Below are 57671 nucleotides of genomic sequence, written 5' to 3'. Positions count from 1 at the left end.
TCACCACGTTCCGCCATAGGCTTTGTTTTCTCTTCATCGAGAAGACGTTTTTCGAGGAATTCCAAATCCTCTTCACAATTTTCTAACACATAAGAAATGATATTTTTAATAAATTCTTCTGCCAGATCCATATTATCCTTAAGATCATAAAATGCCATTTCAGGTTCAATCATCCAAAATTCGGCAAGGTGTCTTGATGTATTTGAATTTTCTGCCCGAAAAGTAGGGCCAAAAGTATATACTTTACCCAATCCCATGGCATAGGCTTCGGCTTCAAGCTGCCCTGAGACCGTTAGATTGGTTTCCTTGCCAAAAAAATCTTCTTTATAATTTACGTCACCATTTTCAGTCAATGGCGGGGTTTTAGGATCTAATGTACTAACTCTGAACATTTCACCTGCCCCTTCTGCATCTGAACCTGTAATTATCGGGGCGTGAAAATAATAAAATCCATTTTTTTGAAAATATGCATGGATTGCAAATGAGAGGGCAGATCTGACACGCATGACGGCTGCAAATGTATTTGTGCGTATCCTTAAATGGGCCTGTTCCCTTAAAAACTCCATTGAATGCCTTTTGGGTTGAATAGGATAGCTATCCGGATCAGCCTCCCCATGAACAAAGATTTCCTGTGCTTGTATCTCAACGTTTTGGCCTTTTCCCAGACTTTCTACTAAGACACCCTTTATTTTTAAAGCAGCACCTGTTGCAATTTTCTTTAGCAGGTTTTCATTGAATTGTTCAAAATCAACAACACATTGGATATTTTTAATAGTGGAGCCATCATTTAAAGCGATAAATCGATTGCTTCTAAATGTTTTGACCCATCCATTTACTTCTACCTCCTGTTTTAAAGGTGGAGACTGAATTAGCTCATTTATACTGTATGATTTCATACGAGATCAATTCTAAATTTGAATGGCAAAGATAACTTTTTGGTAAAAACATTTGGTTCTAAAGCGCTTATAAAATACATGTCGCAAATCAACGACTCAATCTTCCGATCTACTTCCGGGTAACTCCTCTTTAGGAAGAATATCTATTATAGGTTTTTTGAGGACTTCTTTGTTTGCGATACTCCGTTCTAATGAAAGAAGAAGTGAAGGGAGCAAAATTAAATTGGCTAACATAGCAAAGAGCAATGTAGCGGATACTAATGCACCCAGAGCAACAGTTCCCCCAAAACTTGAAATTGTAAATACCGAAAAGCCAAAGAAAAGAACGATAGAAGTATAGAACATACTAACACCTGTCTCACGTAAGGCGGCATAAACAGATTTTTGAATTCGCCAATTGTTAGCAGACAGTTCTTGCCGGTATTTCGCCAGAAAGTGAATGGTGTCATCAACTGAAATCCCGAAGGCAATACTAAAAACTAATATCGTGGAAGGTTTAATAGGAACGCCTACAAAGCCCATAACCCCGGCGGTTATTGCCAAGGGTAAAAGATTTGGGATTAAAGAAATGACAATCATTCTGAATGAACGGAATAAATAGGCCATAAATAGAGCAATTAAAAGAATGGCAAGGGATAAAGAAAGCACTAAATTCTTCACCAGATATTTTGTGCCTTTTAAAAAAAGCAATGCCTTACCGGTCACATATACATTAAAACGATCTTCCGGAAAAATCTTCTTGATTTTATCTAGCATGGATTTTTCAATTTCCTCCATTCTTTCCGTGGGTACGTCTTTAATGAAAGTGGTCATCCTGGCAACCTGTCCAGTACTGTCAACAAAATTCTCAATTAAGCCCTCATTTCCCTGGGATTTTCGGGCCACATCCATAATAAAATTGTATTCCTGCGATGTGGGTAATTGATAATATTTAGGAATTCCGCTATAAAAAGCCTGTTTGGAATACTTTACCAAATTAACCACGGATATGGGTTTCGATAATTCAGGGGTCTCTTCAATCATTTCCCCCAACTCATTCATTTTTTTCAGAGTCACGGGTTTTAGAACTCCTTTTTTCCTTTTGGTATCTATAACAATTTCAATAGGCATGATTCCGTTGAACTCTGCATCAAAAAATTGAATGTCTTTATAAAACCCCATATTTTTAGGCATATCTTCAACAAGATTCCCGGAAATTTTAATTTTATAAATCCCAATAATACTAATTATTAATGCTAGTAAAGAGATTGAATAAATAGTTATCCTTTTTTCCCGAACTATATACACCATCCAGTTTACAAAAGCATCTATCCATTTTTTATTGAGGTGTCTCAGATGTTTTGTTTTTGGAGGGTACATAAAACTATACACGATTGGTATAATAAGTATGGAAAGCATAAAGATGCATAGTATATTTATGGAAGCCACTATACCAAATTCGGTCAAAAGTTTACTGTCTGTTATAATAAAAGTTGCAAAACCGCATGCGGTTGTAACGTTGGTCATGAGTGTTGCATTACCAATTTTTGATATTACCCTTTTTAAGGATAAAGCCTGATTTCCATGTTTTTTTACTTCCTGTTGATATTTATTGATCAGAAAAATACAATTGGGAATCCCAATTACTATTATGAGAGGTGGAATCAATGCTGTTAGAACTGTTATTTCATATTTCAATAATCCCAGGATCCCGAAGGCCCACATTACTCCAATTAGTACTACACACATTGAAATTAACGTTGCACGTATACTGCGGAAAAAGAAAAAGAAAATTAGGGAAGTAACAAGAAGTGCCGCTGCAATGAAAATTCCTATTTCGTCAACGATATGTTGAGTGTTCATTGTTCGTATATAGGGCATTCCGGATACCCTAACATCCATTTTGGTTTCCTTTTCAAAATCGGTAATGAGTGTATGAAGGTCCTTTAGAATAAAATCTTTCCGAACGGAAGTGTTTACAATATCCTTGTCCATATAGACAAGTGTTCTTATCGTTCCCGTTTCTTTATTATATAACAGGTTATCATAAAAAGGTAAATTATTGAACATAAATTGAGTTAGACTGTCCACCTCAATATTATTGCGCGGAGTCTGCTCAATTAACGGGCGTAGAATAAATTGTTGTTCTTCCTTGTCCCTTATAAGTTCCTTAAGATTATCTACAGATACAACATAGTCCACCTCGGGAAAAGCAGCCAATTGTTTACTTAATCTGTTCCATCTGTTAAAATTTTCAACTTCGTAAAGTAAACTGTCTTTAATAGCAAAGGCAATAGTATTTCCCTCTTCACCAAATTTATCAAGAAAATCTTCATAAGCAATATTCAGCGGGTGATCATCAGGGAGTAGATTAGCCTCAGAAGTCGAAAATTTCATATTCTTCCATTGAAGCGCCAAGAGAACAGTAGCTGCAACAATTAGAAAGAGGATAAGAATTCTATTTCTAAGAATAATTCTTCCAACCTTTGACCAAAATCCACTTGTAATCTTACTAACCATACTGTTATTTATGAATCCAGATTTTAAATACAGCTATAAATTAAATTATATGTGCTTCATTTGAAAGCCTGGTACTTATGCCCAATTGAATTATGAATTTGGACAATCTTTATTTACTATTGTATTTTAATCGCGGCAAAGGTAGAAAACAAGGAGGACTGTACCTAGAAACGCTTTATAAAATAGCGATTACAATCATATGTAACTCAAAGTACCATTTGCTTAAGAATTTATGTAAATTAGGGAGAAGTAAAAAAGCCAATAACGAAACTCCAATTAAGTAAAATTGGTTAAAAGGAATGATGTTATGCCGGATGAGAAAAATTATAGTAGAATTGCCATTATACTATACCGGGTATTAATAGTCATTTGTGCAATTATCGTTATTGCAGCAGTTATTGCAATTTATTTTGGAGGATAAATTAAACCTCCTTAAAAGCTTAGGTAATAACGTAAGGTCAATGACCGGTTATGGTGTGATATGCATTTGGTAAAATCAAGAATTAGACTTTCATAATCTCTGCTTCCTTTACATGAAGTATGCTGTCTATTTTTTCTGTGTAAGTGTTGGTCATTTCCTGTATATCAATTTCCGCGTTTTTTTCAAAATCTTCAGATATCCCCAGGTCTTTTATTTCTTTATTAGCCTCTTGTCTTGCGCTACGAACACTTATTTTAGCATCTTCTGCTTCCGATTTCGCCTGTTTTACTAATTGTATTCTCCTTTCCTCGGTTAGGGGAGGAACATTAATAATTACCATCTCACCATTATTCATGGGATTAAAACCCAGGTTGGCATTCGTAATGGCCGTTTCTATTTCGGAAAGCATACTTTTCTCCCACGGTTGAACAGATAGTGTTCGGGCATCAGGGGTATTTACATTTGACACCTGTGACAAGGGAGTCTGTGAGCCATAATACTCCACCATTATCGTCGATAACATCGAGGGGTTAGCTCTCCCTGCTCTAATTTTAACTAATGCCTTTTCCAAATGTAATATGGCTCCGTCCATACTTTCTTTGGTGGCCTCTAAAATAAATTTAACATCTTCGTCCATAATAAATTCTTATAACTTATTTACACAAACTATACCATACTAAAGATCTACTACCGTTCCAATATTTTCACCTGATACTATTTTCATGAGATTCCCTTTTTTATTCATATCAAAAACGACAATTGGAAGATTGTTTTCCTGACTAAGTGTAAAAGCAGTGGTGTCCATTACTTTTAAACCTTTGGTAAGAACATCATTAAAGCTAATAGTATCAAATTTGGTAGCAGTTTTATCTTTTTCAGGATCACTGGTATAAATACCATCAACTCTGGTTCCTTTTAAAATAACGTCGGCTTCAACTTCAATCGCTCTTAAAACTGCAGCAGAATCCGTAGTGAAATATGGGTTTCCGGTGCCACCTCCAAAAATAACTACCCGTCCTTTTTCCAGATGTCGCATTGCCCTTCTTCTGATAAAAGGTTCCGCAACTTCGTTGATTTTTATAGCAGACTGTAATCTTGTTTGTACACCATTGAGTTCTAAAGCACTCTGTAAAGCCAGACCGTTGATGACTGTAGCCAGCATCCCCATATGATCCGCTTGTACCCTGTCCATGCCGTTACTTGCCCCGGCCAGACCTCTAAAGATATTTCCTCCTCCAATAACAATTGCTACTTCAACGCCCAGTTCTACTACTTCCTTAATCTCTTCTGCATAGGCAGCCAGTCTCATCGCATCTATACCGTATTGCTTATTGCCCATTAGTGCTTCACCACTGAGTTTTAGAAGTATTCGTTTGTATAACATATTGTCTTAAGCTGATTTGCAAACAAAAATAGTCAAAAATATTTATGAGAACTCTTCGTTCATAGGTTTAATGTTCATCTTAATTATTTCCTAATAACCATTATAATCTAGATTAATTTTAATATTCTTGTTTTTTAATTTTACTATCTCTGGAACAAATGAAGAAATTTATTATCCTATACGTTTTCCTTGTATTATTATATGGCTGTGGCACTTCAAAATCTGTATTATCAGCAGATAAAGCAGTTATTGAAGCAACAATAGATTTGGTGAACGTTAATAATGACAGAGTAAGTGTAACTATCAACCCAGGATCATTTAGTAATCAAAAAATTTCCTTTTTTATTCCAAAAATGGTTCCTGGGACTTATAGAGAGGATGACTATGGCAAGTATATACAGGACCTTAAGGCTATTGATTATCAAGGCAATGAGCTTTTGGTTACTGCAGTCGGAACCAATGAATGGAATATCTCCGATGCAACAAAATTAGATAAGATCACTTATTATGTAACAGATACTTATGATACTGAAAGCGAAGTAAACGATCAGGTATTTTCTCCTGCTGGAACTAACATATTAGAGGGCAAAAATTTTGTATTGAATCTTCATGGTTTTATAGGTTATTTTGACGGATTAAAAGAAGTGCCCTATGAATTAGTTATTACTTCTCCATCAGACTTAGTACCCACAACATCATTAATGAAAAAGCAGGATGAAATCAATAGTATGACAGATACTTATCTTGCTTCCAGATATTTTGAGGTAGTAGATAACCCTATTCTTTATTCAAAATCAAACACTGCTTCTTTTGTCATTAATGATATTACGGTTAATTTGAGCGTATATTCTCCTAATAGTATATATTCCGGCGCAGACCTGCAAGAGAGCATGGAACGTATGATGAAGGCTCAAAAGGCGTTTCTTGGTGAGATTGACGGGACTAAGGAATATAATATTTTGTTGTATCTGTCTACACTAGATGAAACAGATGCCTCCGGTTTCGGAGCATTGGAACATCATACTTCTACCCTTGTCGTACTTCCTGAGCAAATGCCCATAGAAGCTCTGGAAAAAGCAATGATAGATGTTGTTTCACATGAATTTTTTCATATTGTTACACCCTTGAACGTGCATTCAAAAGAAATACAATACTTTGATTATAACGATCCTAAAATGTCTGAACACCTATGGATGTATGAAGGGACTACCGAATATTTCGCCAACCTTTTTCAGATTCAACAGGGTCTGATAGATGAAGCTGAATTTTACAAACGAATTGTCGATAAAATTAACAACGCAAACTCATATGATGATGAAATGTCCTTTACCACTATGAGCAGAAATATTTTGGAAGACCCTTACAAAGCAAATTACGCCAATGTATACGAAAAAGGGGCCTTAATAAATATGAGCTTGGATATTAGGCTAAGAGACTTGAGTAATGGAGAAAAAGGAGTATTATGGTTAATGAAGGAACTTTCTAAAAAATATGACAATGACACCCCATTTGAAGACGATGAGCTTATCGGAGAAATTGTGGATCTGACATATCCTGAAATAAAATCATTTTTTGATACCTATGTAGCAGGTAATACGCCATTGAATTATGACGAGATTCTAGCATCCGTGGGTCTGAAAACAGCTGAAATTCAAGAGCGGAGCGGTTATTTTTTAAATGGGGAAATACCATTTATAGATATTGATCAAAATAATAATGATGCGATAATCATTAGAAGCGGTATTGAGTTAAATACTTTCTTTACAGGTCTTGGAGCACAGGGAGGTGATACTATAAAGAGTATTGATGGGATGCCTATTTCATTAGAATCCATCAGGCCAATTATTGGACAAAGTTTTGGGTGGACATCCGATAGGGAAATTACTATGGTCGTCCAACGAGGCGAGGAAGAATTAATACTGCAAGGAAAAGTTGGGACACCAATGCTAAAAATAACCACTATTGTACCCATAGATAATTTGGAAAACACTCCTCAATCCAAACTAAGGAGATCCTGGCTCAAAGGCTAGCGATTAAAATAAATAAGCTAATGTTTTTTGCCTGAATAATTGGCTATTCGAATCCTATATGCGCATAAAAAGTAAAAATAATTTGTCTAAAAGTAAAAAATACTTTACATTTGATTTAAAATTTAATCATGGAAACAAATTATTTACTTTCGTCAAAATTTAAGAGGATAGGTTGGATAATTCTTATTCCTTCATTGATTTTAGGGTTATATACACTTTTTACAGATTGGGAGCCTGCATTTTTTGATGCGAATGTATTGGGAATATTTATTGAAGACCTTTCGGGGAACAATAGATTTATTGGCATGGTCGAAAATAATATCTTAAATGAAATACTGGGTATTTTGGTCATCCTAGGAGGCATTATGGTGGCATTTTCCAAGGAAAAGGACGAGGATGAATTAATTGCCAAAATTCGACTGGAATCTTTGGTATGGGCCATGTATTTGAATTATGGGATCTTACTTTTGGCATTCCTCTTACTTTATGATTTCTCTTTTTATTGGGCTATGGTATTCAACATGTATACGATGTTGTTTTTCTTTATTATAAGATTTAATATCAAAATTTGGCGATTAAGAAAATCTGTGAGTTATGAAGAACAGTATTAAAGTTCAAAGGGCAATTCAAAATATGACCCAGGCCCAGCTGGCTGAGAAGGCAAAAGTAAGCAGGCAGACAATCAATGCTATGGAACTTGGTAAATATGTGCCTTCTACTGTTCTTTCTTTAAGGCTCTCTGTGATATTTAAGATCTCGGTAAATGAACTTTTTGAACTGGAAGAACAGGATTGGGTAAAATAGATCAAACAAAAAACCACTTTTCTTTTTGAAAAGTGGTTTTTTTATTAAACATTAAATGGGTGTTTTATCCTAAAGATACCCTTTCAAAACCTGTGATTTCCAAATCAGGATTGACAGATTTGATGTATTGAGAAACACTCTGTTTATTATCCTTAATAAAATCCTGGTTAACCAGAGTATTGTCTTTAAAGAAACGTTTTAATTTTCCCTTTGCGATATTATCCAACATGGCCTCAGGCTTTCCTTCCTGACGTAATTGATCTTTGGCTATTTCTATTTCCTTGTCAATAACGGATTGATCTACTGCAGATTCATCTAGCGCAACAGGATTCATTGCGGCAGCCTGCATGGCTACATCTTTAGCGGCAGCAGCAGCACCTTCAACCGCACCCGAAAGTCCAATCAATGTTGCAATCTTGTTGCCTGCATGAATATATGATCCCACAAAAGGAGCATTTAGTTTTCTAAAGCCACCAATTTCAATTTTTTCACCAATTACACCAGTCTGTTCAGTTAATTTTTCCTGTACTGATATGCCATTGTAATTAGCATTTAGGAATTCATCTTTACTATTAAAATCAAGCGCAAGTTGAGCCAGCTCATTAGCCAGGGCAACAAAACTATCATTCTTTGCAACAAAATCGGTTTCACAATTCAGGGAAATAATAACTCCACTAGTTTTGTCAGAATTAACCTGAGCTATAGCGGCTCCTTCAGAGGAATCTCTGTCTGCTCTCTTAGCAGCCACTTTCTGTCCTTTTTTGCGAAGGATTTCAATAGCTTTCTCAAAATCTCCTTCGGCTTCAACCAATGCATTTTTGCAGTCCATCATTCCTGCACCTGTGGTCTTTCTTAAATCGTTTACTTCTGCAGCGGTAATTTTTACCATTTTATTTTATTTTTGTAGAACACGAGTGTAAGTGTTCTGTTGTCAATTAATTAATCTATAATTTTTCTACTCCACCTTTAGCTTTATCCTGCCAATCTTTCAATTCATCCCAGTTTCCATCAGCAGCCATTTTTGCTTGTTTTGGCCAAGAATCCGGATCTAAATGTGCCATTCTAGAACTCGCTTCAGTCAGGACTTCTTTGATTTTTTCCGCATTTACTTTCGCTAATTTCGCATATGAATCAATACCTGCCTTGGTAAGTGCTTCAGCGGCTTTTGGGCCAATACCTTCAATCTTTGTAAGATTGTCAGAGTCCACTTTCGCTGTTTTTTTAACCGCTGCTTTTTCCTTTTTCTCGGTTACCGGCGCAATATCTTCTTTTGTTTGCTTAGGTGCATCTTTTTCTACAACAGTTTCAGCTTTTTCTTCTTTAGGAGCTTTAACAACTGCCACTTTTTCTTCCTCTGCTTTTTCTATAACTGCTGTTTCGGCTTTTGCAGTAGTTTCTTCAGTACCACCTTCTTTTTCAGACTGTTTTTCGGATTTACGCTCTTCCAGGCCAGCTGCAATTGCATTTGTAACTTCCGTTAATATAACATCGATAGATTTGGACGCATCATCATTAGAAGGAATTACATAATTAATGGGTCTTGGATCTGAGTTGGTATCCACCATGGCAAATATGGGGATATTCAATTTTTGGGCCTCTTTTACGGCAATATGCTCACGCATAGTATCTACAATAAACAAGGCGCCAGGTAAACGTGTCATCTCAGATATAGAGCCAAGATTCTTTTCTAATTTAGCACGAAGACGATCTACCTGCAAACGTTCTTTTTTAGAAAGGGTCATAAATGTTCCGTCTTTCTTCATCCTATCAATGGAAGCCATTTTTTTTACAGCCTTTCTAATAGTCACAAAGTTGGTCAACATACCACCGGGCCATCTTTCCGTGATGTATGGCATGTTTACGTTGGATACTTTCTCAGCAACAATATCTTTTGCCTGCTTCTTAGTGGCGACAAATAAGATCTTCCTGCCAGAGGCCGCAATTTTAGACAAGGCTTCATTAGCCTCTTCCAACTTAGCAACCGTTTTGTATAAATTGATTACGTGAATTCCATTCCGCTCCATGTAGATATAGGGAGCCATATTCGGATTCCATTTTCGTGTAAGGTGTCCAAAGTGCACACCTGCTTCTAATAATTCTTTAACTTCAGCTTTCTTAGCCATTTTTAATACTTAGTTTACGTTCTTATGAATTAGCAATGTTGAAGTGGTATTCCTTATTAACGGAAAGCCTCCAACATTTAGATGCTAAACTAAATTCAACCTTTACCTGTTTTTATAGATACCTATAAAATATAGGTAATTAACAGGTTTAGATTTTTAATTGTCCCTTTAACGAGAGACTTTCAATGAACTTGGGTTAAAAATCCTGAATTCATTCCAGGACTATATATATATTTATCGTTTCGAGAATTGGAATTTCTTTCTTGCTTTTTTCTGACCAAACTTTTTACGTTCAACCATTCTAGGGTCTCTTGTAAGCAATCCTTCTGGTTTTAAAAATACCCTGTTTTCAGCCTCAATCTCACACAGAGCCCTTGACAAAGCTAAGCGTACTGCTTCTGCCTGTCCAGTAATTCCACCTCCGTAAACATTAACTTTCACGTCATAATTGTCCACGGTATTGGTTAAAGCAAAAGGTTGTTTTACTTTATACTGTAAAGTAGCTGTAGAGAAATAATCTTCTAATGTTCTTTTATTAACAGTAATGTTGCCTTTTCCTTCTGACATATAAACGCGTGCAACAGCCGTTTTTCTTCTGCCTATTTTATGAATTATGTCCATTTAATTAAGGTCATTTAAGTTAATTGCCTTTGGTTTTTGTGCTTCCTGATCATGATCGGTTCCAGCATAAACTCTTAAGTTTCTAAACATTTCAGCCCCCAATTTGTTTTTGGGAAGCATACCTTTTACTGCTTTTTCAATGATACTCGCAGGATTTTTCTCTAAGAGTTCCCTGGCAGTGGTTGATCTTTGACCTCCGGGATATCCCGTATACCTAGTGTAGGTCTTGTCTTCCCATTTATTACCGCTAAGTTGAATTTTCTCCGCGTTCACAATAACAACATTGTCCCCGCAATCAACGTGTGGCGTAAAATATGGTTTGTATTTGCCTCTTAAAATTTTCGCCACTTTAGAAGCAAGACGTCCTAATGTTTGGCCCTCAGCATCAACTAATAACCACTGTTTTTCAACAGTATTCTTATTAGCAGATTTGGTCTTGTAGCTCAATGTATCCACTACTTTTTTTTTATTAATTAAACACTTCAATCCCTTTTAACGGGCTGCAAATGTACAACTATAAAGTTTAAATGCAAACCGTTATTTCTCTATTTTTTGAAAATAATTATGTCTGTTTAAATGTGATATTTTATACAATATTGTGAGAATAATGTGCAAAGTATCATATAAAGGCGGTTAAACTAACCTTAAATCGCTCTCTAATCTAACTATCAAAATATACTATAGGACCTTTTTTTACGTTTTTCATCAAATAAAACATTTATAAACCAAAAAAAATGAAACGTAACTTATTAACACTTTTTATAGCAACAACTCTTTTATTTTCCTGCTCATCAGACAAAGATGATTTAAATCAGGAAAATGGTATTATTGGGTCATGGGAACTTACCGCATTGGAAATTGATGACAGTACGGCAAGTGATGATGAAAAATTTGCCCAGGATATTTTAAGCTTTTTATCTGAAATAAATTGTTCTCTTATGACAATTACTTTTAATGCAGACCTAAGCGTAATTACGGAAAATTCAGGAAACTACCTGGACATAAACGTAAATCCTGGAGGGACAGGGCTCGATGTTCCATGTCCAACGGAGAAAGACACTAGTGTAGATAGTTATATGTATGAAGGAGGAGTACTGACCTATATAGATGAGAATCAGGTTGAGACTACTGTGAATGTAGAGATTTCAGGAAATACTATGAGAGTAAATGCCACAGAATTGAATTTTGCTGATTTTAATGATGGTGGTGTTTTGATCTTTACAAAAAGGTAATAAGAAATTCAACTGATACTAAAAACCCTTCGTTTTTTTACGAAGGGTTTTTATTTTTTATAAAACTTGGTTTGTAAACTCTGTTCTTTAGATGAAATAGAAATTATATATATGCCAGGGTTAAGGGTGGCAATCGGAATATTAAGGGCACTGTTGCGAATTTCCCATCTATATTGTTGAATGATGTTACCGGATATATCAGATATAAGGATATCTGCTTTTAAACTATTCTTAAGACCGAGCAGATTAACGACATTGGTTGCCGGGTTGGGAAACACCTTTATCCCGGATTGATAATTTCTATCGACCAAATTAGCATCCTGCTGAGCATTTAAACATAAAGTGCTCAAAACCAAAAAGAAGAGACACGCAGGAACTTTTGTCATGACTTAGTTTTATTTTGAAGTGGTTAATATCCTCTTTTTTCGAGGCAAATAATCATATAATAGAGTAATACTCTTGCCCTAAATATAAAACGGATAATTCCTGTTTTTCGTATTAGTGGGCTTCAAGCCAATTTTCCCCAATACCCACTTCTACATCTAAGGGTACAAGTAGTTCATAAGCGTTTTCCATTTCGGTTCTGATCATAACCTGGACATCTTCCAGTTCCGGTTTAAATACGTCAAATACCAGTTCGTCATGAACCTGGAGAAGCATCTTAGTTTTAAAATTACCTTCCTTAAGCTTTGTATGGATATTGATCATTGCTATTTTTATAATGTCAGCTGCGCTACCCTGTATGGGTGCATTCACGGCGTTCCTTTCAGCAGCACCGCGGACAACAGCATTACTTCCATTAATATCTTTTAAATAGCGTCTCCTGCCCAGCACCGTTTGCACATATCCATGTTCCCTTGCAAAGTCTATTTGATCGCTAATATAATTTCGCAGTTTTGGGTACGTCTTGTAGTAAGTATCAATTAATTCCTTAGCCTCCGTCCGTGATAAATCTGTTTGATTGCTCAATCCAAAGGCCGATACTCCATATATTATACCAAAATTCACAGTTTTGGCATTACTTCTCTGATCTCTGGTAACTTCATCCAGCGGGACGTTGAAAACCTTTGAAGCGGTTGAAGCGTGTATATCTTCCCCATTTTTAAAGGCCTCAATCATTGTTGTTTCTTCACTAAGGGATGCAATTATTCTAAGCTCTATTTGGGAATAATCAGCGGCTAAAAGGATATAATTATCATCTCTTGGAATAAAAGCTTTTCGCACCTGCCTGCCACGTTCTGTGCGTATTGGTATGTTTTGAAGGTTGGGATTATTGCTGCTTAACCTTCCCGTTGCAGCTACAGTTTGCATATAATCTGTGTGTACCCTGCCCGTAATCTCTTCAACCTGTTCCGGTAATGCATCAATATAGGTGCTCTTTAACTTGGCAAGGCCTCTGTAATTCAGAACATCTTTAATTATTTGGTTTTCTTTGGCATGATAAGAAAGCACATCTTCCGCAGTGGAATACTGACCTGTTTTTGTTTTTTTTGGCTTGTCTGCAAGTTTTAGTTTATTAAACAAAATATCACCTAACTGCTTTGGGGATGCAATATTAAATTCTTCACCGGCTTCCTTGTAGATCTTGACTTCCAGATTTTTTATATCATTTTCCAAATCTTTTGATAACGAATGAAGAAATTCCTTATCAAGGTTAATCCCCTCTAATTCCATAGCTGCCAGAACATTCACCAAAGGAATCTCAATATTTCTGAAAAGCTCTTCTGTATTTGCTTCCTTAAGCTCCTTGGCAAACTGTTTTGCCAATTGAAATGTTATATCAGCATCCTCTACAGCGTATTCAGTTTGTCTTTCTAGACTAACCTCGCGCATGCTCAATTGGTTTTTACCTTTTTTCCCTATCAGCTCGGTTATAGATACTGGGGTATAGTTAAGGTAAGTTTCTGACAGCACATCCATATTATGACGCATATCCGGATTTATAAGGTAATGCGCTAACATGGTATCAAATAAACTGCCTTTGACGGAAACATTGTATTTGTGAAGTACCTTTATATCATATTTTAAATTCTGTCCAATTTTCTCTATTTGTTCCGCCTCGAAAAAAGCTCGGAGTTGTTCAATTAATGCCTGGGCATTTTCTCGCTCTTCCGGAAAAGGAACATAAAAACCTTTACCGGCCTCCCAGGAGAAGGCAATTCCAACTAGCTCAGCTACAAGAGGGTTTAAAGAAGTTGTTTCCGTATCAAAACAAACTACAGATTGTTTCATTAAATTTTGAAGGAATAATTTCATACCCATCCCTGGTGAGACACTCTGATAAACATGTGGTACATCCTTAATGGTTTTTCTGCTCGAAAATTCTTTCAAAGTAGCAGCAGGAGAATCCCCATCACTTCCAAATAGCGAAAACTGACCACTTCCAGCAGCCTGGGGCTCTTTTTTTTGTTTTGGTTCTTCATTGTTGATTTTTTCATCTGCAACATCAGCTTCCTCTGAAAAAATCCTTAGGAATTGTTCTTTAAGCCTTCTAAATTCTAATTCCTCAAATATTTTCTGTACTTCTTCACTATTGGGTTCAGAGAGTTCGTAATCCTTGGCGTCAAAAGTAACGTCACAAGTCACGCAAATAGTTGCTAACTTTCTTGAGAGTCGGCCCAACTCGGCATTTTCCTCCACCTTCTCTTTCATTTTCCCCTTCAGTTTATCCGTATTCGCAAGCAGCCCTTCAAGGGTTCCAAATTCGGCAATAAATTTTTTGGCAGTTTTATCGCCAACTCCGGGAAGTCCGGGAATATTATCACTGGCATCCCCCATCATTCCCAAATAATCAATTACCTGTTCAGGACGCTCTACTCCAAATCGATTTTGTATTTCGGGGATTCCCCAAATTTCAATTCCATTGCCCATACGAGAAGGGCGGTACATAAAAATATTTTCTGACACCAATTGCCCGAAATCCTTGTCGGGTGTAACCATATATATTTTGTATCCTTCTTTCTCTGCCTGCTTGGCTAATGTGCCAATAATGTCATCTGCTTCCAAACCAGACACCTCCACGCAGGGAATATGCATGGCTTTCAAAATTTCCTGAATTATGGGCACAGCCACCCTTATGGCGTCGGGAGTTTCATCGCGGTTTGCCTTATAATCTGCAAATAACTCTGTCCGTTCCACACTGCCGTCCTTATCGAAACAGACAGCAAGGTGGTCTGGCTTTTCTCGCTTAATGACATCAAACAAAGAATTTACGAACCCCATAATAGCCGAGGTGTCCATTCCTTTAGAATTTATCCTGGGGTTTTTAATCAGGGCATAATACCCCCTAAATATCAATGCATAAGCATCCAATAAAAAAAGTCGCTTCTGGTCTGCCATTTTTTGTGTTCTTGAAGAATTTCAAAACTACAAAGTTTAAGTGCTTTAGTAAAGTATTTAAGCGTTTATATAGCTACTTGCTTTATTATTAACATGTCCTTTTTCAGAATATACCCTATATGTAAAGCCTGGCTGTATGCAATACCCACCGGTTTCTCCTTTCTTATTGATGGCAATAAAGCCAATTTGGAAATCCAGTTTCTCCTTGTTTTTAGATATGATGCGTTTGACCCCTTCTTCACAGGCCTGCTGAGGTGTTTTACCCTGCCTCATCAATTCAACAATAAGAAAACTCCCTACAGTACGAACAACTTCTTCACCAACCCCTGTTGCAGTTGCTCCACCAACTTCATTATCAATAAACAGACCAGCTCCTATAATTGGAGAATCGCCTACCCGCCCCGCTATTTTATATGCCATTCCGCTTGTGGTACAAGCACCTGCGATATCCCCTTTATTGTCAATTGCGAGCATCCCAATGGTATCGTGATTTTCTATGTTTATAATAGGTTTGTATTTCGAAGTTTTTTTCCATTCTATCCATTCTTCCTTCGATTTCTCAGTAAGTAAGTTTTCTTTTTTAAATCCCTTTTGATAAGCAAACAATTCTGCCCCTTGCCCTGCAAGCATTACATGAGGCGTATCCTCCATTACCTTTCTTGCTACTGAAATGGGATGGACTATATTTTGAAGGTATACAACAGCACCACAATTACTGTCTTTGTCCATTATGCAGGCATCCAGAGTAACATTGCCTTCACGGTCCGGTCTGCCACCCTTACCTACAGATTGATTTTTAATATCTGCTTCTTCAATCATTACACCTTGTTCAACTGCATCTAAAGCTGTGCCGGCATCACTTAGTACCTGCCAGGCTTTATTTGTTGCATTGGGCACATCCCAGGTTGCAATTACAATTGGTTTTAGCATTTCATTAACCGATGGATGCTTCTTATCAGTTTCACAGGCTGATAATATTGAAGCCGAAAAGATACCGGCTGTACTTAAGGAAGAATTTTTTAAAAATTTTCTACGTTTCATCTGGCTGGGTTGCTTATTTTTATATGCCTAAATATATGAAATGATCGTAGAAGTATGCGCTAATTCCTATCAATCTGCTGTCAATGCAGAGGAAGCAGGAGCCGACAGAATTGAGCTCTGCACCGAATTAGCAGTGGGAGGTATAACACCGTCCTTCGGTCTGATAAAGAAGGTGTCAGAAAAACTTTGTATTCCCATTCATGTTTTAATTAGACCACGAAGTGGTGATTTCACTTACTCCAGGGACGAATATCAGATCATGAAAACAAATATTGCACTCTGCGCAGATCTCGGTATTTCTGGAATTGTTTCAGGAATTTTGCATTCCGATGGGACTCTGGACAAAACACGAACCGGGGAATTAATTTCTGCAGCCGGAGATTTACAATTTACTTTTCATCGGGCATTTGACTGGGTAATTGATCCAGTAAAAACACTGCTGGAACTTGAAGATTTAGGGGTTGACTGTATTTTAACATCCGGAGGAGGACAATCAGCTGAAGAGGCCATAAATAAGTTGGTCTTGTGGAAAGAGAAAGCAAAAAAATGTGTTATCATGCCTGGCGGAGGAATACGAGAACACAACGCATTGTTTTTTAAGAATAAAGGATTTGAAGCCATTCATCTTTCGGGATTAAAGTTCAGTAAAACACTTGAAAAAAAGCCTGAACTTTCAATGAATAATGCCTCCTATCTCAGAGATGATGAAATAGCCCTTACGGATCCCGAGATTGTTCGTGCACTAATTCAAAGCGTGAAATAAAGGTAAAGATGTGAAGCGAACCTCTTTTAAAGAAATATATTTGTAAAAAAAGCATATGCTACGCTGGATTGTTTTTGTACTAATTTATTTTATTTTAGGCTTCTACACTTTACAAGCCTTGAAGACCGCAACCAGGTTTCCTTGGGTTTACTTTGTTTTTATTGCCATATCGTTATTAGTACTTGGGAACTTTATTTTTCAATTTACCTGGGGTGAAACAGCTGGCCGGGTTTTAAGCAGGCCTAAAAGTTATGCTTTCGGGTTTTTAGTGGCCATCCTTACTTTCAAAATCATTACAATTATATTTCTTTTTTCTGAAGATATTTTCAGGTTCATTGCGGCGGGGTATCAGAAATTTTTTGGCGCGACCAGGGTGTTCAGCCTGCCGGAGAGAAGGAGGTTTTTAAGCTTAATTGCCATGGGGATCGCAGCAATTCCTTTTGGGGCATTACTATACGGAATGTATAGAGGAAAATACAATTTTAAGGTATTAAAGTACAAAATGGAATATGAAGATCTACCTCCAGCTTTTGATGGATATCAGATTACTCAAATTTCAGATATTCACAGTGGAAGTTTTGACAATAGAGGAAAAATCGAATATGCTGTTGATTTGATTAATAAGCAAAAGAGTGATGTTATATTATTTACCGGAGACATGGTAAATAATAAAGCGGAGGAAATGAAACCATGGGCTGCATTGTTTTCAAGCCTTAGTGCCGCAGATGGGAAATATTCAATCCTGGGAAACCATGATTATGGCGATTACGTAAGTTGGGAAACCGAAGAGGAAAAGCTGAAAAATTTGGATGACCTTAAGCTTTTGCAAAAGGAAATGGGTTTTGATCTTTTGCTGAATGAGAGCAGATATCTGATAAAAGAGGAAGATAAATTGGCTTTAATTGGGGTAGAAAATTGGGGAAGAGGAGGTTTTAGAAAGTCGGGTGACTTAAAAAAGGCAGCCTCTGAAATTGGCGAGGATGATTTTAAAATCCTATTAAGTCATGATCCATCACATTGGGAGGATGTAGTTTTAAAAGATAAGTATCACTATCATCTAACGCTTAGTGGTCATACTCATGGGATGCAGTTCGGGATTGAAATTCCCGGATGGGTTAAATGGAGTCCGGTCAAATGGCGTTATAAATATTGGGCCGGTATTTATGAAGAACTGGGAGAATTTATAAATGTAAACCGTGGATTTGGATTTTTAGGCTATCCGGGAAGGGTAGGTATCTGGCCGGAAATCACTGTTATTACATTAAAAAAGAAAGAATTAACTTGAATTTAACTTTCAAGTAATGGGCAAAATTATCGACATACCGGATTTTTTAACATTTTTTCATACATTTGATCTATAACCCAATGTATTTTATATGTCCAAATTTGGTGAACTTATAGATCTAAATACCCCTGTATTACTTGATTTCTATGCGGAATGGAACGAGCAATCTACTTCCATGCACCCTGTTCTTAGGGATGTTGCAGCTGCATTAGGAGATAAAGGAAAGGTTATAAAAATAGATGTAGATAAGAATAAGGAACTATCACAGGCACTTAGAATTAAAGGTTTGCCAACCCTTATGATCTATAAAAAAGGGGAAATGGTTTGGAGACAAAGTGGAGAGCAAGATGCAAATACTCTTATTGGAATACTTAACGAATACCTCTAAACAGTAACTGTGCATTTATATCAATTTTCTTCTAAGTGAAGAATTAATTGCCCAATGTTAACCCTATCAAGTACTTTCCGGGAACCATGCTCAGTCTTCTGAAAATGAATCTTGTTCAACTTCCAAAGTATCTCTCATATCCGGATTCGATTGCTCCAATAAAGGTGGCTCTTCTAAAACTTCATCTTTATAAAAATGACTGAACCTGTCTATATGTTCATTAAAAATTAAGGTTTCTTTTTCTGCCATCTCCCGGTCATTATTTTCGATAAGAATATCAATGTTTCTTCTGTAAGCTTCCATATCGCCAATAATATCTTCAATATTATCATATTGTTCATCTAAGGGAATGCTTGAATAATAGTCTAATCGATCCTGATAAATATTTCTTAATTTATAGAATAAATCCCGGGCTTTCTGTGTTTCTCCTACTTTATAATATCCGTCCACATAAGGTTCGACAAAAGCGTAAAAACCATAGTATTCCACAGGCATATTTGTCATAGCAATGTTAATGACATCCTTTGCTTTGTCTATTTCGTTTTCATTTATCAGAGCTTCTGTCAATCGTGCAAGATTGCCACGGAAAGATAAACCTTGTGTTCTGGTTTGTGTATCATGATAGATATCTGAACTGCCAGAATTGCCCCAATCCCATCCTTTTACGATATTGTACATCAGTTCTGTATCTATTCGCCCCATCTCATAAGGACTTTGATTTTTCGTTTGGATAGGCACTAATTTATAGGCCAATCCCTCAAGCTGTAAATACTCTTTCATCCAGATGTATTCTGCTTTGTCAAAACTACCACCTGAAAAGTATATTGGACGTTTCCAATCATTATTAGCAATGATGTCCAACATCATAATTCTGTTTTTAGGCAAGGCGCTTTTCGGTAGGTCAATATCAATATAATCAACAATTAATGCCGAATCTTTTTCTTTAACCAGGCCGCTTTCAAGTACATTTTTCTTGTTAACCGGGACTCTGATTTTGTTGGTTGGATAATATACAAGGTCTAATGTGCTCTCAGAATATTCACTTATATCAGCACCCTGTTTTTCAAGTATATACTTGAATTTTGTCTGAGGTTTATTGCTCCCCACCCAATTCATAAAATCTTTGATATTCCATCTTTTTTCATCCAAACCAGGAAGGCCCTGATAATAAATTACATCCCTGTTGCCATATCTATACAGATCATGCGTTAGTTGAGAGGGGATAGGTTCACTTTTATAGGCCTTTCGTTTCATTTGGTCCACATACCAATCAGTTGCAAATAGGCTTGTACAAATTATACGTATATCCGTACGGTACCCCTCAATTTCCTGAGCATACCAAAGTGGAAAAGTATCATTATCTCCAATTGTGAATAACATGGAGCCTGCATCTTCCTGACAGGAATCAAGATATGCCTTTGCGCTGGTTCGCGCCGAAAAGCGGTTAGATCGGTCGTGATCATCCCAATTCTGAAAGGCCATAACCCCCGGAACAGTCAAAAGACATATCACAATAACTAACGGTCCAAGTACCTTTGGGGTTATCAATTTTTTAAATTCTTCGTAAAGGCCATAAACACCTAAACCTATCCACAAAGCGAAAATATAAAAGGAACCTACAAGCGAATAATCCCGTTCGCGTGGCTGAAAAATATAAGGATTTGTGTAGAATTGAATTGCAATTCCCGTAAAAATAAAAAACACAAAAAGAGCCCAGAATTGCTTAGGATTTTTGGTGAGTTGAAAAACCAGACCTATAATCCCCAGGATTAAGGGCAAAAAGAAATACGTATTCCTTCCTTTATTTTCCAGGACATCCTTGGGGAGATTTTCCTGGCTCCCCAAGCGCAGGCTGTCTATAAATCCAATCCCGCTTAGCCATTCACCATTACCATTGTATCGACCCTGTACATCATTCTGCTTTCCAACAAAGTTCCACATAAAATAGCGCCAGTACATATACCCAAATTGGAATTGAAACATATATTTCACATTCTGCCAAACGCTTGGTGGTTCTACTTCCAAATACTCACCAAACTGCCTTAAAAAACCAATGTACTGTTCCTCATCTATTTCGCCATTGGCAAGACCAGATTTAACCTGGACAACTGCTTTGCGTAACTCCTCATTAGAGGTCTTCATCTTAAAATTCAAAGGGCCGAAATATTTCATGTAGTTTTCAGCATTCTGATCGCTCCACATTCGCGGTAATATACCCCTGTGCTTTTCGTTAGGGCCCTGCATGGCATTCTTGTATTTATTTACAATAATATATTTGCCCAGCTCTTTATCTTTTTCATATTTGGGTTTATCATCCTTCTCAGGACCTGCCGCGGCAAATGTATCGGAATAATAAGTGCCATAAATTGGGCTGTCTACCTGAGGATATTGTTCTCTATTGTAATACGCGAGCAATGAGCGGGCATCTGACGGATTATTTTCGTTGACAACCACATTGGCATTCGCCCTGATTGGCAGCATTAGCCAGGAAGAAAAACCAAGGAATAAATACATAGCACAAAGCACAAAGGTATTAGCGATCCTGAAATTATTTTTTCTTGTATATCGCAATCCAAAGTAAAAGGCACCAATAAAAATCAAAAGCATAATCACGGTACCCGAATTAAAGGGCAGACCAATACTATTGATAAAGAAGACTTCACTCCAGCCAAATAATTTTAGTACGTAGGTCAATGAAAATTTATAAACCAATAATAAAATGCCAATAACAATGATATTAGCTAAAAGAAAATTCTTAATGGTAGTGGTCTTATATTTTTTGAAATAATATAACAAACCAATAGTTGGAATTGCCAAAAAGCCCATAAATTGAATTCCGAAGGTAAGTCCTACAATAAAGGAAATGAGTATCAGCCAGCGATTACCTCTGGGGTCCTCGAGGTCATCAGTCCATTTTAACCCCATCCACAACAGCAGCGCCATAATAAAACTAGCCATTGCGTATACTTCAGTTTCTACGGCATTAAACCAAAAGCTATCTGAAAAAGTAAACGCCAAAGCACCAACAAAGCCACTGCCCAAAACCGCTATGGCATTGCTGTTGGTAAACTTTTCTTTTTTGGGTATTAACTTACGTGTAAGATTGGTAATTGTCCAGAACATGAACAAAATGGTAAATGCACTGGAAACCCCGGAGACATAATTTACCATTCGTGCAATCTGGTCTGGTTCCATAGCAAACATGGCAAAAAAGGCTCCAATCATTTGAAGCAATGGTGCTCCTGGTGGGTGAGCCACCTGCAATTTAGCGGAGGTTGTAATGTATTCTCCTGCATCCCAAAAACTGCTCGTAGGCTCAACCGTAATAGTGTAAGTGATAAGGGCTATAAAAAAAACGACCCATCCAAGGATGGTGTCCCATTTCTCGAAGTTCTTTGAAAACATGTATGATGAAGTTTACCAGTCTCGGCGAATTTACTAATTAAAATAGATATCAGCTTATAATTTTGTCAAACCTTTAACAGGAGGCTGCGGTTCTTTTTTTGATCGATTGTATCCAAAATACTTGTGCAAATAAAAGTTTGTCTTAAATTTGCAGGCTCTTATGCGTTAATGGCCTATGGTGTAATTGGCAACACAGCTGGTTTTGGTCCAGTCGTTCTAGGTTCGAGTCCTAGTAGGCCAACAAAAATAAAAAGCAATCCCAGCCCTTAGTCAGAGTTGGGATTTTTATTTTGCCGTCCTATTCTAATTCTTCGGGAAGTGGAGGTTCATTCTGTATTTGAGATTCATTTTCTTTAATACTTTTGTTGACTTCTTGTAATTCATCTATTTCCTTGTCTTCCATATCCAAAAGGGTACTCATTTTTTTCTTATCCTTAATCATGGCCCAGGTCATAATAAGACTTGTGCCTATAATCACAAAAAGTAAAATCCCCGGTTCAAAAGTGGCTACTTGTGCTTCAGCGGGAATTGCATAAAACAGTAGTATTGTAATAAGTCCTCTTGGAGCAATAAATAGTTGTGGAAGAATATCGCTACCGATAAAAGTTCGTAAGATTACAAATCTAATTGCATAAATAGAAAGAATTATAAGCACACTAACCATGGCTACCTGAACGTTAAACAAGGATGCAATAGCGATGGTCAACCCAAAAATTACGAAAAAGAAAGTGCGCACTACAAATGCCGTTTCTAGTGTAACAATATGAAGTTCATGATAAATGCGATGTGCTTTTTCATATTCAAGAAAGTGCGATAGTTTTCCTCCAAAGAACAACTTCATATTGGCAATTACTAAACCGAATATTAAAATGATAAGCAGAGAGGAGAGATGCAGTTGTTTCCCGAGTGCGTATAAAAGAAGTAAGACAGCAATTAGCAGGAATAGTTTGGCCTGACTTTTAATCTGTTGGAAAATAAGAATAATTGCATAACTCGCAATAAGTGAGATAACAATGGTAAGAAGAATATTAAGAGCAAAACCTCCGGCACCTGAATCTTCCGCAGGATTTAACCCGCTGACGAGGAAATAGAACATCATAATTCCCATTATGTCAGAAAACGTACTTTCATATATATGGAATTCCTTTTTCTTTTCGGCAAGAGCACTAACACTTGGAATAATTATAGCGCTGGAAAGAATGGATAAAGGTGTCGCATACAACCATGAAGCCTGCATAGACATATCCGGGATAAATTGATGTAGAATTAGGGCGGCTACCCATGCAGAACCTATTAGCCCTGTCAGGGCTATGGCCATAGATTTTAAAATAGGAACGAGTTTTTCCTTTTTTAATTCAAGTTCAAGTGCAGCTTCAAGGACTATCATTATAAGACCAATTATACCCAGAACTTCTAATGCAGGAAAGAAATCAACTTCTTCAGACGTAAAGGTTTTAAGTACAAACTGCAAAATAAACCCAAGAAGTATAAGCATTAAGACAGACGGAATGTTTGTTCTTTTTGATATACCATTAAATAGAAAAGAAAGAATAAGTATTACTGATGCTTCAATAATAAGGTTGTATGAGTTAAAGATGTCCATTTAAATGTTGATTAATGCGATTAGTTTTATTTCGTGTATAATAAAGTTACTACTATAATTGTAACGTTGGTGGTATTGCTTTAAGTATGTAATATAAATGGAATAAGCTTCTGTTTTAAAATCAAAAAAAATTGTATATTTGCGGCACTGAAAGGATATAATTGTATTCATGAGGGGACAAATTGTCCCCTCTTTTGTTACTTATGGTTATGTTAAAAGCACAAGTAGAAGAGCTTTTGGGAAAAGCACTGAAGGAGAATGAAACCTTGTTTTTAATTGATTTTTCAATTACTCCCGATAATACTATTAAGATAGTTCTTGATGGGGATGATGGCATAAATTTGAAGGATTGTATGGCCGTAAGCAGGGCTATTGAACATAATTTGGATAGGGAAGAGCATGATTTTTCATTAGAAGTTACCTCATCTGGTGCCGCGGAACCCATTGTAATGGCACGTCAGTATCCTAAAAATATTGGCAGAAAGTTAGTTGTAAAAACAGCAGCCGAAAATTTCGAAGGCGACCTTACCGAAGCAACAGAGGACACCATAACCTTGGAGTGGAAGGCTCGAGAACCTAAACCGGTGGGAAAAGGAAAAATAACCGTTCAGAAAAGAAAAAAAATTGCCATTTCTGAAATTGAAGAGGCAAAAGTTAAATTAATATTTTAATTACAGCGCAAAATGGAAAATATTGCATTGATCGAATCTTTCTCGGAATTTAAGGATGATAAGTTTATAGACCGGGTAACCCTAATGGCGATATTGGAAGACGTTTTTAGGAATGCTTTAAAGAAGAAATTTGGCTCCGACGATAATTTTGATATCATTATTAATCCTGATAAAGGAGATTTGGAAATATGGAGGAATAGGATTGTTGTGGTAGATGGAGAAGTAGAAGAACCTAATGAAGAAATATCTCTTTCAGAAGCCCGTAAGATAGAACCCGATTTTGAAGTTGGTGAAGATGTTTCTGAGGAAGTAAAGCTTATAAACCTTGGAAGAAGGGCAATTTTAGCCTTGCGCCAAAACCTGATATCTAAAATTCACGAACACGACAATACTACCATTTATAAACAATTTAAAGACCTTGAGGGTGAGATTTATACAGCTGAAGTTCATCACATAAGACATAAGGCAATTATCTTGTTGGATGATGAAGGAAATGAAATAATTCTTCCTAAGGATAAACAAATACCTTCGGACTTTTTTAGAAAAGGAGATAACGTTCGCGGAATTATAGAAAGCGTAGAACTTAAGGGTAACAAACCAATGATCATAATGTCAAGAACTTCGCCAATCTTCCTTGAGCAATTGTTCTTCCAGGAGATTCCAGAAGTATTTGATGGGCTAATTACCATAAAAAAGGCTGTTAGGATTCCAGGTGAAAAAGCTAAAGTAGCAGTAGATTCATATGATGACAGGATAGATCCCGTAGGAGCATGTGTGGGAATGAAAGGCAGCCGTATTCATGGAATAGTACGCGAACTTGGAAATGAAAATATAGATGTGATTAACTGGACAAATAATCCTCAGTTAATGGTAACCCGCGCACTTAGTCCAGCACGTGTTTCCACCGTCACCTTAAACGATGAAAAAAAGACCGCACAAGTTTATCTAAGGCCTGAGGAAGTTTCAAAGGCCATTGGAAGAGGCGGTCATAATATACGACTGGCTGGTCAACTAACGGGTTATGAGATAGATGTGTTCCGTGAAGGTGTAGAGGAAGATGTGGAACTAACAGAATTCTCTGATGAAATTGAAGGCTGGATAATTGAAGAACTTAAAAAGATAGGTCTAGATACGGCCAGAAGTGTTCTGGAGCAGGATGTAGACGATTTGGTAAAACGTACCGATCTGGAGGAGGAAACTATTTCAGATGTTGTGCGTATCCTTAAAGAAGAATTTGAAGATTAAGCTATATATTAGCAACTTAAAAGTAGAGAGTAAACAGTATTTATGGCAGACAATGCAACAATAAGGCTTAATAAAGTCTTGAGAGAACTTAACATTTCTTTGGATAGAGCGGTTGAATACCTTGCATCTAAAGGACATAAGGTGGACGCAAGACCTACCACAAAGATTTCTGAAGACATACATCAGGTTCTTTTAGACGAATTCCAGACGGATATGAGCAAGAAAGTTGCATCCCAGGAAGTTGGTGAAGAAAAGCGCAAGGAAAAAGAAGCTATAAGACTGCAGTTGGAGCAGGAGCAGGAAGAAAAAAGACTTGAAAGAGAAAAAAGGGCTGCTTCAAGGGAGGTAGTGAAAGCAAGGGTTGAACTTTCCGGACCGAAGCAAGTAGGTAAAATTGATCTTACACCAAAGAAGAAAGTTAAACCCGAGCCTAAAAAGACTGAAGATAAACCGGCTCCAAAGGAAGAGGTAATTGCTGAAGTAAAGGATGAGGTAGTAGCCGAAGAAGTAAAAGAAGAATTAAAACCTGAAACGGTTCCGGAGATAACGCAGGCAGACGAGAAAGCCCCTGAGGAGGAAAAACCAGAGGAACCCAGTTCTATTGCTACAAAGTATAAAAAGCTTTCCGGACCAAAGATTATGGGAGATAAAATTGATCTCTCTAAGTTTAATAAGCCAAAGAAAAAGAAAGAACCCGCAAAGGAACCTTCCAAAGTAGAGAAACCCAAAAGACGGAAGCGGATTGTTAGTAATAAAAGTGCACCAGGTGGTGGTGCCAGAGCGAGAACCACTGCTAAAAAAGGACAACGTTTTACGTCTACTCCAAAGGCTGAGCCGACAGAAGAAGAAGTACAAAAACAGGTACGTGAAACTCTTGAAAAACTTCAGGGTAAATCCAAAAAAGGAAAAGGAGCAAAATATAGAAGGGATAAGAGAGACCAGCACAAACAGCAGACGGAGAAAGATCTGGAACAACAGGAGCTGGAAAGTAAAATACTTAAGGTCACTGAGTTTGTAACCGTTGGAGAAGTTGCTACCATGATGGATGTTGCCTCTACAGAGATAATTTCTGCCTGTATGTCTCTTGGGATTATGGTTACCATGAATCAAAGATTGGATGCTGAAACACTCTCCATTGTTGCCGAAGAATTTGGGTATGAAGTAGAATTTATTACCGCAGATCTGGAAGAAACTATTGAAGAAGAAGTGGATGCGCCGGAAGATTTAAAGCCCAGGGCCCCTATTGTTACTGTAATGGGTCACGTAGATCACGGTAAAACATCATTATTAGATTACATCCGGGAGGAAAATGTAATTGCCGGGGAGAGTGGAGGAATTACACAGCATATTGGTGCCTACAGTGTTGCTTTATCCGGAGGTCAGAGAATTTCCTTTTTAGATACTCCGGGCCACGAAGCATTTACCGCTATGCGTGCCCGTGGAGCCCAGGTAACAGATATTGCCATAATCGTGATTGCTGCGGATGATGACATTATGCCCCAGACCAAGGAAGCAATCAGTCACGCACAGGCCGCAGGTGTTCCTATAGTTTTTGCGATTAACAAAATAGACAGGCCTACTGCGAATCCTGAAAAGATTAAAGAAGGTTTGGCTGCTATGAATTTACTTGTAGAGGATTGGGGCGGAAAAATTCAATCTCATGATATCTCGGCAAAAACTGGCGATGGTGTAAAAGAACTTTTAGAAAAAGTGCTTTTGGAAGCAGAACTTTTGGAATTAAAGGCTAATCCCGACAGATTAGCTACCGGTACTGTTGTAGAAGCATTTCTAGATAAAGGAAGGGGGTATGTCTCTACTATTTTGGTACAAGGAGGTACTTTGGAAATAGGTGATTACGTTTTGGCGGGAACATGTAGCGGCAAGATAAAGGCAATGCAGGACGAACGTGGTAAGATTGTTAAAAAAGCTGGTCCTTCTACACCAATTTCAATTTTGGGATTAGACGGCGCGCCTCAGGCCGGGGATAAATTCAATGTGCTTGAAGATGAAAAAGAAGCTAAGCAAATTGCCTCCAAAAGGAGTCAGTTGCAACGTGAACAATCCGTAAGGACACAGCGGCATATTACGCTCGATGAAATTGGCAGACGAATTGCGTTAGGTGAATTTAAAGAGTTGAATATTATTCTAAAAGGAGATGTTGATGGATCTGTTGAGGCATTGACGGATTCCTTCCAGAAATTGTCAACAGATGAAATACAAGTCAATATTATTCATAAAGGAGTAGGTGCAATTACAGAGTCTGATGTATTATTGGCTTCAGCATCTGATGCAATTGTTATTGGATTTAATGTGAGACCCATGGGTAATGCCAGAGATATTGCAGATAAAGAGGAGATTGATATAAGGATGTATTCTATTATTTATGATGCCATTAATGATCTTAAGGATGCAATGGAAGGCATGCTATCTCCGGTGATGAAGGAAGAGATTACAGGGACCGCTGAAATTAGAGAAACCTTTAAGATATCTAAAGTAGGCACTATAGCCGGTTGTATGGTAACCACTGGCAAAATCTTTAGAAACTCGAGTATTCGTCTTATTAGGGATGGTGTCGTAATATTTACGGGAGAGCTATCATCTTTAAAAAGGTTTAAAGATGATGTTAAAGAAGTGGCCAAGGGTTATGATTGTGGACTTCAGGTAAAGAACTACAATGACATAAAAGAAGGAGATATCGTGGAAGCCTTCCAGGAAGTAGCGGTAAAGAAAAAGCTTTAATCTGAAAATTAGAAAAATTTTAGATGTGAGGCGAAGGCAAATTCTTATTCCTTAGATAGACTTGGATGAATATATTAAAACAAAAAACGACCTATTTGGTCGTTTTTTCTGGTTTTAATAAAAGCGATTCAGGATATTTTATCCGAACCTCTTTAAATTTACGTTCCGCATCCAACTTAGATTTAAACTGACCAATCTGAACTCTGTAAGTAGGAGAATCAAAAATAATTTTCGCTTTTAAGTCAGGAAAATCAATGTCTACCTGCTGTTTAAGTTCTTCTGCTTTGGAATAAGAGCCAAACCCAACCTGAATTGTATAGAAATTAGATTTTGAATTACTAATCTTATATACTTCAAGAAGGCGGGTAATATTGGCGTCTTGTTCAATGCTAATTTTCCCACTTTGAGCCATTCCACAAGTAATGAATCCAAGAAGTACTACTGATAGAATTGCTGTTTTCATGATATAAACTTTATTAAGATCTAAGATAAAAAGCAAAAGTAATTTATTGAAGGTTAAACAAAAGATTTTATGCTTATTTAGAATTAATATAAATTATAAATTATAAAACCCTTAACATTTCTCAAATAAAGTCAAAGTCTTATTTTTGTCGTCAATTTGAGCGGCGATAAATTACCCTTTTGTCTTAAACTTATAGTAATTATCGTGCCAGAATTAAGATAGAAATATTTTAAATATGAAAAAGGTTTTGTACCGCCATCAGATTTCTAAACTTTTCACTTGCACTCTAGTAGTTTATCTACTCCTTTCCTATTCTATTTTTGCCCAGGAAGAAAACCAGGATCAAAACGCTGTGGCTGATACTGAAGTTACCACTGAGCCAAGTGATTCGGGCTCTGGAGATGTAGCAAAAGGGAAACAATTATTTAATCAGAATTGTGCGGCTTGTCATGCATTAAATCGAAAAATGACGGGACCGGCATTAGCCAATGTAGAATCGAGACTTGCAGAAGATGAAGGATTGGATAAGGAATGGTTGTATACATGGATTAAGAACAGCGCCGGGATGATTAGTTCTGGTGATGCCTATGCAAATAAAGTATACGCAGAATACAATCAGGCTGCAATGACAGCTTTTCCAACTTTGTCGAATGCAGATATTGATGATATTTTGGCTTATACGGCTGCGCCACCACCGGCACCGGTTGCAGCTGCTGCCGCAACGGCCACAAGCGAGGGAGGTAGTGATTCTTCCGGAATTACCAATGAAATTATTTTAGGAGCACTTGTACTGGTTTTTGCCTTGCTGGTGATGATGTTGTTCTTAGTCAACAATACTTTACAACGCATAGCCGAGGCTAACGGCGTAGTATTGGAAAAAGATAAAGCTGTTAAACGAATTCCATTATGGAAGGCATTTGCACATAACCAATTCCTGGTACTCGTATCTTCTATTTTCCTGTTATTGGCGAGTGCATACTTTGCTTATGGTTGGGTAATGCAAATTGGGATAGATCAAGGATATGCGCCTATTCAACCTATCCATTATTCACATAAGATTCATGCGGGAGATAACAAAATTGAATGTAAATATTGTCACTCCTCTGCAAGAGTATCAAAACATTCAGGTATTCCTTCCTTAAATGTTTGTATGAATTGTCATAAATCAATTTATGAATATAAAGGAAATCCGGAAGGTCCGAGTGCTGAAGATTTGGCTAATGGGTATACCAACGAATTTTACACCGGAGAGATTAAAAAGTTATATAAGGCAGTAGGTTGGGATGAGGAGAATCAACAATATACAGGGGATAGTCAGCCAGTTGAATGGGTAAGAATTCATAATCTTCCAGATTTGGCTTACTTTAATCACTCTCAACATGTTTCCGTTGCAGGTATTGAATGTCAAACCTGTCATGGTCCTGTTGAGGAAATGGAGATCATGTATCAGTTTTCTACATTGACAATGGGTTGGTGTATTAATTGCCATAGAGAAACAAATGTTAAGGTAGAGGATAACGCTTACTATACTAAAATACATGAAGAGTTATCCAAAAAATATGGCGTTGAAAATCTTACCGCTGCTCAAATGGGCGGTTTGGAATGTGGCAAGTGCCACTATTAGAAATAAATAAGCATCTAATTACAGATATATAGTATGGCATCAAAAAAGTATTGGAAAAGCGAAGCGGAGTTAAATCCCAACGATTCCATCGTGGAGGCGCTTAGACAAAACGAATTTCCGGAAGAAATACCAGTTGATGAATTTTTAGGAGATAAGGAGAATTTGTCTGCCAGTACAACAAATAGAAGAGATTTTCTTAAATATGTTGGGTTTAGTACTGCTGCTGCTTCTTTAGCAGCTTGTGAAGGTCCGGTTAGAAAGTCAATACCTTATGTAATAAAACCTGAGCAAATAATTCCAGGTGTAGCAAACTATTATGCTACTACCATTGCTGATGGCTTCGATTTTGCCAGTATTTTGATAAAAACAAGGGAAGGAAGACCTATAAAGGTTGAGAATAATAAAGATGCTAAAAGCAATGGTAATGCCAATGCAAGAATACAGGCATCTGTTCTTTCGTTATATGATAGCACCAGATTGCAAGGACCCTTATCAAATGGAGAACCGGCAGATTGGAGTGAAATAGATACAGTAGTAAAAAATAAATTAAACGGATTAAAAGATACAGGTAAGCAAGTAGTTTTGCTTACACAGACTTATGCAAGTCCATCTACCACCAAATTAATAAATGACTTTAAAGAAGTTTACGGTAACGTAAAGCATATAGTTTATGATGCAATAAGCGAGGATGCGGCTTTATCTGCTTTTGAAGCTAAATTTGGAGAAAGGGCATTGCCTACGTATGATTTTGAAAAAGCCGAAATCATCGTTTCTTTCGGTGCAGACTTCCTGGCCGATTGGCAAGGAGGGGGTTATGACAGTGGTTATTCCAAAGGGCGTATTCCCAAAAATGGCAAAATGTCCAGGCATATTCAGTTTGAATCCAATATGTCTCTTACCGGGGCAAATGCGGATAAACGAATTGCAATAAAACCATCGGAGCAGAAAAAGGCGCTGGCGAGTTTATTTGGTAAATTAAATAATAGTTCAATTAATGTTGATCTTAGCGATAATGTTAGCAGAGCTGTTGAAGATGTTGCCACCGAAATAAAGAAAGCCGGGAATAAGGCGGTTGTGGTAACAGGGTTGGATGATGTAAATGCCCAGGCGGTTACTTTGTCAATAAATGAGATGCTGGCCAGTAATGCTTTTAACCCAAGTGCAACAAGATATATCAGACAGGGAAATAACCAGGCTGTTAATAGGCTCATTCAGGATATGAATTCCGGAAATATTGGGGCTTTGATTATGGATGGTGTTAATCCTATGTATACATTGCCTAATGCTTCTGATTTTTCTGAAGGTGTTGCAAAAGTAGATTTAACGGTCACTTTCTCTACAAATTGGAATGAAACCACAGAAATTACAGAATTTACCGCAGCTACTAATCACTTTTTAGAATCCTGGGGGGACGCTGAATTGATAAAAGGACACTACAGCCTTATACAACCTACTATAAAACAACTTTTTGACACCAGGCAGTTTCAGCAGTCACTGCTTCAATGGATGGGTAGTGATTTAAATTATTACGACTACATCAAAGAGACATGGAGTTCCGTTATTCTGGGTGATGCTTCCTGGAATAAAGCACTTCATGATGGTGTTTTTGTATTGGAATCAAATACAGAAGGAGAAGATATTATTGCAATTGAAAACGCCACGGATCAGGAAATAGCGGATCAAGCTATGTCTGATAACGCTATGACATCAATTTCTTCTGCAGTAGGAGCATTGGCAAATTCTGTAGGAGAAGGGATGGAATTAATTCTTTATCCAAAAATTGGAATGGGTGACGGTCAGCAAGCTAATAATCCTTGGTTGCAGGAATTTCCAGACCCTATTACCCGGGTTTCCTGGGATAATTATGTTACTGTATCCAAGGCAGACGCTACAAGTTTGGGATTGATAAATGAAAATGTTGCAAATGGCGGACTCAACGGAAGTTATTCAAAACTTACCGTTAATGGTATCTCACTTGAAAATGTTCCTGTAATCATTCAACCAGGTCAGGCCGCAGGTACTGTGGGATTATCATTTGGTTATGGCAGGCAAGTTGGTATGAAAACTGAAATGCAGACTGGTGTTAATGCTTATAAATTGTATCAAGGGTTTAATACGATTCAGAATGTAACTCTGGAAAGGGCATCTGGCATGCATGAATTTGCTTGTATTCAGCTGCATAATACTTTAATGGGCAGAGGCGACATTATAAAGGAGACAACTTTAGAGATATTTAATACCAAAGATCATTCGGAATGGAATCATGTGCCGCATGTGTCATTGAATCATCAGGAAGTTCCTGCAACAACTGTAGATCTTTGGGATAGTTTTGACAGGTCCATAGGGCATCATTTTAATATGTCCATAGATTTAAATGCTTGTACGGGTTGTGGTGCATGTGTAATTGCCTGTCACGCAGAAAATAATGTACCTGTGGTAGGTAAAGAGGAAGTACGCAAGTCCAGGGATATGCATTGGTTGCGAATAGACAGATATTATTCCTCAGAAGACACCTTCGATCAGGACAATACCAAGAAAGATGAATTATCAGGTCCTTCAGGGACAAAGTCGGGCTTTGAAGAAATGGAGATTGCTGCAGTCAATCCACAAGTTGCATTTCAACCTGTAATGTGTCAGCATTGTAACCATGCACCTTGCGAGACCGTTTGTCCGGTAGCTGCAACAACACATAGTCGTCAGGGTCAGAATCATATGGCCTATAACCGATGTGTGGGAACAAGATATTGTGCGAATAACTGCCCGTATAAGGTACGGAGGTTTAACTGGTTTTTGTCGAATAACAATGATGAGTTTGATTATCATTTCAATAATGACCTTGGTAAAATGGTAATTAATCCTGATGTTACCGTTCGTTCAAGAGGGGTTATTGAGAAATGTTCACTTTGTATCCAAATGACACAAAAGACCATTTTAGATGCCAAACGTGAAGGAAGAGAAATAATAGATGGAGAGTTTCAAACAGCTTGCTCAAATGCTTGTAGCAATGGAGCAATAGTGTTTGGAGATTCGAATGACAAGGAAAGTCAGGTCACAGAATTGAAGAAAAATGACAGGATGTACCACTTGTTGGAAAGTGTGGGAACCAAACCAAATGTGTTTTATCATGTTAAAGTGAGAAACACAAATGAAGCATAATCAATAAAGAAAGAATACAACTATAATAAAACTATATGGCGTCGCATTACGAAGCACCAATACGTAAACCCTTAGTTCTTGGAGACAAAGGCTACCATGATGTATCGGTAGATATTGCAGCTCCGATTGAGGGACGGGCTAACAAATTGTGGTGGATTGTTTTTTCCATTGCATTGGCAGCACTCCTTTGGGGAATAGGTGCTATAATTTACACAATATCCACAGGGATAGGTACCTGGGGGCTCAATAAAACGGTAAACTGGGCCTGGGATATTACAAACTTTGTCTGGTGGGTTGGTATTGGACACGCTGGAACGCTTATTTCTGCGGTCCTTTTATTATTCCGTCAAAAATGGAGAATGGCAATCAACCGATCTGCGGAGGCCATGACCATATTTTCTGTAATCCAGGCAGCCCTTTTTCCTGTTATACATATGGGTAGGCCATGGTTGGCATATTGGGTAGTGCCCATTCCCAACCAATTTGGATCCTTATGGGTTAATTTTAATTCTCCCCTGCTATGGGACGTATTTGCCATATCTACTTATTTGTCGGTTTCACTTGTATTTTGGTGGACGGGATTACTTCCTGATTTTGGGATGCTCCGAGACAGGGCCGTAAAACCTTTTCAAAAGAAGATTTATAGCCTGGTAAGTTTTGGCTGGACGGGACGTGCAAAGGATTGGCAACGATTTGAAGAGGTTTCCCTGGTTCTCGCTGGTTTGGCAACCCCACTTGTTCTTTCTGTGCATACTATAGTATCTTTTGATTTTGCCACTTCGGTTATTCCGGGATGGCATACTACCATTTTCCCACCTTACTTTGTTGCCGGTGCTATTTTCTCGGGGTTTGCTATGGTACAGACTTTGCTAATTATAATGAGAAAGGTAAGTCATCTTGAAGATTATATAACAGTACAGCACATTGAATTGATGAACATCGTCATAATGATAACCGGTTCAATAGTGGGTTGTGCCTATATTACCGAACTTTTTATGGCCTGGTACTCTGGAGTGGAGTATGAGCAATATGCCTTTTTAAACCGGGCAACAGGTCCCTATTGGTGGGCTTATCTTTTAATGATGAGCTGTAACGTTGTTTCGCCTCAGATCATGTGGTTTAAGAAAATCAGGACCAGTATTGTCATCTCATTCATTATTTCCATTGTAGTAAATGTAGGTATGTGGTTCGAAAGGTTTGTGATCATTGTTACCTCATTGCATCGCGATTATTTGCCTTCTTCATGGACCATGTTCTCACCAACATTTGTCGATATTGGAATTTTCATTGGTACTATTGGATTCTTCTTTGTACTCTTTTTATTATATTCAAGAACCTTCCCTGTAATTGCACAGGCTGAGGTAAAATCAATATTAAAATCGTCTGGAGCCCGTTATAAGGCGCTGCGAGATGCCGGGAAACCATTATATACAATAAGGAAAAATGGAATCGTAAGAGAAACCATTGTTAACAATAATCAGGAGGCTGCAGTCTCTTCGGAATCAAATCAAGAAGAAAGTTTACTTAGTTCATTAGGTAGTTTTGATTCAGGAACTCAGGATCCCGACGATCTTAAAAAAGTAAAAGGGATAGGTCCTTTAATGGAAAAGACCCTGAATAAATTAGGAATTTTCAGCTTTTTACAAGTGAGTAAAATGGGCCAAAAAGAATACGATTTGCTTGATTCACTCACTGGTTCATTCCCGGGTAGAGCTCAAAGAGAAGACTGGGCGGGACAAGCAAGAATGTTTTTAAACAACGATAAATAATTATGGCAGCTACTGTTATCCACGCATACTATGATGATGATGATGTATTGATGCACGCCGTTAAAAGGGTTAAAGCTGAAAAACATCATATCGAGGAGGTATATTGTCCGTTTCCTGTGCATGGTTTGGACAAAGCAATGGGCTTAGCCCCAACCAGAATAGCAATTACATCCTTTATGTATGGCTGCTTGGGATTAATAGTTTCTGTTGTTATGATGAAATACATAATGATTGACGATTGGCCCATGGATATAGGGGGCAAACCCAGCTTTACCTATATAGAAAATATGCCTGCTTTTGTACCAATTATGTTTGAATTAACGGTCTTTTTTGCCGCACATTTAATGGTGATCACATTTTATTTGCGCAGTAGATTATGGCCATTTAAAAAAGCAGAGAACCCGGATGTGCGAACAACAGACGCCCATTTTATTATGGAAATAGAAGTACATAATAATGAGACCGAATTAAAAGATTTGTTGTTGGATACGGGAGCAGTAGAGTTGAACATTATTAAAAACAATCATTAGATAATGAAGCGTTTAATAAAAATAGTAATGATTCTGGTAGTAATTGGTTTTGTTTCTGCCTGTGCGGATAATAGTCGGCCAAATTATCAATATATGCCAAATATGTATGAACCTGTGGGTTATGAAACCTATCAACCTGTTGATTTTCTCCCTAATGGATCTGAGGCTATGACCCCTCCCGAAAATACTATTCACAGAGGATGGTTGCCTTATGAGTTTGCAAATGATCTGGAGGGCAAGGATATGGCAAGATTGCAAGCAAGTCCGTTGGATTCGTTACAAATGGAAGCTAATCTTGCAAAGGGCAAGGAACTTTATACCATATATTGTGGTATTTGCCATGGCAATCAGGGTAAAGGACAGGGAACTCTTGTAAAAAGAGAAAAAATACTTGGCGTACCCGGCTATGACGATGCCGCGAGGAATATTACTGTTGGAAGCACCTATCATACGATTTATTACGGGTTAAATTCCATGGGATCCTATGCGGGTCAACTAGATTTTGAAGAACGTTGGCAGGTATCGGAGTACGTAATGCAACTGAAACAAGACTTAACAAAATAATACATAGACATTTAATATGTACACGTTTTCAAACAGATTAAAAATAGCTTCTTTTATTCTCATGGCCGTAGGGGTATTGGGAATAGGCATTGGCTTTGTATCCGCACCTGGAACGGTAGAGGAAGCCAAAGCTATGGTAGCCGCACATGATGATGGTCCTGGAGATTCACATGGGGACGAGGCATCCCAAGCAATGACCTCTGATCATGGAGAGGCCGCTGATCACAATGGTGCTCATGATGAACACCTGTTGCATCAACTGCAAAACAGACCTTGGTCTGCCTTATACGTGGCAGCTTTCTTTTTCTTTATGATTGCCTTAGGGGTTCTCGCGTTTTATGGAATTCAAAGGGCATCACAAGCTGGGTGGTCACCTATGTTATTCAGGGTAATGGAGGGAATTACAGCTTACATTGTTCCAGGAGGGATAATAGTTTTTGTTATCCTTGTACTTTCTGTGCTGCATTTTAATCATTTGTTTACATGGATGGACGCTGATGTTGTAGCTCATGATAAATTACTACAAAATAAAGCAGGGTATCTTAACCCTACTTTCTTTCTAATAAGAGCTGCAATTTTCCTTGGAGGATGGATTGGTTATCGTGAAATTTCGCGAAGGCTCTCTATTGCACAGGACAAGGCTGACGATAATTCTAATTTTAAAAAGAATTTCAAATGGTCCGCAGCATTTCTGGTATTCTATTTAATAACAGAATCCATTATGTCGTGGGATTGGATTATGAGTGTTGATCCGCATTGGTTCAGTACCTTATTTGGATGGTATCTTTTTGCCAGTATGATAGTTTCAGGTATTACAGTAATTGCCATGGTAACTATCTATTTAAAATCTAAAGGGCATTTACCTGATGTAAATGACAGTCATATTCATGACCTGGCTAAATTTATGTTTGGCTTTAGCATTTTCTGGACCTACCTTTGGTTTAGTCAGTTTATGTTGATATGGTACGCAAATATTCCTGAAGAAGTCACTTATTTTGTAACGAGGATTGAAGACTATAATCTACCGTTTTTCGGTATGGTTGCTTTGAACTTTATATTTCCCGTGTTACTATTAATGAATAGTGATTATAAAAGAGTGAACTGGTTTGTGATTATGACAGGTATCGTTTTACTTGCAGGGCATTATTTAGATATATATAATACGATAATGCCGGCAACTGTTGGTGACCAGTGGTATATAGGGATACCTGAAATAGGTGCTATCCTCTTTTTCGCAGGAGCTTTTATTTTCTGGGTATTCCGAGCATTAACACATGCTCCCTTGCAACCTAGCCGCAATCCTTTTATAGAGGAAAGCAGGCATTTTCATTATTAGTAATTTTAAAGTATAATTTCAATACATACGATGACTACATTATTGATCTTAATTGTTTTAGTACTAGTGGCAATTGCAATTTGGCAAATGACCAAAATCTTTGAATTGTCCAAACTAAAGACAGTAGATTCACAAGTGGCGACCGATAAGGATAATAAGTATAATGGTTACTTGTTGTTTGCTTTTTTGATATTTATTTATGGGATTACCATATTCAGTTTTTATAAATACACTAAAGTCTTATTGCCTGAAGCAGCTTCAGCCCATGGAGCCGATTATGATTACCTATTGCTTGTTTCATTTATTATTATATTTTTTGTACAAACCCTTACCCAGGCTTTATTGCATTATTTTGGGTATAAATATCGTGGGGAAAAGGGAAAAAAGGCCTTATTCTTTGCAGATAATGACAGGTTGGAATTCATATGGACGATAATACCAGTGATCGTGTTAGCCGGATTAATTTTGTGGGGTTTATATACCTGGACCAACATAATGGATATCAATGACGAGGATGACCCTCTTATTGTAGAACTTTATGCACAACAATTCAATTGGACTGCAAGATATGGTGGGACAGACAATGTATTAGGAAGTGCAAATGTTAGAATGATAGATATTGATAAGGCAAATGTTTTAGGATTGGATGAATCTGACCCTAATGCCTCTGATGATGTTATCGTAAAAGAATTACATCTGCCGGTTGGTAGAAAAGTAAATTTTAAAATGCGTTCACAAGATGTATTACACTCAGCATATATGCCACATTTTAGAGCCCAGATGAATTGCGTACCCGGAATGACCACTGAGTTTTCTTTTACACCAACCATAACTACTACTGAGATGAGGATGAATCCGGATGTAGTAGCCAAGGTAAAAAGAACAAACAAAATTAGAGCAGAACGAGCAGCTAATGGAGAAGATAACTCCGATCCGTGGGAATTTGATTATATCCTGCTGTGTAATAAAATTTGTGGTAAATCGCACTATAATATGCAGATGAAAATTATAGTAGAAAGCGAAGAAGATTATAATACATGGATAGAAAGTCAGCAGACTTTTAGCCAGACTATGGCATCCATGCAATAAATAGAGCTATACAAAAGGAAAATTAATATAAAAAAAAATCGATTATGTCTGTTACTGCACATGCCCATATTGATGATCACGCGGATGATCATGTACATCATCATAAAGAGACATTTGTAACAAAGTATATATTTAGTCAGGATCATAAAATGATTTCAAAACAGTACCTTATTACTGGTTTGATTATGGGTATTATTGGTATTGCCATGTCTCTTTTATTCAGGATGCAATTAGCATGGCCTGGTGAATCATTTCCTATTTTCGAGGCATTATTAGGAGGTTGGGCACCCGGCGGAGTTTTGGATGCAGATATGTACCTTGCATTGGTTACCATTCACGGTACTATAATGGTGTTCTTTGTCCTAACAGCCGGCTTAAGTGGTACTTTTAGTAATCTTCTAATACCGTTGCAGATTGGTGCAAGGGATATGGCCTCCGGTTTCCTGAATATGTTATCGTATTGGATGTTCTTTGTGTCTAGTGTAATTATGCTTATCTCACTTTTTGTGGAAGCAGGACCTGCAGCTGCAGGGTGGACTATCTACCCTCCGCTTAGTGCACTGCCAATGGCGCAACCTGGATCGGGGATGGGAATGACACTATGGTTGGTTTCTATGGCAATCTTTATTGCCTCTTCCTTATTAGGATCATTAAACTACATAGTTACAGTAATCAATCTAAGAACCAAGGGGATGTCTATGACAAGACTTCCTTTAACCATTTGGGCGTTTTTCGTAACCGCAATAATTGGAGTAGTTTCTTTCCCTGTATTATTATCCGCAGCCTTACTTTTGATAATGGACAGAAGTTTTGGAACATCTTTCTTTTTATCTGATATTTTTATTCAGGGTGAAGTCTTGCATTATCAGGGCGGTTCCCCAGTATTGTTTGAGCACTTGTTTTGGTTTTTAGGACATCCTGAAGTGTATATTGTACTACTACCTGCTCTTGGAATTACTTCGGAAGTAATGTCTACTAATGCACGTAAACCAATATTTGGATATAGAGCAATGGTGGCATCAATTTTAGCAATTGCATTTTTATCTACAATTGTATGGGGCCATCATATGTTTGTTTCGGGGATGAACCCATTCCTTGGATCCGTATTTACCTTTACTACACTTTTAATAGCTATCCCATCTGCTGTTAAGGCATTTAATTATATAACCACTTTATGGAAGGGTAATTTACAATTGAATCCCGGTATGCTTTTCTCAATAGGATTGGTGTCAACGTTTATTTCCGGAGGATTGACGGGTATTATTCTTGGGGATAGCACATTGGATATCAATGTTCATGACACGTATTTTGTTGTAGCTCATTTTCACCTGGTAATGGGTATTTCAGCCTTGTATGGATTATTTGCCGGAGTCTATCACTGGTTCCCCAAAATGTTTAAAAGAATGATGAATAAGAATTTGGGATATGTACACTTTTGGATAACAGCGATCTGTGCATATGGGGTATTCTTTCCCATGCATTTTGTTGGAATGGCAGGCGTCCCAAGACGTTATTATGAAAATACAGCCTTTCCTATGTTCGATGAACTCACAGATGTAAATGTTCTTATTACTATTTTTGCACTGATAGCCGGTCTGGCTCAATTAGTCTTCTTATATAATTTCATCAGTAGTATTTTTTATGGGAAACCTACTGAACAGAATCCATGGAAATCTAATACGCTGGAATGGACTGCACCAATTGAGCACTTCCACGGAAACTGGGAAGGTAAGATTCCAGAGGTGCATCGTTGGGCATATGATTACAGCAAAACTCAGGAGAATGGAGAATATGTAATTCCGGGTCAGGATTTTGTCCCTCAAAACATACCTCTCCAACAGGATGAAGAGGAATTGAATCATTAAAAGTAAATTGTTAACTCATATTTATATAGCCCATCTTTTGATGGGCTTTTTTTATGCTGGTAATGGAGGATTATGTATAAGGCTTTTATAAAATAATTAGCTTGACTTATTTTTAGCGGGAATAATTATTAAATTCGTTATCGTGAAGAACATCATTATATTTTTTATAGCATTCTGTACATTAGCGGTAAGTGCCCAGAGAAAGCCTAAAATTAAGGGCAATAAATCCATAGTGGAGGTAAATGAAGATCTGCCCTTCTTTAATGCCATAGAAGTCAGGGATGATCTTGAAATATTCTTAAAAGAGACCACTATTCCGGGATATTCAATTTCAGCGGATGATAATTTGATAGATATTTTGAGGTTTGATGTGGTAGACAGCACACTTGTAATAAGGTCATTTTATAAGATTACGACCAAAAAGCAGCTGGAGATAACGGTAAATTTCAATGAACTTAAGAGCATAATATTACAGCAAGGCAAGATTATAACAAAAGATATGATAGATTCTGATATACTGAATATCAGTACTTATGGATCTTCTAAACTTGAGTTGAATGCCAGGGCATCTATTATGAATATTATTATGGAAGGTAATAGTGCTGGTGATTTTAATGTGCAATCTGATTCTTTAGATCTGATGTTAAGAGATAAAGTAAATCTCAATTTATACGGAATAACAGGTAAAAGTAACATTGAGATGTATAATAATGCCTCAGCAGTGGTCGAGGGAACTGCGGATACTTTGAATATTAAGTTGTTTGGAAGCAGTAACCTCAAGGCCGAAAAAATGGAAGCGGGAGTAATTAGTGCTGGTCTGGAAGAGACTACCAGAGCAAGATTATACGCTAATAAAAGTATAGAGCTTTCGTCAAGCGGGGCTGCAAAGACTTATTTGTGGGGCAACCCCAAGATAATTTTAAATGAATTTCTGAATACTTCAGAGTTATATAAGAGGGAAGAATAATATTTTAGGTAAGCTTTAATATAAAAAAACCCCATCGACATAGACGATGGGGTTTTTTAGTAACCTTAACTTGGTTAGGACTGTAAAGAAAAGTCTGCTTTAGGACCTGCCTCTACAATTTTGGTATTTACGTTAGCTGCAAACTTTTTAAAGTTTTCATTAAAAAGCCCTACAAGCTTTTTCTTAACTTCCTGATATTGCTCCTTATCTTCCCAGGTATTTTTTGGTATGAGAATTTCAGAAGGTACATTTGGGCAGCTAAGTGGAATTTGAAAACCAAACTCCTCATCTGTAGTAAATTCAACATTGTCAAAATCATTATGGTGAATTGCATCAATCATTGCACGGGTATACTTTAGGCTCATTCTTGAACCTACACCATGTGCTCCACCAGTCCATCCGGTATTGACCAACCAGGCAGTTGCTTTATGTTCTTTTATTTTTTCTGCCAGTAATTCTGCGTATTTATTTGGATGCCACATCATAAATGCTGCGCCGAAACAAGCACTGAATGTTGCCTGAGGTTCAGTTACACCCATTTCAGTACCGGCTACCTTAGCTGTATACCCCGAAATAAAGTGGTAACTGGCCTGTTCAGGTGTCAGTTTGCTCACTGGAGGCAATACACCGAAAGCATCACAGGTAAGGAAAATAATATTTTCCGGATGACCTGCAACACAAGGTATTTGTACATTATCTATATAATGAATTGGATAGGAGGCTCTGGTATTTTGTGTTATAGTAGTATCTGTATAATCTACTTCTCTGCTAAACTTATCATATACCACATTTTCCAGAACGGTACCAAATTTAATGGCGTTAAATATATCAGGCTCTTTTTCTGCTGAAAGGTTTATAGCTTTAGCATAACATCCTCCTTCAATATTAAAAGTACCCTGGTCTGTCCAGCAGTGCTCGTCGTCTCCAATTAATTTACGTTTAGGATCAGCACTTAAAGTGGTCTTTCCTGTTCCGGATAAACCAAACAATATAGTAACGTCATCTTTCTCACCAACATTTGCAGAACAGTGCATTGGTAATACATTTTCCAACGGCATTAAATAATTCATAACAGAGAAAATACCTTTCTTCATTTCGCCTGCATATTGTGTTCCAAGAATTACAATCTCTTTGCGTTCCAAATTAAGATCTACACTCGTTTTAGAAGTCATTTCTGAAGTATACCTGTTAGCCGGGAATCCACCTGCATTTAGGACAACATAATCCGGTTCTCCAAAATTTTCCAGTTCTTCAGCTGTTGGCATGATTAACATATTCTGCATAAACAGAGCATGGTAAGCTCTTGTACAGATAATCCTAACTTTAATTCTGTATTTAGGATCCCAACCTGCATATGCATCAACTACAAATAGATGATCGCAAATATTTAAGAAATCTAATGCGCGTTCATGATTTACCATAAAGGTATGTTCATCCAAACCAATATTGATAGGACCCCAGTCAATATTATTTTCGGAATCGGGGTGTCTTACGATTCTTTTATCTTTTGGACTTCGGCCAGTTTTTTCGGCAGAGTAGGTCATTAGTGCTCCTACGTCGGAAATAGCAGTTCCCTTTTCTAATCGCAATCCTAATTCATAGAGGACAGGAACACTACTGTTCCTGTACACCTGCTCCGTTTCTATCCCGTATTTTTGAAGATTAAAAGTTGTTTTCATTGTTTTTTTGTTTTTAAAGATTGTACTTTCCTAACCATTGATAATTTAGTGATAATTCATAAATTCTATGCAAAGAAGCTAATAAATTATTGTAAAAAAGATGATAAATATCATGTGGTTCCGCAGAATTGTCAAATTATAAAGAAGCAGGAACATTTTGTGATATTTATCGCTTTTCTTTTTTACTATCTTTGAAAACATGAACGATAATCTTGATCCTACCGGCTCCACATTTTCACAAGAGGAATTGGATATTGAACGGGCATTAAGGCCCATTACTTTTGATGATTTTACAGGTCAGGAGCAGGTATTAGAGAATCTTAAGGTGTTTGTGCAGGCAGCCAATCAGCGTAATGAAGCCCTGGATCATACTTTATTTCATGGCCCACCGGGATTAGGAAAAACTACATTGGCGCATATCCTGGCCAATGAATTGGGGGTTGGAATTAAAATTACTTCGGGACCAGTTTTGGATAAGCCCGGAGATCTTGCAGGACTTCTGACAAATCTGGATGAACGCGATGTTTTGTTTATTGATGAAATTCATAGACTAAGCCCAATAGTTGAAGAGTATTTGTATTCCGCTATGGAGGATTATAAAATTGATATCATGATTGAAACCGGCCCAAATGCCAGGTCGGTACAAATAAATTTGAACCCTTTTACATTAATAGGTGCTACCACACGCTCTGGTTTGTTAACTGCCCCGATGCGGGCAAGATTTGGAATAACAAGCAGACTTGAATATTACAGAACTGAATTACTATCCACTATTGTATTGAGGAGTGCAGAAATTCTAAAAGTTCCTATTGTGGATGATGCGGCCATTGAAATTGCGGGAAGAAGCAGGGGAACACCAAGAATAAGCAATGCTTTACTAAGAAGAATAAGGGATTTTGCTCAGATAAAAGGTGATGGTAATATCGATATGAATATATCCAGATATGGATTAAAAGCCCTTAATGTAGATACCTACGGATTGGATGAAATGGATAATAAAATATTGACTACGATTATTGATAAATTCAAGGGAGGCCCGGTAGGCATTACAACATTGGCTACAGCGGTATCAGAAAGTGCAGAAACAATTGAAGAGGTCTACGAGCCTTTTTTAATCCAACAGGGATTTATCATGCGTACACCTAGGGGGAGAGAAGTAACAGAACTGGCCTATACCCATTTAGGTCGAATAAAAGGAGGTTCACAACCCGGTTTGTTTTAGTTTATCAATAGTAAGTCAGGCTGAGCGCAGTCGAAGCCTTAAATAATACAAGATTCCAATAAGTCAGGCTGAGCGCAGTCGAAGCCCAACCAAAAAAAATAATGTATAGTTATTACGTTTATATATTAAAATGTTCAGATCAATCCTATTACACAGGAATAACCAATGACCTTGAAAAAAGATTTGAACAACATCAATCGGGATATAAAAAAGATAGCTATACTTAAAATAGAAGACCTCTGAAACTTGAATTTTATCAGGAATTTGTTGATGTATTGCAAGCTATATACATAGAAAAACAAATTAAAGGATGGACAAGAAGAAAAAAAGAAGCTTTGATTCGTGGTGATGACAAAATGCTTCAAATTCTGTCGGAGTGTAGGAATGCAACACATTATAAATACTATGACCGTTACGAATAAGGGCTTCGACTGCGCTCAGCCTGACAGATAGTTTATCAATGAAAGACCTCTCAACGATCTCTCAATTCCAGGTATTTAAAAACAGAAAGGCAATTCTTAAAAACCCTTTGCCTTTCCACAGGGCTAATTTTGAAAAATATGGCGATATCTTTAGGGTCAGAGTTGGCTTTAGGAAGGCCGTAATTTTCACTCGAGATGCTACTATAATTAAACATATACTTCAGAAACAGCACAGGAAGTATCAGAAATCAGAACTCCAAACGGTAGATCTCGCAAAATATATCGGGCATGGAATCCTGACTTCCAATGGAGAGCACTGGCGCGTTCACCGGCGGATGGTACAACCTGCATTTCACAAAAAGAAGCTTCAGGGTTTATTGGGTATCATGAAGCAGGCCATTGATTCTGAAATAAAGAGAATAGAACCCGGCACCACCTTAGATGTATTTCCCTTAATGGGCGATTTGGCATTCCAGGTCGTAGCACAAGCTCTTTTTAGTCGGTCGGACATTCAAAAAGACATGGAGCGCCTACAGGATTTTACGGAGCTCAACCAAAAGATGTTAATCAGAGAAATGAGGCAACCTTACCTAAAATGGTATTTTAATATAAGTGGTGAAATAAAAAAGCATCTGAACTTCGCCGAAGAGGGCAGAAATATTTTAAACAATATTATAGAAGAACGACTGGATTCCGGGGAAGAGAAGGATGATTTGCTGGATATGCTTTTGAATGCTACTTATGAAGACGGTACACATATGCCCAGGCGCCAGTTAATAGATGAAGTCCTTATTCTGTTTACCGCTGGTCATGAGACCACTGCCAATGCGCTAAGTTTTACGCTTTTTTTGTTGGCAAAACACTCAACTATCCAGAATAAAGTTTTGCAAGAGGTTGAAAATTTAGACTTAGAGACTGATGATCTGATGCAGTGCCTGTCTAAATTAACCTACACAAAACAATGTATAGAGGAGGCCTTAAGGCTTTATCCGCCGGCTTATGTCATTGATAGAATGGCTATTTCAGATGATATTGTTAAGGGGCAAAGCTTCCCCAAAGGCTCCCTGGTTTTAATGTCTATATACGAATTACACAGATCATCTGATTTTTGGGAATCCCCTGAAAAATTTAACCCGGGCCGATTTGATAGTGCGTTGAAAAGGGACTATTCCAATTACTACTATCCTTTTGGGGCCGGACCGAGAATGTGCGTTGGGAACAATTTTGCCATGTATGAGATGATCATCGCCATAGCTCAGATAATTAAAAAATTTCGAATAAGCACCAATCTTAAAACAGTTGAGGTTAACCCATTGATCTCATTAAAACCTAAAAATGTTCCTCTCTTATTTGAACAACGATAATTTATCTCATCTTCCTTATTGAACAAATTAGATAAAGAATTGATCATGAGGCATACATAAAAAAGGGGAGGGTCCGGCAAATTCAGTTAGTGAAGTAGCAACAAAGATAAACCCGGATACAGCCAATTAAATTCCAATAGGATAAATCGTGTTTTTGCTTGAGGGTATTAATAAAACCTATTTCCATAAAGTTTAGGAATTCTTGTTCAATACAAAAAATAAGAATTCACATATAATCAAAACCGAAGCCAAACGCCTCGGTTTTTTATCTTGTTGTAAACTTAGAAGGAGTTTTTAGAAGAATGATACTCTTCGACCTAAGGGCAAGATTAAAATTTTAACCTCTTTTTTTGTAATGGGCGATGTTAAAAATTTTGCTAATTATTTGATATTTTGTAAATTAAAGAGCATTTCCCCCTTTTACGTCTTTCTAGACATCATTGCCTCAAGCTCGTATCTGAGCCCTTCACATAGCAATGTATTAGATGTCAATTTCTCGTTTATAGTTAAACAATTATTAAAAAATTATGGAAGTAAATGAAGTTAAATCATCACAAGTGAATGAAGAAAAGTTGAATGAACTTTTGGGAAAAATGGTTACCGAAATGGGTGCGGCCGCAATAGGGCCGCTTATCATATTGGGAGACCGATTAGGGTTGTACAAAGCCCTTGAGGAATATGGACCGGTAGGCTCCAGACAATTGGCCGACGCCACGGGTACCTCTGAAAGATATTTGCGGGAATGGTTGGCCGCACACGCTGCATCAGGTTATATTGAGTATCACCCGGAACAAGATCAATTTTCAATGACCAGGGAACAGGCCATGGTTTTTAGCAATGGGGAGAGTCCGTATCTTATGACCGGGGCGTTCTATGCCATTTCCTCAATGTACCATGATGAGGAGATAATGGAGAAGGCATTTAAATCTGGAGATGGCGTTTCCTGGGGAGATCATCATAGCTGCCTCTTCTGTGGTACTGAGAAGTTCTTCCGACCCTCATACCGCACGAATATAGTTCCAAATTGGCTTCCGCTCTTGGATGGGGTAGTGGATAAATTAAAGAAAGGAGGTAAAGTAGCTGATGTAGGATGTGGTCATGGGGCATCAACTATAATCATGGCCGAAGCTTTCCCCAATTCAGAATTTATAGGCTTCGATTTTCATGAAAACTCGGTGAGACATGCCGCTGAAGGTGCAAAAAAAGCAGGACTTAAAAATGTATCCTTTAAGGTGGCCAATGCCAAAAATTTCCCTGGGGCCGATTATGATCTAATTGCTTTTTTTGATTGCCTGCATGATATGGGTGATCCGGTAGGGGCTTGTCAACATGTGGTTAAAGCCTTAAAAGCAGACGGCACTTGTTTAATAGTTGAGCCCTTTGCTCATGATACTTTGGAGGAAAATTTAAATCCGGTTGGCAGGGCTTTTTATTCATTTTCTACAATGTTATGTACCCCAAGTTCGTTGAGTCAGGAAGTAGGTCTTGCCCTTGGTGCGCAGGCGGGTGAAAAACGATTAAAAGAAGTGGTCATGCGGGGAGGCTTTACTAAATTTAGAAGAGCAACCGAAACTCCATTTAATCTAATTCTTGAGGCGCGGCCTTAGTTAAGGGATTAGACTCTTAACTTATTGGATTAAGTATTTGAATAGGTCCTTTTATAAACCGAAGTATTGCGCTTCGGTTTTTTTAGATATAAGGTCATGAAGGTGAAATTAATGGATTAGGTGTTTCAAAAAAACCCAGAAAATCTTTTCTTAAAGATAATTGTAAATTAGCCCTATTCGATGACACCAATAAATAGGCTTTTAATTTAAGTGAATACTAAAAAAAATCAAACCCAACTCATAAAAGAAGAAGCCAAACGCCTCGGTTTTTTGTCTTGTGGCTTTTCCAAAGCCGGTTTTTTAGAAGAGGAAGCACCAAGGCTGGAAAAATGGCTCAAGAAAAACATGCACGGAGAGATGCAGTACATGGAAAACCATTTCGACAAACGTCTTGATCCGCGTTTATTGGTTGATGGTGCCAAATCGGTCATTTCATTATTACTAAATTATTATCCCAAGGAAACCCAAAGCGACGACACCTATAAAATTTCCAAATACGCATATGGACAGGACTACCACTATGTCATCAAATCCAAATTAAGACAACTTCAAGAGTTTATTTCAACCGAGATAGGTGAGGTGAACGGCCGGGCCTTTGTAGATTCTGCCCCTGTATTGGATAAAGCATGGGCGGCCAAAAGCGGCCTGGGCTGGATGGGGAAACATACTAATCTTCTCACTCAGCAATTAGGTTCTTTTTACTTTATTGCAGAGTTAATTGTGGATCTTGAACTGGAATACGATTCCCCGGTAACAGATCATTGCGGTAGCTGTACTGCCTGTTTAGATGCCTGCCCAACAGAAGCCATTGTTGAGCCTTATGTGGTAGACGGCAGCAAATGTATTTCCTATTTTACCATTGAACTTAAGAATGAGATTCCAATCTCTGTAAAAGATAAGTTTGACGATTGGATCTTTGGTTGTGATGTTTGCCAGGATGTATGTCCCTGGAACAGATTTTCTAAAGCGCACCGGGAACCCCTTTTTAATCCGCACCCGGAACTGTTGTCTATGACCAGAAAAGATTGGGAAGAAATCACTGAAGACGTTTTTAAAAAAGTATTTCAAAAATCAGCGGTTAAGCGTACCAAATTTTCAGGTTTACAGCGAAACATTGAATTTCTAAAATGAAAACACCGAGAACTACATCGTTTTCGAAGGTAATATGATCAGTTTTTTAGTATGATTTTATTGTTAACAAAGATAAAGGGCTATATTGAAGTTCTGTTTACCAAGTATTTACAAAAGGATTAAATTTAATTTCTCTATACAACCTATACCATGAAGACCTGGAAACCCGAGTTAAGTTTTTGGCAAATATTCAATATGAATGTTGGTTTTCTAGGTATTCAATATAGTTTTGGTTTACAGCAAACCGCTATAAATCCTTTGTTTTTATTTTTAGGTGCTTCTGAAGAATTGCTTCCTATTTTAAATATCGCGGGTCCAGTTACGGGTCTGATCGTGCAGCCTATAATCGGAGCAATGTCAGATAAAACCTGGTCTCCAAAATGGGGAAGACGTAAGCCTTATTTTTTAATAGGTGCGCTAATCGGAAGTATGTGTTTATTTGTTTTTCCGTCTAGTCCAGTACTTTGGTTTGCCGTAGGCCTATTATGGATTTTGGATGTGGGCAATAATATGGCCATGGAACCGTATCGTGCCTTTGTCGGGGATAAATTACCAGAAAAGCAGTTGAGCCTAGGGTATCAAATGCAAAGTTTATTTGTAGGGGCTGGTATCTTATTGGCCATGGGTTCTATAGTTTTATTTCAAAAGATATTTGGTGCTGAGGTCGTTGAAGGCGCAGATGTTGTTCCTACCTGGATGTATTATTCTTTCTATGTAGGAGGTGTCCTTTCTATAACTACTGTTTTATGGTCTGTTCTAAAGACTCCGGAAATTCCTCCTTCCGCAGAGGAATTAGAAGAAATCAATCATGATAAGAGCCAACCGATTGGTGCGCGTATTGCCAAGCCTTTTGCAGAAATAGCAAGTGCTATAAGAGATATGCCATCGTTTATGTGGAAGATAAGCGCGGTGTATTTGTTTCAATGGTATGCTCTTTTTGTCTATTGGCAATACATTACCCCACTGTTTATGAAAACAATGGGTTATGGTATTTCGGAAGCTGCATCGCAGTCCGCTCAAATGAGTCTGACTTACAATATTGTTACCATGGTAGTTGCGCTTGCCCTTGTGCCGCTTACCTTAAAATATGGGGGTAAAAAAATATATGCTTATAGTCTGGTAGGTACCGGCATGGCACTATTCACAATACCATTTATAGAGAATTCCCTGCTGGTTTTAGCGCCTATGGTTTTATTCGGAATCGGATGGGCCGCCATGATGGGTATACCTTATACCATGGTTTCAAAAGTGGTTCCTCAAGAAAGAAGGGGTGTATACATGGGAATTTTGAATATGATGATTGTTATCCCAATGGGAATTGAAACCTTAACGTTTGGCCCGATTTACAAATATTTGTTGGGGGGCAGTGCAATCAATGCGATTCTTTTTGCCGGAGGGTTCTTTATTATTGCCGCGATATTGGCCATGCGCTTAAATGTAACTGCTGAAGAATCCCAGGCATAGGGTAATAGCGAAAAAGGAAAACTAAATTATCCATAACCTCCATGGATTAATATTTCTTTGTTTCTACGCACATTAATGAAGGCTCCAAAAGCATGATCCATAGCTTGACCTAATTTTAATTGTATTCAAAGATATGTCCGTATCCCGAGAAATACTCTTAAATTTGAGATTCAAAAATGAATCCATGGGCGAAGAGAAAAAAAGAAGAGAGGCATTGATCTATCATGCCAAACCCACACCAGGTAAAATTAAAGTTGTTCCTACGAAGCCCTATGCCACTCAACGCGATTTGGCACTTGCATATTCTCCCGGCGTGGCTGTACCTTGTCTGGAAATTAAAAAGGACAAGGAAAATGTATATAAGTATACGGCTAAGGGAAATATTGTAGCCATTATTACCAATGGTACAGCTGTATTAGGGCTTGGAGATATTGGCCCGGAGGCTTCCAAACCGGTAATGGAAGGCAAAAGTTTACTTTTTAAAATTTTTGCGGACATAGATGGTATTGATATAGAACTTGACACAAAAGATGTGGATAAGTTTGTAGAAACCGTAAAGATTATTGCACCCACTTTTGGGGGAATAAACCTTGAGGATATTAAAGCTCCTGAAGCTTTTGAAATTGAAAGAAGATTAAAGGAAGAGCTTGATATACCGGTGATGCATGACGATCAGCACGGAACGGCAATAATTTCAGCTGCAGCATTGTTAAACGCATTGGAAATAGCTAATAAAAAAATAGAAAAAGTAAAGATCGTTGTTAGTGGAGCGGGTGCAGCCGCAGTATCATGTACAAGACTATATAAAGCCTTTGGAGCGAAAGCGGAGAATATTGTTATGTTAGATAGCAAAGGTGTAATTCGCCAGGATGCAGAAAATCTCTCCAAAGAAAAACGCGAATTTGCTACAAAGAGAAAGTTAAATACTTTGGACGAAGCCGCTAAGGATGCCGATGTTTTTATAGGACTCTCAATTGCCGATATCCTGACTCCGGCAATGCTTAATTCTATGGCAAAAGATCCAATTGTCTTTGCAATGGCCAATCCGGACCCTGAGATAAAGTACAAACTGGCATGTAGTACAAGAGATGACGTTATTATGGCTACGGGAAGATCTGATCATCCCAATCAGGTGAATAATGTTTTGGGATTTCCATTTATATTTCGAGGGGCACTGGACGTAAGGGCAACTAAAATTAACGAAGCCATGAAAATGGCTGCTGTAAGAGCATTATCCGAATTGACCAAGCAACCTGTTCCCGAACAGGTAAATATTGCCTATGGTGAAACCAGATTAACTTTTGGTAAGGATTATATAATTCCAAAACCCTTTGATCCAAGGCTTATAGCGGAAATACCACCAGCGGTAGCAAAAGCAGCTATGGAAAGTGGAGTTGCCAAGGCGCCCATTGAAGACTGGAACAAGTATAGGGAAGAACTCCTTAAAAGATCCGGAGATGACAATAAGGTAATGCGCCTATTGATGAATAGAGCTAAAAGTAATCCAAAAAGGATTGTTTTTGCAGAAGCAAATCATCTGGATGTGTTGAAAACTGCTCAAATAGTCAGTGAAGAGGGGATAGCAATCCCTATTTTATTAGGAAATAAAGAGGTGATTTTAGAGTTGAAAAATGAATTGGAATTTGATGCAGATGTGCTAATAATTGATCCTAAGGACGAAGATTCCGAGGCGAAAAGAAAGATTTACGCTGCTAAATTTTTCGAAGCAAGAAAAAGAAGCGGAGTTACCTTATACGGTGCGAACACTAAAATGAGGGAGCGTAATTATTATGGGGCAATGATGGTTCTGGAAGGCGATGCAGATGGAATGATTTCAGGGCATTCGAGGGCATATTCAAATGTGGTGAAACCAATTTTTGAAGTCATAGGAAAAGCAAATAACGTTTCAAGGGCCGCAACGGCTCATATTATGATTACCCAAAGAGGTCCATTAATCCTTTCAGATACCTCAATAAATATTGATCCGACTTCAGAAGAATTAGCTGAGATAACTCAGATGACAGCTAATCTGGGTGTGGCCTTTGGTTTTGATCCTGTTTTGGCGCTTCTGTCATATTCTAATTTTGGTTCTTCCAACCATCCTCATGCCATTAAGGTAAGGGAAGCTATTAAGATATTACACTCAAGAAATCCGCAATTAATAGTTGATGGAGAAATACAAACTGATTTTGCACTCAACAAAAAACTTCGAAAAAGTATATTTCCTTTTTCCACACTTGGAGGTAAAAAAGTGAATACATTAATTTTCCCTAATCTTGAATCTGCAAATATTACCTATAAATTACTTAAAGAGCTTCATGCTGCAGAATCAATTGGTCCAATTATGCTGGGCCTTAGAAAGGCGGTTCACGTATTGCAATTGGGGGCCAGTGTTGATGAGATGGTGAATATGACTGCCGTCGCAGTTATAGATGTTCAGGAGCGTGAGAAAAGGCGGAAGATAAAAATGGGATTGAGCAAGGAGAAGGATTAAGAAACCATTTCAACAACAAATAAATTACGAATGATTACCCATTTAAAAGGCAGGCTTGTAGAAAAGAACCCCACTTACGTGGTAATAGAATGTGGCGGAGTTGGCTATTTCGTAAACATTTCACTTCATACTTTTTCAAAAATTTTAGATTCTGAAAGTATTCAGCTGTACACGCATTTACAGATAAAGGAAGACTCACATACCCTTTACGGATTTGCGGAAAACTCTGAAAGGGAAATATTCAGGTTATTGCTGTCTGTTTCAGGAATAGGATCAAGTATTGCAAGAACCATGCTATCTTCCCTTACACCCCTACAGATTAAAAACGCAATTGCCAGTGAGGATGTTCCTTGACGAAGTTTCACCAAATTCAAACAATACAAATAAAGAAGAAGCGTTATCTGCTTTAGAGGTTCTCGGGTTTGCCCGAAGGCAGTCAGAAAAGGCTGTTGACAAGGTTTTATCCCAGGACCCTACTCTAAGCGTAGAGGACATTATAAAACACGCGCTTAAAAATTTGTAAATAAGTTTGAAAACAGGGGCAAAATCAATTCTTAAATCATATTCATTTAAGCTTTTTTTACTTTCCTTCATTTTCCTGGGAGTTGTGAATACAATTCAGGCTCAGGAAACTAATGAACAGGAGACAGATTCTGTACAGATTGATTCCGTTCAGACGGGATTTGCTTTGGGGAGAATTTTATTGGAAAACCCAAATAGCATTGTTTCCAAATATACTTATGATCCTAATCTTGACAGATATATCTATTCTGAAATGGTAGGAGATTTTGATATTAGCTATCCTATTATACTTACACCAGAACAGTATTTAGATCTGGTACAGAAAGAAAACATGAAGTCCTATTTTAAAGAGAAAATAGATGCCTTCTCAGGAAAAAAAGCAGGCTCCGAAGAAGCACGAAAAAACCTGCTTCCTAATTTCTATGTAAATAGTGGATTTTTTGAAACCATATTTGGCGGAAATACTATTGAAGTAATACCCCAGGGATCTGTTGCAATGGACCTGGGTGTTATATGGCAAAAAAATGATAATCCGGCACTTTCTCCAAGAAACCGCACCAATCTCTCATTTGATTTTGATCAACGTATCAGTTTAAGCTTGCTTGGTAAAATTGGGGAACGCTTGCAGGTAACCGCTAACTATGATACTGAAGCAACTTTCGATTTTCAGAATTTAATTAAATTAGATTATACACCCACAGAAGATGATATCATAAGAAAAATTGAGGTTGGTAATGTAAGTTTTCCTTTAAACAGTTCGTTGATTAGAGGGGCACAAAGCCTTTTTGGTGTAAAAACTCAATTGCAGTTTGGCAGGACTACCGTAACTGCAGTTTTCTCTGAGCAACAATCTCAAAATAGTTCGGTTGTAGCTCAGGGTGGTGGTACTTTGAATGATTTTGAATTATCTGCCTTGGATTATGATGGGGACAAGCACTTTTTTTTAGCCCAATATTTTAGGGATCAGTATGACGAGGCTTTAACCAATTATCCTTTTATAAAAAGTCAGGTTCAAATTACACGTCTTGAAGTTTGGGTTACTAACAGAGGTCAGCAAACTCTTAATGTAAGAAACATAGTTGCCCTGCAGGATTTGGGTGAGGCCCTTAAGGAAGATACCAGAATTGGACTGGCAAATGGTGAACCGGCAGGCTTTTTTAATACTTCAGCTTCCAACCAGGAATTACCCAGAAATAGTGCGAATGACTACGATCCTCAATTAATTGATAATGGCGGGGTACTAAACTCGAACATAAGGGATATTGCTACAGTTGATGATGGTTTTGACATAAATACAGGATATCAGGTAAATCAGGGATTTGACTATGCTATTTTGGAAAACGCAAGAAAACTTGAAACGGGAAGAGATTTCCAGTTTGATTCTCAATTGGGATATATTTCTTTGAACCAGCGTTTAAGCAATGATGAAGTACTGGCCGTAGCCTTTCAGTATACCTTCAATGGCGAAATATTTCAGGTTGGTGAATTTGCGAATGGCGGAATAGATGCTACTACGGTTACCCCTGGTGTAGAAGTTCCACAAATTAATAACAATACACTAGTCCTGAAATTACTGAAAAGTAATATTACCAATGTGAGCGACCCTATCTGGGATCTAATGATGAAAAACATTTATGCAACGGGTGCTTTTCAATTAAGTCAGGAAGATTTTAGGTTCAATATCTTATATTCAGATCCAACCCCAAGAAATTATATTACACCAGTGGTTGAAGGTCCGGGTTCGGGATGGCCCGATGAAAATTCTCCTGATGGGGCCTTACAAGACAGAATTCTTCTGGATGTTTTTAATCTGGATCGTCTAAATACTTTTAATGATGTTCAGCGTGGCGGAGATGGTTTCTTCGATTTTGTTCCCGGTATTACCGTAAACACTCAAAATGGCCTTATACTTTTCACAAAAGTTGAACCTTTTGGTGAGTTTTTATTTGATGTATTGGGTGGAGGTACTTATGATGTAGATAATGATCAGGGATATAATGAAAACCAGCAAAAATATGTTTTCAGAAATATGTATGCCCAAACCAAAGCGGCGTCTTTACAAGATGCTGAAAAAAACAGATTTAAGCTGAAAGGACGTTATAAATCTGAAGGATCAAGCGGTATCCCAATAGGCGCCTTCAATGTACCCAGAGGATCTGTGCGAGTAACGGCAGGTGGTCGCCAATTAGTTGAAGGAATAGATTATACGGTAAATTATCAGGCAGGAACAGTTCAGATATTAGACCCCAGTTTGCAAGCTTCAAATACACCTATAGAAATTTCTGTGGAGAACAACGCGATTTTTGGCCAGCAAACAAGAAGATTTACCGGTTTTAATGTTGAACATCAATTCAGTAAGGATTTTATTTTGGGGGGAACTTTTCAGAACCTAAATGAAAGGCCTCTTACTCAAAAATCCAATTATGGTGTTGAGCCGGTAAATAATAGCATCTTTGGCCTTAATGCAAATTTTTCGACAGAGGTTCCTTTTTTAACCAGGTTGGTTAACAAATTACCTAATATAGATACAGATGTTGCCTCTAATGTTTCGGTCCGTGCAGAAGCCGCATACCTCAACCCTAACTCTCCTAAAAATGCAGACTTTGAAGGAGAAACCACAACTTATTTGGATGATTTTGAAGGGGCGCAGGCACTAATAGATATCCGATCTTCATTAGGCTGGTCGTTAGCCAGTACGCCGGAAGAGTTTAAAATTGATGGTGAACAGGATTTAGAAACAGGTTTTGAAAGGGCAAAAATAGCCTGGTATACTATAGACCCTATTTTTTATACGAACCAGCGTCCCTCCGGTATTAATGATGATGATATATCCACAAATGAGACGCGAAGAGTTTTTATTGACGAAGTATTTCCACAAGTAGATATCGCCCAGGGGCAAACTACAGTTCAGAATACTTTCGATATGGCCTATTATCCAGATCAAAAAGGGCCTTATAATGCAAGTACAACTTTTGGAGGTCTCCAACCAAATCAAAAATGGGCCGGAATGATGCGTTCTTTGAGTAGTACAAATTTTGAGCAGTCCAATGTTGAATTTGTTCAATTCTGGGTCATGGATCCATATGTAGATGGTATAGCCACCGGTCCGGGGGAATTGGTTATTAATTTAGGTAATATCTCTGAGGATATTCTGGATGATGGAAGAAAACAATATGAAAACGGTTTGCCGGGTCTGAACAGCAATGATCTTACCACACCCACCGATTGGGGTGTAGTACCGGCTACCCAATCTCTGGTTTATGCTTTTGATGCCAGCGAAACTAACCGTTCTCTGCAGGATATTGGTTTTGATGGCCTTGATGATAGTCTGGAAGCTGCACAAGGTTACAATGGACCCGCGGAGGATCCTGCTCTCGATAATTTCCAATACTATTTGAACAGGGAAGGGGGCATTTTAGAACGTTACCTTGACTTTAATAATACGGAGGGAAATTCACCTGTTACAGTAACAAATACGGATAGAGGGTCCACAACCCTGCCCGACGTGGAAGACGTTAACCGGGACCTTACTATGAACACTATTAATAGTTATTTTGAATACCGTATTCCTATTAAACCTAACACCACTATTAACGACCAATATGTTACCGATATCAGTGAAGGAACTACGCCCGATTTACCCAATGGGACTCAATTAAACCGAAGATGGATTCAGTACAAAATTCCGTTAAGTGATTTTACAGATGCAGTAGGTGGAGTATCAGATTTTAGATCTATCAGTTTTATGCGGATGTACCTTACTGGTTTTACAGATGAAGTCGTAATGCGTTTTGCGACCCTGGATCTCGTACGAATCGATTGGAGAAATTATACAAAATCCCTCTCTTCAGATAATGACGATCCGGCAGATGATGCAACTATCGTAGACGTCAATACCGTAAACGTAGAGGAGA

General features: G+C 37.8%; 41 protein-coding genes, 1 tRNA gene and 2 pseudogenes (2 of these 44 cut by a window edge). 29 read left to right on the top strand and 15 right to left on the bottom strand.

Features of this window, described 5'->3' with window-relative positions; genetic code table 11:
- From asnS to pyrH, 4 genes are all read right to left on the bottom strand, one after another.
- A protein-coding gene (gene asnS, locus Q0X66_RS02605) for an asparagine--tRNA ligase (protein ID WP_297702927.1) crosses the window boundary here: on the bottom strand, window positions 1–896 show its 5' portion. The gene continues 538 nt to the left of window position 1, outside the view; 896 of the gene's 1434 nt are visible here — the first part of the coding sequence; its start codon is at window positions 894–896; the stop codon falls past the left edge of the window.
- Window positions 897–992: 96 nt separating this feature from the next.
- Window positions 993–3395: an MMPL family transporter gene (locus Q0X66_RS02600; RefSeq protein ID WP_297702926.1), complete on the bottom strand. Its 2403-nt coding sequence runs from the start codon at window positions 3393–3395 to the stop codon at window positions 993–995.
- A 503-nt stretch (window positions 3396–3898) separates the two neighbouring features.
- Entirely contained in the window at window positions 3899–4453 is a 555-nt protein-coding gene (frr, locus tag Q0X66_RS02595; protein WP_297702925.1) for a ribosome recycling factor, read from the bottom strand.
- A 39-nt stretch (window positions 4454–4492) separates the two neighbouring features.
- On the bottom strand, window positions 4493–5200 hold the full coding sequence (gene pyrH, locus Q0X66_RS02590; RefSeq protein WP_297702924.1) for a UMP kinase: 708 nt from the start codon (window positions 5198–5200) through the stop codon (window positions 4493–4495).
- Between the two features lie 158 nt (window positions 5201–5358).
- Between pyrH and Q0X66_RS02585 the strand changes: the two genes are divergently transcribed.
- From Q0X66_RS02585 to Q0X66_RS02575, 3 genes are all read left to right on the top strand, one after another.
- Complete coding sequence (locus Q0X66_RS02585; RefSeq protein ID WP_297702923.1) at window positions 5359–7230, top strand: peptidase M61; 1872 nt, start codon at window positions 5359–5361, stop codon at window positions 7228–7230.
- Window positions 7231–7358: 128 nt separating this feature from the next.
- A complete protein-coding gene (locus tag Q0X66_RS02580) occupies window positions 7359–7841 on the top strand; it encodes a hypothetical protein (protein ID WP_297702922.1) in 483 nt (160 codons plus the stop codon).
- On the top strand, window positions 7825–8034 hold the full coding sequence (locus Q0X66_RS02575) for a helix-turn-helix transcriptional regulator (RefSeq protein WP_297702921.1): 210 nt from the start codon (window positions 7825–7827) through the stop codon (window positions 8032–8034). The genes Q0X66_RS02580 and Q0X66_RS02575 overlap by 17 nt, the downstream gene beginning before the upstream one ends.
- Before the next feature lie 64 nt (window positions 8035–8098).
- Here the strand turns inward: Q0X66_RS02575 and tsf are convergent, their stop codons facing one another.
- The 4 genes from tsf to rplM all read right to left on the bottom strand — a co-directional run bounded on the left by tsf (window position 8099) and on the right by rplM (window position 11234).
- Window positions 8099–8923 (bottom strand): translation elongation factor Ts, encoded by an 825-nt coding sequence (gene tsf / locus Q0X66_RS02570; RefSeq protein WP_297702920.1) that lies wholly within the window; start codon window positions 8921–8923, stop codon window positions 8099–8101.
- Window positions 8924–8978: 55 nt separating this feature from the next.
- Window positions 8979–10157 carry a 30S ribosomal protein S2 gene (rpsB, locus tag Q0X66_RS02565; protein ID WP_297702919.1) on the bottom strand — a complete coding sequence of 393 codons (1179 nt, stop codon included), beginning with the start codon at window positions 10155–10157 and terminating at the stop codon, window positions 8979–8981.
- A gap of 234 nt (window positions 10158–10391) precedes the next feature.
- Window positions 10392–10778 (bottom strand): 30S ribosomal protein S9, encoded by a 387-nt coding sequence (gene rpsI, locus Q0X66_RS02560; protein ID WP_297702918.1) that lies wholly within the window; start codon window positions 10776–10778, stop codon window positions 10392–10394.
- Complete coding sequence (gene rplM, locus Q0X66_RS02555) at window positions 10779–11234, bottom strand: 50S ribosomal protein L13 (protein ID WP_297702917.1); 456 nt, start codon at window positions 11232–11234, stop codon at window positions 10779–10781. It lies immediately after the preceding gene.
- A 278-nt stretch (window positions 11235–11512) separates the two neighbouring features.
- Between rplM and Q0X66_RS02550 the strand changes: the two genes are divergently transcribed.
- Complete coding sequence (locus Q0X66_RS02550; RefSeq protein ID WP_297702916.1) at window positions 11513–12010, top strand: hypothetical protein; 498 nt, start codon at window positions 11513–11515, stop codon at window positions 12008–12010.
- A 50-nt stretch (window positions 12011–12060) separates the two neighbouring features.
- On the opposite strand, the gene Q0X66_RS02545 is transcribed toward Q0X66_RS02550, so the two are convergent.
- From Q0X66_RS02545 to Q0X66_RS02535, 3 genes are all read right to left on the bottom strand, one after another.
- A complete protein-coding gene (locus tag Q0X66_RS02545; protein WP_297702915.1) occupies window positions 12061–12396 on the bottom strand; it encodes a T9SS type A sorting domain-containing protein in 336 nt (111 codons plus the stop codon).
- A gap of 112 nt (window positions 12397–12508) precedes the next feature.
- The gene (gene polA, locus Q0X66_RS02540; RefSeq protein ID WP_297702914.1) at window positions 12509–15349 is read right to left on the bottom strand and encodes a DNA polymerase I; all 2841 of its coding nucleotides are present in this window, start codon (window positions 15347–15349) and stop codon (window positions 12509–12511) included.
- 57 nt (window positions 15350–15406) lie between these two features.
- A complete protein-coding gene (locus tag Q0X66_RS02535; protein WP_297702913.1) occupies window positions 15407–16390 on the bottom strand; it encodes an isoaspartyl peptidase/L-asparaginase family protein in 984 nt (327 codons plus the stop codon).
- A gap of 40 nt (window positions 16391–16430) precedes the next feature.
- On the opposite strand from Q0X66_RS02535, the gene Q0X66_RS02530 reads away from it, so the two are divergent.
- The 3 genes from Q0X66_RS02530 to Q0X66_RS02520 all read left to right on the top strand — a co-directional run bounded on the left by Q0X66_RS02530 (window position 16431) and on the right by Q0X66_RS02520 (window position 18826).
- Window positions 16431–17153 (top strand): copper homeostasis protein CutC, encoded by a 723-nt coding sequence (locus tag Q0X66_RS02530; protein WP_297702912.1) that lies wholly within the window; start codon window positions 16431–16433, stop codon window positions 17151–17153.
- A 55-nt stretch (window positions 17154–17208) separates the two neighbouring features.
- Complete coding sequence (locus Q0X66_RS02525; RefSeq protein ID WP_297702911.1) at window positions 17209–18438, top strand: metallophosphoesterase; 1230 nt, start codon at window positions 17209–17211, stop codon at window positions 18436–18438.
- Window positions 18439–18529: 91 nt separating this feature from the next.
- Window positions 18530–18826 carry a thioredoxin family protein gene (locus Q0X66_RS02520; RefSeq protein WP_297702910.1) on the top strand — a complete coding sequence of 99 codons (297 nt, stop codon included), beginning with the start codon at window positions 18530–18532 and terminating at the stop codon, window positions 18824–18826.
- 90 nt (window positions 18827–18916) lie between these two features.
- On the opposite strand, the gene Q0X66_RS02515 is transcribed toward Q0X66_RS02520, so the two are convergent.
- The gene (locus tag Q0X66_RS02515; protein WP_297702909.1) at window positions 18917–22231 is read right to left on the bottom strand and encodes a DUF2723 domain-containing protein; all 3315 of its coding nucleotides are present in this window, start codon (window positions 22229–22231) and stop codon (window positions 18917–18919) included.
- A gap of 169 nt (window positions 22232–22400) precedes the next feature.
- Here Q0X66_RS02515 and Q0X66_RS02510 point away from each other — a divergent pair.
- A tRNA-Gln gene (locus Q0X66_RS02510) sits at window positions 22401–22472 on the top strand.
- A 57-nt stretch (window positions 22473–22529) separates the two neighbouring features.
- On the opposite strand, the gene Q0X66_RS02505 is transcribed toward Q0X66_RS02510, so the two are convergent.
- Window positions 22530–23834: a cation:proton antiporter gene (locus Q0X66_RS02505; protein WP_297702908.1), complete on the bottom strand. Its 1305-nt coding sequence runs from the start codon at window positions 23832–23834 to the stop codon at window positions 22530–22532.
- A gap of 209 nt (window positions 23835–24043) precedes the next feature.
- On the opposite strand from Q0X66_RS02505, the gene rimP reads away from it, so the two are divergent.
- From rimP to infB, 3 genes are read left to right on the top strand one after another with little or no spacing between them, the layout of a single operon-like run.
- A complete protein-coding gene (rimP, locus tag Q0X66_RS02500) occupies window positions 24044–24505 on the top strand; it encodes a ribosome assembly cofactor RimP (RefSeq protein WP_297702907.1) in 462 nt (153 codons plus the stop codon).
- A gap of 12 nt (window positions 24506–24517) precedes the next feature.
- Entirely contained in the window at window positions 24518–25750 is a 1233-nt protein-coding gene (gene nusA, locus Q0X66_RS02495) for a transcription termination factor NusA (RefSeq protein ID WP_297702906.1), read from the top strand.
- 42 nt (window positions 25751–25792) lie between these two features.
- The gene (gene infB / locus Q0X66_RS02490) at window positions 25793–28489 is read left to right on the top strand and encodes a translation initiation factor IF-2 (protein WP_297702905.1); all 2697 of its coding nucleotides are present in this window, start codon (window positions 25793–25795) and stop codon (window positions 28487–28489) included.
- Between the two features lie 91 nt (window positions 28490–28580).
- Here the strand turns inward: infB and Q0X66_RS02485 are convergent, their stop codons facing one another.
- Window positions 28581–28952 (bottom strand): SPOR domain-containing protein, encoded by a 372-nt coding sequence (locus Q0X66_RS02485; protein ID WP_297702904.1) that lies wholly within the window; start codon window positions 28950–28952, stop codon window positions 28581–28583.
- A 235-nt stretch (window positions 28953–29187) separates the two neighbouring features.
- Between Q0X66_RS02485 and Q0X66_RS02480 the strand changes: the two genes are divergently transcribed.
- The 9 genes from Q0X66_RS02480 (at window position 29188) to Q0X66_RS02440 (ending at window position 41852) form a co-directional block, all read left to right on the top strand.
- On the top strand, window positions 29188–30576 hold the full coding sequence (locus Q0X66_RS02480; protein WP_297702903.1) for a cytochrome c3 family protein: 1389 nt from the start codon (window positions 29188–29190) through the stop codon (window positions 30574–30576).
- A gap of 33 nt (window positions 30577–30609) precedes the next feature.
- Window positions 30610–33732, top strand: a complete 3123-nt coding sequence (locus Q0X66_RS02475) for a TAT-variant-translocated molybdopterin oxidoreductase (protein ID WP_297702902.1) — start codon at window positions 30610–30612, stop codon at window positions 33730–33732.
- Window positions 33733–33767: 35 nt separating this feature from the next.
- Window positions 33768–35501, top strand: a complete 1734-nt coding sequence (nrfD, locus tag Q0X66_RS02470) for an NrfD/PsrC family molybdoenzyme membrane anchor subunit (RefSeq protein WP_297702901.1) — start codon at window positions 33768–33770, stop codon at window positions 35499–35501.
- Window positions 35502–35503: 2 nt separating this feature from the next.
- A complete protein-coding gene (locus tag Q0X66_RS02465) occupies window positions 35504–36031 on the top strand; it encodes a DUF3341 domain-containing protein (RefSeq protein WP_297702900.1) in 528 nt (175 codons plus the stop codon).
- Between the two features lie 3 nt (window positions 36032–36034).
- Entirely contained in the window at window positions 36035–36595 is a 561-nt protein-coding gene (locus Q0X66_RS02460; RefSeq protein WP_297702899.1) for a cytochrome c, read from the top strand.
- Between the two features lie 16 nt (window positions 36596–36611).
- Entirely contained in the window at window positions 36612–37931 is a 1320-nt protein-coding gene (locus Q0X66_RS02455) for a quinol:cytochrome C oxidoreductase (RefSeq protein ID WP_297702898.1), read from the top strand.
- Window positions 37932–37961: 30 nt separating this feature from the next.
- A complete protein-coding gene (locus Q0X66_RS02450) occupies window positions 37962–39020 on the top strand; it encodes a cytochrome c oxidase subunit II (protein ID WP_297702897.1) in 1059 nt (352 codons plus the stop codon).
- Window positions 39021–39064: 44 nt separating this feature from the next.
- A complete protein-coding gene (locus Q0X66_RS02445) occupies window positions 39065–40885 on the top strand; it encodes a cbb3-type cytochrome c oxidase subunit I (protein WP_297702896.1) in 1821 nt (606 codons plus the stop codon).
- Between the two features lie 142 nt (window positions 40886–41027).
- Entirely contained in the window at window positions 41028–41852 is an 825-nt protein-coding gene (locus tag Q0X66_RS02440; RefSeq protein ID WP_297702895.1) for a DUF2807 domain-containing protein, read from the top strand.
- A gap of 74 nt (window positions 41853–41926) precedes the next feature.
- On the opposite strand, the gene pckA is transcribed toward Q0X66_RS02440, so the two are convergent.
- Window positions 41927–43531 carry a phosphoenolpyruvate carboxykinase (ATP) gene (gene pckA / locus Q0X66_RS02435; RefSeq protein WP_297702894.1) on the bottom strand — a complete coding sequence of 535 codons (1605 nt, stop codon included), beginning with the start codon at window positions 43529–43531 and terminating at the stop codon, window positions 41927–41929.
- A 199-nt stretch (window positions 43532–43730) separates the two neighbouring features.
- On the opposite strand from pckA, the gene ruvB reads away from it, so the two are divergent.
- From ruvB to sprA, 9 genes and pseudogenes are all read left to right on the top strand, one after another.
- A complete protein-coding gene (gene ruvB, locus Q0X66_RS02430) occupies window positions 43731–44753 on the top strand; it encodes a Holliday junction branch migration DNA helicase RuvB (RefSeq protein ID WP_297702893.1) in 1023 nt (340 codons plus the stop codon).
- Between the two features lie 101 nt (window positions 44754–44854).
- Window positions 44855–45175, top strand: a pseudogene (locus Q0X66_RS02425) (GIY-YIG nuclease family protein).
- A gap of 38 nt (window positions 45176–45213) precedes the next feature.
- The gene (locus Q0X66_RS02420; RefSeq protein WP_297702892.1) at window positions 45214–46539 is read left to right on the top strand and encodes a cytochrome P450; all 1326 of its coding nucleotides are present in this window, start codon (window positions 45214–45216) and stop codon (window positions 46537–46539) included.
- Between the two features lie 527 nt (window positions 46540–47066).
- Window positions 47067–48146 (top strand): class I SAM-dependent methyltransferase, encoded by a 1080-nt coding sequence (locus Q0X66_RS02415; RefSeq protein WP_297702891.1) that lies wholly within the window; start codon window positions 47067–47069, stop codon window positions 48144–48146.
- A 210-nt stretch (window positions 48147–48356) separates the two neighbouring features.
- Entirely contained in the window at window positions 48357–49277 is a 921-nt protein-coding gene (gene queG / locus Q0X66_RS02410) for a tRNA epoxyqueuosine(34) reductase QueG (RefSeq protein ID WP_297702890.1), read from the top strand.
- A gap of 150 nt (window positions 49278–49427) precedes the next feature.
- Window positions 49428–50741 (top strand): MFS transporter, encoded by a 1314-nt coding sequence (locus Q0X66_RS02405; protein ID WP_297702889.1) that lies wholly within the window; start codon window positions 49428–49430, stop codon window positions 50739–50741.
- A gap of 184 nt (window positions 50742–50925) precedes the next feature.
- Window positions 50926–53235, top strand: a complete 2310-nt coding sequence (locus Q0X66_RS02400; protein WP_297702888.1) for an NADP-dependent malic enzyme — start codon at window positions 50926–50928, stop codon at window positions 53233–53235.
- A gap of 30 nt (window positions 53236–53265) precedes the next feature.
- Window positions 53266–53758: pseudogene (gene ruvA / locus Q0X66_RS02395) on the top strand (Holliday junction branch migration protein RuvA).
- A gap of 6 nt (window positions 53759–53764) precedes the next feature.
- A protein-coding gene (gene sprA / locus Q0X66_RS02390) for a cell surface protein SprA (protein WP_297702887.1) crosses the window boundary here: on the top strand, window positions 53765–57671 show its 5' portion. It continues 3281 nt past the right edge of the window; only the first 3907 of its 7188 coding nucleotides appear in the window; it begins with the start codon at window positions 53765–53767; its stop codon lies off the right edge, out of view.

Source organism: uncultured Eudoraea sp., assembly GCF_947260015.1.
GTDB lineage: Bacteria > Bacteroidota > Bacteroidia > Flavobacteriales > Flavobacteriaceae > Eudoraea.
Note: the sequence above shows the minus strand (reverse complement) of the source record. Positions and strands in the feature narration are given on the sequence as shown.

Bases quoted from the DNA above. Each gene is read 5' to 3' on its own strand.
- Q0X66_RS02600 (WP_297702926.1), bottom strand. From the start codon at position 3,395: ATGGTTAGTAAGATTACAAGTGGATTTTGGTCAAAGGTTGGAAGAATT.
- frr (WP_297702925.1), bottom strand. From the start codon at position 4,453: ATGGACGAAGATGTTAAATTTATTTTAGAGGCCACCAAAGAAAGTATG.
- pyrH (WP_297702924.1), bottom strand. From the start codon at position 5,200: ATGTTATACAAACGAATACTTCTAAAACTCAGTGGTGAAGCACTAATG.
- Q0X66_RS02585 (WP_297702923.1), top strand. From the start codon at position 5,359: ATGAAGAAATTTATTATCCTATACGTTTTCCTTGTATTATTATATGGC.
- Q0X66_RS02580 (WP_297702922.1), top strand. From the start codon at position 7,359: ATGGAAACAAATTATTTACTTTCGTCAAAATTTAAGAGGATAGGTTGG.
- Q0X66_RS02575 (WP_297702921.1), top strand. From the start codon at position 7,825: ATGAAGAACAGTATTAAAGTTCAAAGGGCAATTCAAAATATGACCCAG.
- tsf (WP_297702920.1), bottom strand. From the start codon at position 8,923: ATGGTAAAAATTACCGCTGCAGAAGTAAACGATTTAAGAAAGACCACA.
- rpsB (WP_297702919.1), bottom strand. From the start codon at position 10,157: ATGGCTAAGAAAGCTGAAGTTAAAGAATTATTAGAAGCAGGTGTGCAC.
- rpsI (WP_297702918.1), bottom strand. From the start codon at position 10,778: ATGGACATAATTCATAAAATAGGCAGAAGAAAAACGGCTGTTGCACGC.
- Q0X66_RS02550 (WP_297702916.1), top strand. From the start codon at position 11,513: ATGAAACGTAACTTATTAACACTTTTTATAGCAACAACTCTTTTATTT.
- Q0X66_RS02545 (WP_297702915.1), bottom strand. From the start codon at position 12,396: ATGACAAAAGTTCCTGCGTGTCTCTTCTTTTTGGTTTTGAGCACTTTA.
- polA (WP_297702914.1), bottom strand. From the start codon at position 15,349: ATGGCAGACCAGAAGCGACTTTTTTTATTGGATGCTTATGCATTGATA.
- Q0X66_RS02535 (WP_297702913.1), bottom strand. From the start codon at position 16,390: ATGAAACGTAGAAAATTTTTAAAAAATTCTTCCTTAAGTACAGCCGGT.
- Q0X66_RS02530 (WP_297702912.1), top strand. From the start codon at position 16,431: ATGATCGTAGAAGTATGCGCTAATTCCTATCAATCTGCTGTCAATGCA.
- Q0X66_RS02525 (WP_297702911.1), top strand. From the start codon at position 17,209: ATGCTACGCTGGATTGTTTTTGTACTAATTTATTTTATTTTAGGCTTC.
- Q0X66_RS02520 (WP_297702910.1), top strand. From the start codon at position 18,530: ATGTCCAAATTTGGTGAACTTATAGATCTAAATACCCCTGTATTACTT.
- Q0X66_RS02515 (WP_297702909.1), bottom strand. From the start codon at position 22,231: ATGTTTTCAAAGAACTTCGAGAAATGGGACACCATCCTTGGATGGGTC.
- Q0X66_RS02505 (WP_297702908.1), bottom strand. From the start codon at position 23,834: ATGGACATCTTTAACTCATACAACCTTATTATTGAAGCATCAGTAATA.
- rimP (WP_297702907.1), top strand. From the start codon at position 24,044: ATGTTAAAAGCACAAGTAGAAGAGCTTTTGGGAAAAGCACTGAAGGAG.
- nusA (WP_297702906.1), top strand. From the start codon at position 24,518: ATGGAAAATATTGCATTGATCGAATCTTTCTCGGAATTTAAGGATGAT.
- infB (WP_297702905.1), top strand. From the start codon at position 25,793: ATGGCAGACAATGCAACAATAAGGCTTAATAAAGTCTTGAGAGAACTT.
- Q0X66_RS02485 (WP_297702904.1), bottom strand. From the start codon at position 28,952: ATGAAAACAGCAATTCTATCAGTAGTACTTCTTGGATTCATTACTTGT.
- Q0X66_RS02480 (WP_297702903.1), top strand. From the start codon at position 29,188: ATGAAAAAGGTTTTGTACCGCCATCAGATTTCTAAACTTTTCACTTGC.
- Q0X66_RS02475 (WP_297702902.1), top strand. From the start codon at position 30,610: ATGGCATCAAAAAAGTATTGGAAAAGCGAAGCGGAGTTAAATCCCAAC.
- nrfD (WP_297702901.1), top strand. From the start codon at position 33,768: ATGGCGTCGCATTACGAAGCACCAATACGTAAACCCTTAGTTCTTGGA.
- Q0X66_RS02465 (WP_297702900.1), top strand. From the start codon at position 35,504: ATGGCAGCTACTGTTATCCACGCATACTATGATGATGATGATGTATTG.
- Q0X66_RS02460 (WP_297702899.1), top strand. From the start codon at position 36,035: ATGAAGCGTTTAATAAAAATAGTAATGATTCTGGTAGTAATTGGTTTT.
- Q0X66_RS02455 (WP_297702898.1), top strand. From the start codon at position 36,612: ATGTACACGTTTTCAAACAGATTAAAAATAGCTTCTTTTATTCTCATG.
- Q0X66_RS02450 (WP_297702897.1), top strand. From the start codon at position 37,962: ATGACTACATTATTGATCTTAATTGTTTTAGTACTAGTGGCAATTGCA.
- Q0X66_RS02445 (WP_297702896.1), top strand. From the start codon at position 39,065: ATGTCTGTTACTGCACATGCCCATATTGATGATCACGCGGATGATCAT.
- pckA (WP_297702894.1), bottom strand. From the start codon at position 43,531: ATGAAAACAACTTTTAATCTTCAAAAATACGGGATAGAAACGGAGCAG.
- ruvB (WP_297702893.1), top strand. From the start codon at position 43,731: ATGAACGATAATCTTGATCCTACCGGCTCCACATTTTCACAAGAGGAA.
- Q0X66_RS02420 (WP_297702892.1), top strand. From the start codon at position 45,214: ATGAAAGACCTCTCAACGATCTCTCAATTCCAGGTATTTAAAAACAGA.
- Q0X66_RS02415 (WP_297702891.1), top strand. From the start codon at position 47,067: ATGGAAGTAAATGAAGTTAAATCATCACAAGTGAATGAAGAAAAGTTG.
- Q0X66_RS02405 (WP_297702889.1), top strand. From the start codon at position 49,428: ATGAAGACCTGGAAACCCGAGTTAAGTTTTTGGCAAATATTCAATATG.
- Q0X66_RS02400 (WP_297702888.1), top strand. From the start codon at position 50,926: ATGGGCGAAGAGAAAAAAAGAAGAGAGGCATTGATCTATCATGCCAAA.